Origin of the sequence: Pseudoalteromonas luteoviolacea S2607 (genome assembly GCF_001625575.1) — a bacterium.
GTDB classification, from domain to species: domain Bacteria; phylum Pseudomonadota; class Gammaproteobacteria; order Enterobacterales; family Alteromonadaceae; genus Pseudoalteromonas; species Pseudoalteromonas luteoviolacea_E.
On sequence record NZ_AUXV01000006.1, the window covers coordinates 1 to 57,671 of the forward strand.

At 43.7% G+C, this 57,671-nt stretch carries 53 protein-coding genes and 3 tRNA genes (1 of these 56 running past the window's edge); 38 read left to right on the forward strand and 18 right to left on the reverse strand.

The genetic code is table 11. From position 1 onward, the window contains the following. Positions 1-217: 217 nt before the first annotated feature. Positions 218-1,015, forward strand: a complete 798-nt coding sequence (locus tag N480_RS05175) for a VOC family protein (protein ID WP_063371481.1) — start codon at positions 218-220, stop codon at positions 1,013-1,015. Here the strand turns inward: N480_RS05175 and N480_RS05180 are convergent. Then, a complete protein-coding gene (locus tag N480_RS05180; protein ID WP_063371482.1) occupies positions 993-1,751 on the reverse strand; it encodes a hypothetical protein in 759 nt (252 codons plus the stop codon). The genes N480_RS05175 and N480_RS05180 overlap by 23 nt on opposite strands. Positions 1,752-1,893: 142 nt before the next feature. On the opposite strand from N480_RS05180, the gene N480_RS05185 reads away from it, so the two are divergent. The 3 genes from N480_RS05185 to N480_RS05195 all read left to right on the forward strand — a co-directional run bounded on the left by N480_RS05185 (position 1,894) and on the right by N480_RS05195 (position 5,414). After that, positions 1,894-2,559, forward strand: coding sequence for an SDR family oxidoreductase (locus tag N480_RS05185; RefSeq protein WP_063371483.1), 666 nt, complete (start codon positions 1,894-1,896; stop codon positions 2,557-2,559). Positions 2,560-2,672: 113 nt separating this feature from the next. After that, complete coding sequence (locus N480_RS05190; RefSeq protein ID WP_063371529.1) at positions 2,673-3,062, forward strand: hypothetical protein; 390 nt, start codon at positions 2,673-2,675, stop codon at positions 3,060-3,062. A gap of 15 nt (positions 3,063-3,077) precedes the next feature. Then, positions 3,078-5,414, forward strand: coding sequence for a fatty acid cis/trans isomerase (locus N480_RS05195; RefSeq protein WP_063371484.1), 2,337 nt, complete (start codon positions 3,078-3,080; stop codon positions 5,412-5,414). A gap of 37 nt (positions 5,415-5,451) precedes the next feature. On the opposite strand, the gene N480_RS05200 is transcribed toward N480_RS05195, so the two are convergent. Next, entirely contained in the window at positions 5,452-6,078 is a 627-nt protein-coding gene (locus N480_RS05200) for a peroxiredoxin-like family protein (RefSeq protein WP_063371485.1), read from the reverse strand. 119 nt (positions 6,079-6,197) lie between these two features. Between N480_RS05200 and N480_RS05205 the strand changes: the two genes are divergently transcribed. Beyond that, a complete protein-coding gene (locus N480_RS05205; protein ID WP_063371486.1) occupies positions 6,198-6,818 on the forward strand; it encodes a dUTP diphosphatase in 621 nt (206 codons plus the stop codon). On the opposite strand, the gene yrfG is transcribed toward N480_RS05205, so the two are convergent. Next, entirely contained in the window at positions 6,815-7,486 is a 672-nt protein-coding gene (gene yrfG, locus N480_RS05210) for a GMP/IMP nucleotidase (RefSeq protein WP_063371487.1), read from the reverse strand. The two genes, N480_RS05205 and yrfG, sit on opposite strands and share 4 nt — an antisense overlap. Positions 7,487-7,546: 60 nt before the next feature. Between yrfG and nudE the strand changes: the two genes are divergently transcribed. The 5 genes from nudE (at position 7,547) to N480_RS05235 (ending at position 9,470) form a co-directional block, all read left to right on the forward strand. Then, positions 7,547-8,110: an ADP compounds hydrolase NudE gene (nudE, locus tag N480_RS05215; protein WP_063371488.1), complete on the forward strand. Its 564-nt coding sequence runs from the start codon at positions 7,547-7,549 to the stop codon at positions 8,108-8,110. Between the two features lies 1 nt (position 8,111). Further along, positions 8,112-8,903, forward strand: a complete 792-nt coding sequence (cysQ, locus tag N480_RS05220) for a 3'(2'),5'-bisphosphate nucleotidase CysQ (protein ID WP_063371489.1) — start codon at positions 8,112-8,114, stop codon at positions 8,901-8,903. Between the two features lie 248 nt (positions 8,904-9,151). Continuing rightward, positions 9,152-9,228: transfer RNA gene (locus tag N480_RS05225), tRNA-Met, on the forward strand. 44 nt (positions 9,229-9,272) lie between these two features. Then, positions 9,273-9,349, forward strand: a tRNA-Met gene (locus tag N480_RS05230). Positions 9,350-9,393: 44 nt separating this feature from the next. After that, positions 9,394-9,470 (forward strand) — tRNA-Met (locus N480_RS05235). A 225-nt stretch (positions 9,471-9,695) separates the two neighbouring features. On the opposite strand, the gene N480_RS05240 is transcribed toward N480_RS05235, so the two are convergent. From N480_RS05240 to N480_RS05260, 6 genes are all read right to left on the reverse strand, one after another. Next, a complete protein-coding gene (locus tag N480_RS05240; RefSeq protein WP_063371490.1) occupies positions 9,696-10,880 on the reverse strand; it encodes a dipeptidase in 1,185 nt (394 codons plus the stop codon). Between the two features lie 86 nt (positions 10,881-10,966). Further along, positions 10,967-11,221 (reverse strand): YheU family protein, encoded by a 255-nt coding sequence (locus tag N480_RS05245; protein WP_063371491.1) that lies wholly within the window; start codon positions 11,219-11,221, stop codon positions 10,967-10,969. An 8-nt stretch (positions 11,222-11,229) separates the two neighbouring features. Beyond that, positions 11,230-12,210, reverse strand: a complete 981-nt coding sequence (locus tag N480_RS05250) for a hydrolase (RefSeq protein WP_063371492.1) — start codon at positions 12,208-12,210, stop codon at positions 11,230-11,232. Between the two features lie 202 nt (positions 12,211-12,412). Next, complete coding sequence (locus N480_RS25580) at positions 12,413-12,553, reverse strand: hypothetical protein (protein WP_169809458.1); 141 nt, start codon at positions 12,551-12,553, stop codon at positions 12,413-12,415. A 119-nt stretch (positions 12,554-12,672) separates the two neighbouring features. Next, on the reverse strand, positions 12,673-13,119 hold the full coding sequence (locus tag N480_RS05255) for a TIGR02444 family protein (RefSeq protein WP_063371493.1): 447 nt from the start codon (positions 13,117-13,119) through the stop codon (positions 12,673-12,675). Then, the gene (locus tag N480_RS05260) at positions 13,113-15,035 is read right to left on the reverse strand and encodes an ATP-binding cassette domain-containing protein (protein ID WP_063371494.1); all 1,923 of its coding nucleotides are present in this window, start codon (positions 15,033-15,035) and stop codon (positions 13,113-13,115) included. Before N480_RS05260 ends, N480_RS05255 begins: the two co-directional genes overlap by 7 nt. 123 nt (positions 15,036-15,158) lie before the next feature. Here N480_RS05260 and N480_RS05265 point away from each other — a divergent pair, with 123 nt between their 5' ends. Beyond that, on the forward strand, positions 15,159-15,359 hold the full coding sequence (locus N480_RS05265) for a YheV family putative zinc ribbon protein (protein WP_063371495.1): 201 nt from the start codon (positions 15,159-15,161) through the stop codon (positions 15,357-15,359). A gap of 44 nt (positions 15,360-15,403) precedes the next feature. On the opposite strand, the gene N480_RS05270 is transcribed toward N480_RS05265, so the two are convergent. Beyond that, positions 15,404-15,616 (reverse strand): SlyX family protein, encoded by a 213-nt coding sequence (locus N480_RS05270; RefSeq protein ID WP_063371496.1) that lies wholly within the window; start codon positions 15,614-15,616, stop codon positions 15,404-15,406. Continuing rightward, positions 15,616-16,614, reverse strand: a complete 999-nt coding sequence (locus tag N480_RS05275; RefSeq protein WP_081231759.1) for a WD40 repeat domain-containing protein — start codon at positions 16,612-16,614, stop codon at positions 15,616-15,618. The genes N480_RS05270 and N480_RS05275 overlap by 1 nt, the downstream gene beginning before the upstream one ends. Positions 16,615-16,889: 275 nt before the next feature. Here N480_RS05275 and fkpA point away from each other — a divergent pair, with 275 nt between their 5' ends. Further along, positions 16,890-17,645 (forward strand): FKBP-type peptidyl-prolyl cis-trans isomerase, encoded by a 756-nt coding sequence (gene fkpA, locus N480_RS05280; protein ID WP_063371497.1) that lies wholly within the window; start codon positions 16,890-16,892, stop codon positions 17,643-17,645. 47 nt (positions 17,646-17,692) lie between these two features. On the opposite strand, the gene N480_RS05285 is transcribed toward fkpA, so the two are convergent. Then, entirely contained in the window at positions 17,693-18,163 is a 471-nt protein-coding gene (locus N480_RS05285) for an Rsd/AlgQ family anti-sigma factor (protein WP_063371498.1), read from the reverse strand. A 680-nt stretch (positions 18,164-18,843) separates the two neighbouring features. Between N480_RS05285 and hemE the strand changes: the two genes are divergently transcribed. After that, a complete protein-coding gene (gene hemE / locus N480_RS05290; RefSeq protein ID WP_063371499.1) occupies positions 18,844-19,911 on the forward strand; it encodes a uroporphyrinogen decarboxylase in 1,068 nt (355 codons plus the stop codon). 60 nt (positions 19,912-19,971) lie between these two features. On the opposite strand, the gene speE is transcribed toward hemE, so the two are convergent. Continuing rightward, positions 19,972-20,835: a polyamine aminopropyltransferase gene (gene speE, locus N480_RS05295; RefSeq protein ID WP_063371500.1), complete on the reverse strand. Its 864-nt coding sequence runs from the start codon at positions 20,833-20,835 to the stop codon at positions 19,972-19,974. Positions 20,836-21,053: 218 nt separating this feature from the next. Here speE and speA point away from each other — a divergent pair, with 218 nt between their 5' ends. The 5 genes from speA to N480_RS05320 all read left to right on the forward strand — a co-directional run bounded on the left by speA (position 21,054) and on the right by N480_RS05320 (position 27,167). Continuing rightward, on the forward strand, positions 21,054-22,934 hold the full coding sequence (speA, locus tag N480_RS05300; RefSeq protein WP_081231760.1) for a biosynthetic arginine decarboxylase: 1,881 nt from the start codon (positions 21,054-21,056) through the stop codon (positions 22,932-22,934). A gap of 122 nt (positions 22,935-23,056) precedes the next feature. Then, on the forward strand, positions 23,057-23,935 hold the full coding sequence (locus tag N480_RS05305; RefSeq protein WP_063371502.1) for an acyltransferase: 879 nt from the start codon (positions 23,057-23,059) through the stop codon (positions 23,933-23,935). A gap of 50 nt (positions 23,936-23,985) precedes the next feature. Continuing rightward, on the forward strand, positions 23,986-24,903 hold the full coding sequence (locus N480_RS05310; RefSeq protein WP_063371503.1) for an acetyltransferase: 918 nt from the start codon (positions 23,986-23,988) through the stop codon (positions 24,901-24,903). After that, positions 24,900-26,075 (forward strand): mechanosensitive ion channel family protein, encoded by a 1,176-nt coding sequence (locus tag N480_RS05315; protein ID WP_063371504.1) that lies wholly within the window; start codon positions 24,900-24,902, stop codon positions 26,073-26,075. The genes N480_RS05310 and N480_RS05315 overlap by 4 nt, the downstream gene beginning before the upstream one ends. Before the next feature lie 267 nt (positions 26,076-26,342). Further along, positions 26,343-27,167 (forward strand): substrate-binding periplasmic protein, encoded by an 825-nt coding sequence (locus tag N480_RS05320; RefSeq protein ID WP_081231761.1) that lies wholly within the window; start codon positions 26,343-26,345, stop codon positions 27,165-27,167. Here the strand turns inward: N480_RS05320 and N480_RS05325 are convergent. Beyond that, positions 27,164-29,575 carry a S41 family peptidase gene (locus N480_RS05325; RefSeq protein ID WP_063371505.1) on the reverse strand — a complete coding sequence of 804 codons (2,412 nt, stop codon included), beginning with the start codon at positions 29,573-29,575 and terminating at the stop codon, positions 27,164-27,166. The two genes, N480_RS05320 and N480_RS05325, sit on opposite strands and share 4 nt — an antisense overlap. A 197-nt stretch (positions 29,576-29,772) precedes the next feature. Here N480_RS05325 and N480_RS05330 point away from each other — a divergent pair, with 197 nt between their 5' ends. Next, the gene (locus N480_RS05330; RefSeq protein WP_063371506.1) at positions 29,773-30,267 is read left to right on the forward strand and encodes a DUF6653 family protein; all 495 of its coding nucleotides are present in this window, start codon (positions 29,773-29,775) and stop codon (positions 30,265-30,267) included. Here the strand turns inward: N480_RS05330 and N480_RS05335 are convergent. Then, positions 30,264-30,614 (reverse strand): rhodanese-like domain-containing protein, encoded by a 351-nt coding sequence (locus N480_RS05335; protein WP_063371507.1) that lies wholly within the window; start codon positions 30,612-30,614, stop codon positions 30,264-30,266. The two genes, N480_RS05330 and N480_RS05335, sit on opposite strands and share 4 nt — an antisense overlap. A 99-nt stretch (positions 30,615-30,713) precedes the next feature. Here N480_RS05335 and N480_RS05340 point away from each other — a divergent pair, with 99 nt between their 5' ends. The 3 genes from N480_RS05340 to N480_RS05350 are packed head-to-tail and all read left to right on the forward strand — an operon-like array spanning position 30,714 to position 35,335. Next, the gene (locus tag N480_RS05340) at positions 30,714-31,010 is read left to right on the forward strand and encodes an ArsR/SmtB family transcription factor (RefSeq protein WP_063371508.1); all 297 of its coding nucleotides are present in this window, start codon (positions 30,714-30,716) and stop codon (positions 31,008-31,010) included. 16 nt (positions 31,011-31,026) lie between these two features. Continuing rightward, a complete protein-coding gene (locus N480_RS05345; protein ID WP_063371509.1) occupies positions 31,027-34,308 on the forward strand; it encodes an efflux RND transporter permease subunit in 3,282 nt (1,093 codons plus the stop codon). Next, the gene (locus N480_RS05350; RefSeq protein ID WP_081231762.1) at positions 34,292-35,335 is read left to right on the forward strand and encodes an efflux RND transporter periplasmic adaptor subunit; all 1,044 of its coding nucleotides are present in this window, start codon (positions 34,292-34,294) and stop codon (positions 35,333-35,335) included. The genes N480_RS05345 and N480_RS05350 overlap by 17 nt, the downstream gene beginning before the upstream one ends. Before the next feature lie 25 nt (positions 35,336-35,360). Here the strand turns inward: N480_RS05350 and N480_RS05355 are convergent, their stop codons facing one another. Further along, on the reverse strand, positions 35,361-36,038 hold the full coding sequence (locus tag N480_RS05355; RefSeq protein ID WP_063371510.1) for a nitroreductase family protein: 678 nt from the start codon (positions 36,036-36,038) through the stop codon (positions 35,361-35,363). 241 nt (positions 36,039-36,279) lie between these two features. Between N480_RS05355 and N480_RS05360 the strand changes: the two genes are divergently transcribed. After that, complete coding sequence (locus tag N480_RS05360; protein ID WP_081231763.1) at positions 36,280-36,945, forward strand: fumarylacetoacetate hydrolase family protein; 666 nt, start codon at positions 36,280-36,282, stop codon at positions 36,943-36,945. A 95-nt stretch (positions 36,946-37,040) separates the two neighbouring features. After that, positions 37,041-38,228, forward strand: a complete 1,188-nt coding sequence (purT, locus tag N480_RS05365; RefSeq protein WP_063371511.1) for a formate-dependent phosphoribosylglycinamide formyltransferase — start codon at positions 37,041-37,043, stop codon at positions 38,226-38,228. A gap of 45 nt (positions 38,229-38,273) precedes the next feature. Here the strand turns inward: purT and N480_RS05370 are convergent, their stop codons facing one another. After that, complete coding sequence (locus N480_RS05370; protein WP_081231764.1) at positions 38,274-38,960, reverse strand: TorF family putative porin; 687 nt, start codon at positions 38,958-38,960, stop codon at positions 38,274-38,276. Positions 38,961-39,230: 270 nt separating this feature from the next. Beyond that, positions 39,231-40,397, reverse strand: a complete 1,167-nt coding sequence (locus N480_RS05375) for a hypothetical protein (RefSeq protein ID WP_063371512.1) — start codon at positions 40,395-40,397, stop codon at positions 39,231-39,233. Positions 40,398-40,728: 331 nt separating this feature from the next. Here N480_RS05375 and N480_RS05380 point away from each other — a divergent pair, with 331 nt between their 5' ends. The 14 genes from N480_RS05380 to N480_RS05445 form a co-directional block, all read left to right on the forward strand. After that, entirely contained in the window at positions 40,729-42,681 is a 1,953-nt protein-coding gene (locus N480_RS05380) for an AsmA family protein (protein ID WP_063371513.1), read from the forward strand. A 202-nt stretch (positions 42,682-42,883) separates the two neighbouring features. Then, positions 42,884-43,648 carry an SDR family NAD(P)-dependent oxidoreductase gene (locus N480_RS05385; protein ID WP_063371514.1) on the forward strand — a complete coding sequence of 255 codons (765 nt, stop codon included), beginning with the start codon at positions 42,884-42,886 and terminating at the stop codon, positions 43,646-43,648. Between the two features lie 230 nt (positions 43,649-43,878). Then, positions 43,879-44,148, forward strand: a complete 270-nt coding sequence (locus tag N480_RS05390) for a phosphopantetheine-binding protein (RefSeq protein ID WP_063371515.1) — start codon at positions 43,879-43,881, stop codon at positions 44,146-44,148. 3 nt (positions 44,149-44,151) lie between these two features. Continuing rightward, complete coding sequence (locus N480_RS05395) at positions 44,152-45,453, forward strand: ATP-grasp domain-containing protein (protein ID WP_063371516.1); 1,302 nt, start codon at positions 44,152-44,154, stop codon at positions 45,451-45,453. Then, positions 45,450-46,541 carry a hypothetical protein gene (locus tag N480_RS05400; RefSeq protein WP_063371517.1) on the forward strand — a complete coding sequence of 364 codons (1,092 nt, stop codon included), beginning with the start codon at positions 45,450-45,452 and terminating at the stop codon, positions 46,539-46,541. The genes N480_RS05395 and N480_RS05400 overlap by 4 nt, the downstream gene beginning before the upstream one ends. Further along, on the forward strand, positions 46,525-47,697 hold the full coding sequence (locus tag N480_RS05405; RefSeq protein WP_063371518.1) for a radical SAM protein: 1,173 nt from the start codon (positions 46,525-46,527) through the stop codon (positions 47,695-47,697). The genes N480_RS05400 and N480_RS05405 overlap by 17 nt, the downstream gene beginning before the upstream one ends. Before the next feature lie 4 nt (positions 47,698-47,701). Further along, a complete protein-coding gene (locus tag N480_RS05410; RefSeq protein ID WP_081231766.1) occupies positions 47,702-48,784 on the forward strand; it encodes a radical SAM protein in 1,083 nt (360 codons plus the stop codon). 9 nt (positions 48,785-48,793) lie between these two features. Beyond that, positions 48,794-49,780, forward strand: a complete 987-nt coding sequence (locus tag N480_RS05415; protein ID WP_063371519.1) for an ABC transporter ATP-binding protein — start codon at positions 48,794-48,796, stop codon at positions 49,778-49,780. Further along, positions 49,777-50,577 carry an ABC transporter permease gene (locus tag N480_RS05420; protein ID WP_063371520.1) on the forward strand — a complete coding sequence of 267 codons (801 nt, stop codon included), beginning with the start codon at positions 49,777-49,779 and terminating at the stop codon, positions 50,575-50,577. Before N480_RS05415 ends, N480_RS05420 begins: the two co-directional genes overlap by 4 nt. A 2-nt stretch (positions 50,578-50,579) precedes the next feature. Beyond that, the gene (locus N480_RS05425) at positions 50,580-51,383 is read left to right on the forward strand and encodes an ABC transporter permease (protein ID WP_063371521.1); all 804 of its coding nucleotides are present in this window, start codon (positions 50,580-50,582) and stop codon (positions 51,381-51,383) included. 76 nt (positions 51,384-51,459) lie between these two features. Beyond that, a complete protein-coding gene (locus N480_RS05430; RefSeq protein WP_063371522.1) occupies positions 51,460-52,386 on the forward strand; it encodes a glycosyltransferase in 927 nt (308 codons plus the stop codon). 148 nt (positions 52,387-52,534) lie between these two features. Then, positions 52,535-55,198 (forward strand): family 20 glycosylhydrolase, encoded by a 2,664-nt coding sequence (locus N480_RS05435; RefSeq protein ID WP_063371523.1) that lies wholly within the window; start codon positions 52,535-52,537, stop codon positions 55,196-55,198. Positions 55,199-55,304: 106 nt separating this feature from the next. Then, the gene (locus N480_RS05440; RefSeq protein ID WP_063371524.1) at positions 55,305-56,387 is read left to right on the forward strand and encodes a hypothetical protein; all 1,083 of its coding nucleotides are present in this window, start codon (positions 55,305-55,307) and stop codon (positions 56,385-56,387) included. After that, positions 56,384-57,671: the start of a glycosyltransferase gene (locus N480_RS05445; RefSeq protein WP_063371525.1), read on the forward strand. Its footprint extends 2,162 nt past the window's final position; only the first 1,288 of its 3,450 coding nucleotides appear in the window; its start codon is at positions 56,384-56,386; its stop codon lies off the right edge, out of view. The genes N480_RS05440 and N480_RS05445 overlap by 4 nt, the downstream gene beginning before the upstream one ends.

Genomic DNA, 57,671 nt, shown 5'->3' on the forward strand with positions numbered 1-57,671 from the left:
GAAAGAGTCGGGCTTTTTTGCTTTTAAGTCCCTTGGCAGCAGCTAAACCGGCTCACTTCACCTTGCGCAAAAGAAGCGTACTCATGACGTTCGCCGTCGTAAGCTAACCTGTTACTCCTTTCTCATCAGGCTATGTGCTTACCTGAGTCATTCTAGATTGCGAATAAACTAATATCTGCTTAACTGTAAGTGGGTTCGTCTATTAGGAATAATAATCATGGCACGTATTGAAAGAAAACAAATAGGGGAGTTTTGTTGGTCAGAGCTTTGTAGTTCTGATTGGGGAGCAGGTAAATCGTTTTATACTCAGCTGTTTAGTTGGCAGAGTGTGGATCAACCAATTGGCGAAGATTGCTTCTACACGATGCTACAAAAAGAAGAAGACGATGTTGCAGCCATGTATCAAATGATGCCGGAACAAAAGGAAGCACAAGTACCAAGTCATTGGTTAGGTTATATTGCAGTAGATAATGTCGATGAATTGGCTGAGCGTGCTAAGGCTTTAGGCGCTGAAATCATAGCGGGGCCACATGATGTGCCGGAAGCTGGCCGAATGGTGCTGTTGCATGAACCAGGTGGTGCCAATTTTGCGCTTTGGCAAGCTGGAGGCCATGTTGGCACAAAAAGAGAATTAGAAGCAGGAACGCCATATTGGTACGAGTTAGCAAGCCAAGATAGTGCCAAGAGTGAAGAGTTTTATTGTAAGTTATTAGGTTGGCAAGCAACACATCAAGCAATGGAGAATATGGATTATGTGATATTTAGTATCAACGGCAAGCCTGTGGCTGGCATGTTGCAAATGACTGCAGAATGGCAAGGGGTGCCGCCTCATTGGATGTTGTATTTTGCAGTACAAGACTGTGATGAGAGTGCAGAAAAAGCAGCAACACTGGGTGGTCAGGTATGCGTTCCTCCTACTGATATTCCCGATGTTGGGCGTTTTTCGGTAATAACCGACCCACAAGGCGCAGTATTTTCTGTTATGGCTTCATCTATGGATTCAATTGATCCTTAGGGCTTAGTGGTGCGTCGATTTCGATAATTTGGCCATTGCAGTTAGCAAATTCATTACTCAGTCTATCAATAAATGCGTTGAGCTCGCCGCTAGCGAGCTTTTCTTTGATACTGAGATCAATTTTAGAAAGCAGGGGTAAGTGCTTTTTGTGGATATAGTGTCGTACGTTTACCCCTTGCCCAGGTAAGATATACATATAGATTTTTTGTAGCCCAGAATCACATAGTGAGCCAATGCTAAAATGATCAGTCGCAAGAAGTTGATGGCTGTGACTTTTGGCCAGTGCCTGAAAAGCCGAAATTGTATTTTGGACAGCATGGCAGTTGAGCGCAAAACGTTCGCAAAATTGTACTGATAGTAAACTGCCTTCAATAATAACCATGCCTTCTTTATGATTTACCTTGCAAAACTGAGGGTCCAAGCAAAAAACTGCTAGGCGTACAGTTGCTAGCGGGGTTGGGATAGGAATAAGTGAGTCGAATTGATGCATGGCACTTTCTACTCTGCCAGCTTCTGCATCAAACTGGCCTAGGTTTACCCATCGAAGTCCTCTTTGGGAAGGTAAGTAATGAAATTGTGGCGCAATATCGAGTGGCTTATATATTGCTGTAAATATTTGCTCCACCTGTTTTTTGCCTAAGTGAAATGACATGCTTTCACTTACATTGATATTGTATTCCTTGGCAATCGACTGAAGTGCGAAAAGCATAGCCGCCATTGCGATCAAGAGCTTCACATTGCTTGGTCCAGAGTGGGGTCGTGTTATAAGCCTAGCAGAACTGCGACACTCTGGTACATTGCCTGTGTGCCGTCCTTGAATCTACTAATTTGTGCCCCCAATTCTATATATCGGTATATCTAAATAATGGAAATAGAGAATGGACAAGCATATTGTCATTACAGGTGCTAATCGAGGTATTGGGTTGGCGTTTTGCCGTCAATATTCACAGCAAGGCTATCAAGTGACGGCGGTAGTGAGACAGAGTTCAAAAGAATTAAAAGCGCTCTCTGTTGATATTATCTCAGGCATTGATGTCAGCCAAGAAACTGACGTTATGGCACTTGCTGAGCAGTTGCAAGGTCGGAAAATTGATATATTAATAAACAATGCGGGTATTTTCAGTAATGAAAGCCTTCATGATATGGACTTTACGCGCATAGAAGCTCAACTCGCTGTCAATGCTGTCGCGCCTATTCGCGTCACTTATGCCTTACAGTCCCTATTGCAATCAGGTGCCAAAGTGGCGATGGTGACCAGCCGGATGGGCTCAATTGCTGATAATGGTTCAGGCGCTTATATTGGCTATCGTATGTCAAAAGCTGCCCTGAATGCGGCGGGTGTGAGCCTCGCTCATGAATTGAAGCCGAGGGGGATTGCAGTGGCATTATTACATCCGGGGTTTGTGCAAACTCAAATGGTGAACTATGCGGGAGATATTGGGCCAGAAGAAGCGGCAAGCCGTCTGATTCAAAGAATAGAAGAACTGAATCTAGCCAATTCTGGTAGCTTTTGGCATTCTAATGGTGATGTACTGCCTTGGTAGTTAATTAACCACTGAAAAGGGCTGTTCATGATGCCCTTTTGTCGAGGGATATTGTTCGGTTTTGGTTCATGGAACTATGCTACACTTGCACAAAATGATTCTAGAGTATGAGCATGGAACTACAAGAAAACACTCCGCTAACCTTGCCTTTATTTTTATTAGACGACGAATTAGAGCATCGTGATATCGACAGTCCCGATATGCAAATTTCAGTCAACTTAACAGCTGATCTACTTGCTAACCTATGTCAAAACCCAGTCCCTGAACAAAGTATTAGTATTCCGTTAGATAGCTACGAACTACAAGACATCGAGGCCAGTTACACTGCTTTAATGGCGAATGGTCATCACGCGCAATTGCTATTAAATCACGGCCCAGTATTAAGTGCGGTGCTGAGCCCTGCTGATGCTGAGGTGTTATTTGTATCGCCGCCAGTAGATATGATGCCAACATTCGACTTAGGCCTCGATGATGAAGAGGATAACGAGCAACCTGCAAACTAACTTCGGAGTCCTGCAATGCCGCAGAAGCGTTTAATCTGGTTGGTGAGCATACTCATTTTATTGAGTGGGTGTGCGGTATTAGGTGTCAGTCATTACGACGATTTATTTGGTCCTGAACAGCCGCGAGCGCGCGTGGTTTCATACTCTCAAGGTGGAGCAAAATACTTACAACAAGTAAAACCCGTTTTAGATAACCGCTGTGTTGTATGTCATGGTTGCTATGATGCCCCTTGTCAGCTCAAGCTGAGTTCCCCGCAGGGCATTGATAGGGGATTAAGTAAAACCTTAGTATACGATGGTACGCGACTTTTAGCTGAGTCTCCCACTAGGTTGCTATTTGATGCAACAACGACAGCACAGTGGCGTGAAAAAGGTTTTTCGGCGGTATTGAATGAGCGCGTGCAGACTGAATATGCCAATTTATACGGTGGTGTAATGTATCAAAGTCTATTGTTGAAACAGCGCAATAGCTTTCCTGAGCAAGCCATACTAGGGAATGAGTTTGATTTCTCCTTGGATAGAACACAAAGCTGCCCAACAAGAGACGAGTATGACGATTACGCTAGGGCCAATCCGCATGGCGGTATGCCTTATGGGCTTCCTGCATTGACTAGTCATGAGTTCGCACAATTACAAAATTGGTTGGAGCAAGGCGCGCAAATGGGAGAGATTGCCCCACCCTCAAAAGAGATACAAAAGCAGGTAGATAAATGGGAGCAATTTTTAAATCAGTCAGGTAATAAACCTCAACTAGCGGCACGTTATATATATGAACATTGGTATTTGGCCAATATATACTTTGCCAAATATAGCCATAATACTTTTTTCAAATTAGTTCGCTCTAAAACGCCGCCTGGAACACCTATTGAGTTAATTGCGACGGTTCGCCCATTTGATGATCCAAAAGTGCCACGGGTTTACTATCGTTTGATGCACGAGCGCAGCACTTTGCTGTCAAAAACGCACCTTCCATTAGCGTTAGATGACCATAAAATGAGCCGTTTATACTCTCAGTTTCTAGGCAGTGATTATGAAGTAAATGCATTGCCAGGATATGCCCCTAAGTTAGCTGCAAATCCTTTTAAAACATTTGCTGCGATTCCTGTTAAGTCACGCTATCAGTTTATGTTAGATGAAGCTGAGCTTATTGTAAAAGGCTTTATCAAAGGTCCTGTATGTCGTGGGCAAATTGCGCTTAATGTGATTAATGATCACTTTTGGGTCGCTTTTGTGGACCCAGATAAAAATGCCAACCCAGCGGTAGAAGCATTACTCGTGGAACATGATGATGATTTAATACTGCCAGCTGCTGAGCAGAGCAATGTGCTCCCTCTGTCGAGTTGGGCGAAGTATGCAAAACGACAAAGTGATTACCTCAAAGCAAAAACTGAGCTATCCAATCAAATTTTCAACCATGGCGGTAAATTAGACTTAGATCTTATATGGCAAGGGGATGGCCATAACCCAAATGCGGCACTGACTATCTTTCGTCATTTTAACAGTGCAACTGTCGTAAAAGGGTTTGTGGGGCAACAGCCGAAGACGGCATGGGTATTGGACTATGCTTTGTTTGAACGGATCCATTACTTACTCGTTGCGGGCTTTGATGTATATGGCAATATTGGCCATCAGCTGATCACACGCTTATATATGGATTTTCTTCGCTTAGAGGGTGAACAGAACTACCTGAACTTATTGCCAAAAAGTCATCGACAAGAAATTAAAAAGTATTGGTATAGACAGTCACATTTGAGTCTGAGTGAATTTATCAATCGCAAGAGTTTACTGGGTGCAGAGAGTCTAATTGAGTATCAGACAGATGACCCTCAGTCAGAGCTGTACTTAAAAATAAGCGAGCGTCTAAGCGGTGTATTACATCAAGAGTATGACTACCGCGCGGTACCCGAAGGTTTAAAACAATTAAACCGATTGCCAATCGCGGCGGTTAAAACTTTACCTCAAGTGACATTTATTCTTGTCCGTGATGAGCAAGGTTCGCACCAAGCTTATACGTTGCTGCGTCACAATGCACATTTCAATATATCAAGTCTGTTGAATGAATCTGGGCAGCGTGCATATGAAGAGGATTATGTCACTGTGCTTCCTGGGTTTGTTGGTGATTATCCAGAAGCTATTTGGTATTTGCCTAACCAAGCTCATGTTGAGGCATTTACGGCTGGTTTTTCGCAGGTTGTGGACGAAGCCAGTTACAGAGCGCTCAAAGCGCAGTTTGGTATCCGGAGAACACATCCACAATTTTGGCAATACAGCGATTTATTACATGACGTTGCAAGGCGTTATCGAGGTGTAGAGTTCGGTTTATTCGACTATAACCGCTTAGAAAACCGTTAAAGTGTCAGGTATACACTTTAACGGTGATGATATTTAATTAGAGTTTACTGGCGGCAGTAACGGCTGCCAGTAATACTTTCTCATCTAATCTGACTTTGTAATTAGGGTTTGCATATTGAAACTGAACTAGGCCTTTTTTATCGATGACAAACACCGCTGGAACTGGCAGTGCAACACGGTCATTACCATCAAGGTCGACAAAATTCACACCAAGCTTATTGCGATATGCTGTAGCTGTTTTGTTATCTAAGAAGTAGGCTAACCCTAAAGCCTGCGCATAGGCCATTTCGTTATCTGAAAGTAGTAAATAGTTCGGCGATTCAATGGTGCTTTTCGCGAGCACGTCAGGTGAATCGGGTGAAACCGCAATTATTTGAGCATCTAATGAAGCAATCTGAGACTCAATCGCTTGGATACCTTTTAGTTGGCGCGTGCAATATGGGCACCAACCACCACGATACACAACAACAATTGATGTTTTATTTTTATACAATGTTGCTAAATTGACCGCTTTGCCCTGGCTATTCTTTAAAGTAAGCGTTGGGGCTTGAAGGCCTGGTAATAACGGCGACACAGATTCAGGCGAGTTGCTGATGTTGGTGACAGTCGCCGCAGAAGCGAGTGGCGTAATCAAAATCAGACAAATAATCAGTAAAATCGGCATAGGTTCCTCTGTATTAAGCATTAGTGAATGTTATTAGACAGGCAAAGTGACGAAATGCTTTCGCTCGGGTATGATATTACGCGTATCCTTTTTTATTTATCACCTCAAAGAGAGTAAATATGTCTGCAAATATCACCAAGCTAGTAGTGATGCTGGAAATGCAAAATGCGATGAATACCAAAGTGCATGAGCAATGGTTTAGTCAAGGCTTTGAATGGTATCGAGCAATATGGGTTGAGTGTGCAGAAATGCTTGATCACTACGGCTGGAAATGGTGGAAAAAACAAACGCCGGATACTGAGCAAGTTATCTTAGAGCTGGTAGATATTTTTCATTTTGGACTGTCGTTGAGAATTGACGGCGAAACATCATTTGAAGAGCTTGCAAAGCAATTAGATGCTGAACTTGCTGCACCTGAACAAGCAGAAGATTTTAAGCAAACTCTGGAGCGCTTAGCGGCAAGTGCGGTTGCCGAGAAATCCTTCAACGCGGCTGCTTTTGCTGGGTGTATGCAGCAAATTGGCATGTCGGTTGATGATTTGTACCGTGGTTATGTTGGTAAAAATACGCTGAATTTCTTCCGCCAAGATCACGGTTATAAAGAAGGGACCTACGTTAAAGTGTGGGATGAAAAAGAAGACAATGAACACTTAGTGGAAATTGTAAAGAGCCTGGATACTGAGCACCCAGACTTTGCAAAACAAGTGTATACCGGCTTAGAAGCGCGCTACCCTGCTTAGTTTATTGGCAGTAGCGTTCGATAGTCGCTAATTGCTGGATAGTCGGTGATCTCTCTCGGAGCTTGCTGACTATCAGGATTCTCAATCGCCAATAAGTGGCCAATACCATATTGCTTCGCAGCTGCAAGGACACTCAAGCTGTCATCAACAAACAATGTTCGAGCTTTATCAAATTTTAAATCTGCTTGCACTTGCTGCCAAAGACTTTGGCTCTCTTTACTCACGCCGTATTGATGTGTTGAAATCACTTTATCTAAATAACCATCAAATTGCGTACCACTGAGCTGTGTGCGTTCTATTTTGAGGCTGAGGCTGTCTGGATGTGCATTGGTCAGTAAAATAAGTTCTTTCCCAGCGGATTTTAAGGCTTGTAGAAAGTCTGGTACGTCTTCACGAACGGAAATTAAATCTTGGACCTCTCTTTTTAGCTCCATAATGGGAAGTTGTAACTGCGTTTGCCAATAGTCTAAGCAGTACCATTCAATTTGTCCCATGACTGCGTCATATCTCGCGAGGATGTCAGCACGGGCTTGCTCAAGGCTAATTCCTTGCTTGATTGCGTGTGCTTTAGGGATGATTTCTAACCAAAAATGATTATCAAAGTGGAGATCTAGCAAAGTGCCGTCCATATCAAGTAGGACTGTGTCGATATTTGACCAATTTAGCATAGGCTTTTAACTGCAAAGGCTTTATGATTGTATTATCACCATCATAGCAAATAAAAGTTTATGTCACAGAAAAAGCATCCATGTCCGCCGGAAATTTTATCTTCAGAAGTTGTTGCGAAAAGTAAGCTGTTTACCGTAGAGGCCCTTTCATTACAGTTTTCAAATGGAGAACAAAGGCTTTATGAACGCGTTAAGGGAGGTAAACGTGGAGCTGTGATGATTGTGCCAATAACTGCTGAAAATGAACTACTATTAGTAAGAGAGTATTGTGCAGGCACACATGATTATCAATTAGGCTTCCCAAAGGGATTGATAGATCCGGGGGAGACGCCCATAGAGGCAGGTGATCGAGAGTTAAAAGAAGAAGTCGGCTTTGGTGCAAATTTTTTCGCTGATCTAAAAACAGTTTCTTTGGCACCAAGCTATTTTAATGCGCATATGCATATCTTAGTTGCTAAAGATCTGTACCCAGAGAGATTAGAAGGGGATGAGCCAGAACCTTTAGTGGTGGTTAAATGGCCATTATCAGATTGGCAGACGCTACTTGAACAACCCGACTTTACTGAGGCACGAAGTGTGGCTGCACTATTGTTGTTACAGCAGTTTTTACTAAAGGAGGTTTAAGTTGCAAACCTACTTAGAGCCATGTATTGAGTTGGCACAACTGGCTGGTAAAGCGATTATGGCGATTTACCAAAAAGAGGATATTGGTCAGCAAGAAAAATCTGATCACACACCAGTCACTGCTGCGGATCTCGCGGCAAATGAGGTATTGCTAAGTGGCCTTACAGCACTTGCCCCAGAGATACCGATTATGTCTGAAGAGACACCGATTCCGCCATTAGAGCAACGTCAGGGTTGGCAGCGTTACTGGTTACTAGATCCCATGGATGGCACGGGCGAATTTATTTTAGAAAGTGGTGATTTTGCAGTGAATATTGCATTAATTGAGAATCATCAACCTGTGTTGGGCGTGATCCATTGGCCAGCTAAGGGGATCACTTACTTTGCCACTAAAGAGGGCGGTGCCTTTAAGCGTGAACATGGCCATGATGAACAGATTTTTGTCTCACCGCCAGACACATTGACGCTAGCAGTCAGCCGCAGGCAGAAAATAGAAGCGGTAAGTCAGTATTTGAATAGCCAGTTTGATACCATTGCACTCGGTTCATGTTCGCTAAAAGCATGCATTATTGCTGAAGGTAAAGCAGACTGCTTTTTGCGAGTTGGTCCAACCGGAGAGTGGGATACTGGTGCGTCGCAAGTGATTGTTGAAGAAGCCGGAGGGTGTATCACGGACGCTGAGTTTAACCCTTTGACCTATAATCAACGAGAAACCACAGAAAACCCAGATTTCATCGTCATGGGTCATCCAGATTGGCAATTTCAAAAACTGATCAGCCCTCACCAAAGGTGATTTAGCAATTTGAAGGGGATGCTTTTTAGCTTTAATAACAGCATGAAAAGCATCACTGAGACCGATATAAACAACGCAAAATGACACTTTCATAGTTAAATTTGGTTTTTTGTGTGTTTTTTAAACGCTTAAAAAATTAATTTTCGTCAAATCCTTGCAATAAAAATAAATTTAGATATTATAGCGACCTCTTTACGGAAGAGCTTGAAAAGCACTTTTTTAAAGACGCATCATTAGATGCATACAGGCGCGGGATGGAGCAGCCTGGTAGCTCGTCGGGCTCATAACCCGAAGGTCGTCGGTTCAAATCCGGCTCCCGCAACCAACTTCTTAGTTAAGAAAGAAGCAAAACAAACTTAACGATACAGGCGCGGGATGGAGCAGCCTGGTAGCTCGTCGGGCTCATAACCCGAAGGTCGTCGGTTCAAATCCGGCTCCCGCAACCAACTTCTTAGTTAAGAAAGAAGTAAAACAAACTTAACGATACAGGCGCGGGATGGAGCAGCCTGGTAGCTCGTCGGGCTCATAACCCGAAGGTCGTCGGTTCAAATCCGGCTCCCGCAACCAATTCCTGTATCAGTCTAACTATTCTTTTCTTCAAGCATTAATTAGTGTTTATCCCTTGTCTTTTTTATTCGCATATTTAATTTTCAAATGCTGTGTTTTCGTCTTTATTTTAGTTTCTATTCAGTTGTCAACACTGACACTTTAAACTTAATTGCTCCGCTGTCGCAATAGACTGAAAGCGTAAGTATAAAAATAAGGGCAAGCCTTCACTTACCCAGTAAGACACTAGAACTTCGCGGCGTATGCTTCGGCTTGCTTCCACACTCTAAGTGTATTGCCACCAAGGATAAGCTTAATGTCCTTTTCACTATACCCTCTGTCTAGCAGGCCTTGAACAAGGTTGGGGTAAGTAGATACATCTTTTAGCCCAATGGGCAATGAATCACCCACGCCATCATAGTCTGAGCCAATACCAACATGCTCTATCCCAATTAACTTCACAACGTGATCTATGTGATCTAATACTTGCTCTAATGTGGCAAATGGAAATGGGTTCCGAGCGATATAGGCAGCGCGGAAATCAGTTTTATTAGCCCCGCGGCTGGTTGCTTCTTTTTCTTCTGTGCTGCGCTTGTCATACCAATTGCGAGATGAAGAAGTAACAAAGCTCGAGCCAAAATTGATTTGGATTACACCGCCATTTTTCTTTAACGCTAAGAGCATGTCATCATCCATATTACGCTCAAACCCTGGCGTATATTTTCTCAGGGATGAATGAGATGCTATGACAGGCACCTTAGATACTTCCATTACCTGATAAAATGCGGCATCAGAAATGTGAGAAACATCGATAAGCATGCCAATTTTATTCATTTCGACAACGAGTTTTTTACCAAACGGACTGAGGCCTTTCCACTTTCTGCGGACGTCGTATGAAGAGTCAGAGATGTGGTTACTTTGTGAATGAGCAAGGGTGATATAGCGGACACCCCGGTCAAAGAAGTGGGTAAGATTAGCGAGTTCACCTTCAATTGGCGATCCATTTTCCATGCCCATTGCAATAGACATCAAACCTTTATCAAACTGCGCTTCGATATCTTTGGTGCTATACGCCATAGCAAACTTTTGAGGCGCACGTTGCGCTAATGCTTCCATGCCATCAATGAGCTGGTTGGCGAGTTGGTAGCTTTTCCCCTTACCTTCAAATTCTAGGCTGGCAGGGATATAAATTGACATGAAAGGCGCATTGAGGCCTCCTTTCATCGCGCGAGGATAATCAAAGTCACCACCTTGGGTTGCTTTTGAAACATCATCCCACTTCTCATTTATGCGATAGGGGACATCAATATGCGTGTCGATAAGGAGGTTCTCTTGAGCCAAACGAATGGCACGTTCCGATGCAGAGTATTCTTTAGCATGAACCGATGAAACCGCTAATGCGAGAACACAAAGAGCTGAGCTTAACTTCATTTTTGCGCCTTTATTATGATTGTGAAGTTTGATTGTAACAACTAATTCACGCGGCTCAATCCCAAAAGCAGTATTCTCGCTTGGTATTAGTAAATGGATTCAGATTGATAGTCTTCGCTTTGCATCGCTTGGAACTGAGCTTTGCTCACAATATTGACTGATTCGTGTAATTCAGAGAATACGATTAGGGCTTCACCGCTTTGTAGTTGTGCTTTTACTTGTGCTACTTTTTGTTCTGTTGTGATTTCACTGTCACCATAGTCGGTTCCTTCTCGTAAAACGTAGTGCTCAATAAGGGTAACTAGGGTGGTTGGGTCAATCTGTTGATATGGGATCAGCATAAATGTCACTATTTAATAAGAGAATGAATATAGGCTGGAACGACTTGTTCTAGCCAATATATGGGTTTTAGCGGGTTTGCTCCAGTGATAAAGCCAACATGGCCGCCGCGCTGCGAAACAGCCAGTTGTATATGTTTGCTGATCTGCGCAGCAACAGGTACAGCTTGTTTAGATAGCATTGGGTCATCTTCTGCATGGATCAGTAAAGTTGGTGTTTCAATGAGGCTTAAATAAGGTTGAGAGCTAGCCTGCGCGTAATAATCTTCAGCGCCTTTAAACCCATGCAATGGTGCCGTTACTTGGTCATCGAATTGCCATAGGTCGTTAATTTCGGCAAGTTGCTCTGCATTTAATGGGATTTGTCCACTGATTTGACCAAGCTTTCGGGAGAAAGATTTTTTCATTCTATCTAACAAATATTTTTGATACAGCTTAAAGCAACTTTTGCGGATCACTTGGCAAGAAGAGGATAAGTGATAAGGGGCTGAAACAACCGCGGCACCTTGTAGTCCACTGCTTTGACCGCGTTCGCCTAAATACTTTGCTAATACATTACCACCTAAAGAAAACCCAACTGCAAACAGTGCGCGATCTGGAAAGCGTGTTTGTAAAGTCTTGATTAGATGACCGAGGTCTTGCGTTTCGCCACTATGGTAAGCCCTTGCTTGTTTATTAACTTCGCGAGAGCAGTTGCGAAAATGCATCAGTACGGCATCAAGCCCTGTTTTGGCGAGGGCATGCAACATTCCTTTGGCGTAAAAACTATTAATGTTGCCTTCTAAACCATGTAAAACAATGACTAACGGAGCTTGTTTGTTACCATTTTTAGCCCATGCCAATTCAAGGAAGTCATCATCCGGTGTCTGAAGATGTTCATAATGGACATTGGCTTTGAGTCTGGGTCTAAATGCTCTCGGGAGTATTGTTTGCGCATGACGGTTACGCATCCACCAAGCTGGTCTAAAAGTAAGATCAAGCTGCTGTGACATAAATTAGAATAGTTCTCTTGCTAACACTTTAACTTTGCCAGTGTATCAGAGCTGAACATAAAAGATAATTAACGGTACGAAATTGTGAAGCTGAAAATAAAAAGCACCCGACCAGCTGGGCTGATAAGGTGCTTTGTGCGTCGTGCTTAATTCTTGAAACGGGAACTAAATTTGCTTAACAATCTTTTCGACCTACATGTGTTTACTCAGGTATTTCTGCTTCATTGACCTTTTTAACAAAGTAGTAAACATAGTAGATGCACAGCGCGATCACGATCCCAAGTATGCCAAAAGATAAAAACAACACTGGGTCGGTAAAGAAATCTCTAAAGAATACGTTCATGGCTGTGTCTCCTCAATTTGTCGATGAATTAATAGTAGAGGAGCACCACTATGATCGTTATGATCGAGATCAAGTTTATAAATTAACCGATATTGACTCGTGTTGACGCTTGATCTTGATCATGATTTAGCGCTGAGAAACTGCTGCACAAGGGACTCTGGCAAGTATAGTGCAAGGTTGTTCGCATCTGTGTTATACAATGTGGAGCACGTATTTACTTGTTCGACTAGAGAGTGCTGTTGGAGCTTTTCTAATTCAAGCTCCGCATTTAGCAAACTTGTTCGCGCCGCCGAGTAGTTAGGGGATGTACTGTGTTCAACTTTTAATGTACGACGAATTAGGCGATAGGGTGAAAGGAGCTGTTCGTCTAATTTCTCAGCGCATTGGATCAGTGCATTGACATCCGCTTGCGAAAGCTGTTGATTAAGCTCAGCTGTATAGTCCAGTAATAAGCACAAGTTGACGTTTTTGCCATGCGTATCTTGGAAGTGCAAGAGCACTTCCTCCATCTGTTTATTACTGTATAACTGGCAAGCATAGTGCCAAAAAAGCTCTTGCTCTAGCATATAGTCCCGTTTTCGGCGAACTGGCTTTCTTTTTCTTCCAGCTCTTCAAGAGCTATAAGCAAAGACTCTTCCGTGTCGTTTAATTCGGGGGTTAACTGAGCTTGCTGTGCTAATAGCTCAGTAAGCTTGGCTTTGTTTTCAGCTTCGTACAGTGAATTATCGGCGAGTTGGCTCTCAACTTCAGCGAGTGCAGAGGTGAGCTTGTCGAGCGACTTCTCTAATTTGTCGATGGATTTTTTCAGAGGTTGTACAGACTTTCTAAATTCAGCTTCTAAGCGTTTTTGCTCTTTGCGATTGACACTTGAATGCGCTTTGTCATCGACACCTGGCTTTTGTTTTGCCTCTTTATTGGCGCTGAGTAGCCATTGGTAATACTCATCTAGGTCATAACCAAAAGCAGAAACAGTCCCGTTATCAACAAGGTAATATTCGTCAGCGGTATTTTTCAGCATATGGCGGTCGTGCGAAACAGTGACCATCGCACCTTCAAAACCTTGTAGTGCCATCACTAAGGCATGACGCATCTCTAGGTCCAAGTGGTTGGTTGGCTCATCCAGTAATAAGAGGTTAGGTTGCTGATACACTAACATAGCCAATACTAGGCGAGCTTTTTCTCCGCCAGAAAAAGGAGCGACTGGCTCAAGCGCCTTGTCACCATGAAAGGCAAACCCGCCAAGAAAGTCCCTGAGGCTCTGCTCAGTGGCGAGAGGGTCAAGTCGTTGTAAATGGGTGACCGCACTGGCTTGTAAATCTAGAGACTCTAGTTGGTGCTGAGCAAAGTAGCCTACTTTCAGCCCTTGGTGCTGAAATACCTCGCCAGCTTGAGGTTTTATATCACCTGCAAGTAGTTTGATAAGCGTTGATTTACCCGCACCATTTCTACCCAATAGTGCAATTCGGCTACCCGGTACCAAATTAAACTTGATCTGGTGCAGTATGGTGACGTCACCATACCCAGCTTGGGCTTGGTCAAGTGTCATCAACGGGTTAGGGATATTTTCCGGGTTTTCGAACTCAAAGCTAAAGGGGGAATCAGCGTGCGCAGGAGCGAGTTTTTCCATTCGTTCGAGTGCTTTCACTCGGCTTTGAGCTTGCTTGGCTTTACTTGCTTTTGCTTTAAAGCGTGTAATGAACTTTTCTAAGTGTGCAATCGTTTCCTGTTGTTTTTCAAACATCGCTTGTTGCTGCGCCATTCGCTCTGCCTTTTGGCGTTCAAACTGAGAGTAATGACCTTTATAGACATTAATACACTGTTGATCTATGTGCCAAATTTGGTCAATGACAGCATCTAAAAACTCTCTATCATGAGAGATCAGCACTAACGTTCCTTGATATGCTTTCAAAAAGCGCTCTAACCAGTATACAGCATCGAGATCTAAGTGGTTTGTAGGTTCGTCGAGCAACAATAGGTCAGCATCTCTGATCAGGGCTTGGGCCAAATTAAGGCGCATCCGCCAACCACCCGAAAACTCGCTAACGGCAAAGGCCAGTTGCTCGTTGCTAAATCCAAGTCCATGAAGTAGCTCTCCTGCTTTGGCCTCGATACCATACCCGCCTACAAGTTCTAACTGCTGGTGGATTTTTGCTTGCTGTTCACCGTCCGCCTTGGCTTCTGCTGCGTGAAGGGCTTCACGCAATGCGTAATACTGCTGATGGCCCTGTAACACATATTCAAGCGCAGAAATGGATAGTGCTGGCGTTTCCTGTTTCACGGAAGCAATGGACCAATCTTTTGGGATCTGAAAATCACCGGCATCAGCGTGCAATTGCGACTTTAATAAAGCGAATAGTGAGGACTTGCCGCAGCCGTTGGCACCGACTAGGCCGACTTTATGTTGGGCAAAAAGAGTTGCACTGGCATTTTTTAGCAGTGTTTTACCGCCACGTAACAGTTCAATATCAGAAAGTTGGATCATAATATGCTCGACTTAAATCTTCTGGCTGCATGATAACATGGATCTATTACTCAACGACAAGCGTATCAAAGCGCGGTGAACTAATATAAAATAACCCTTTCACAGAGAAGGCGGGGTAGTATTGTGAGAACTAAAAAGCGTTTTATTGCGGGCGCATCATGCCCAGCGTGTAACAAAATGGATGTCATGATGTTATACAAAGAACATGATGTTGAAAAAGTAGAGTGTGTAGAATGCGGCCATTCTATGACACAGCCTGAAGAGGCCGTGCAGGCATCAACCCGTCAATTTGAACAAGTGATCGGTGTGTTCAAGCCTCAATAAGAGAGGCAGAGATGCGCAACAGCGCGCATCATCACAGATGAAGGTTAATAATGCGGTGGTGGTGGCTCTTGCTCAACTGGCATCATGTTATTATCTTTACCTTCACTAATTTTTTGAGCTAGCAGCTTGATTTGGTGCTGCATCGTCGCCAGTCGGGACTGGTGCACTCTTAACTCATCGTTAAGTGTCTCGATGGTGTCTTCTTGAAAGGCAACTTTTGCTTCCAGCTCGAACACCCGATTTTCTAATTCAGTCATTACTCTTTTACTCTTTCGAATTGTTCCATTAAGCCACTTGAGCTTTCTGTGACAAGCAGTGCATCTCTTTTCGCAAACGCAACATCAAACACAACGGCTGATTTCGGCCGGCTTCCTTCTCGAGGTTTAACGAGCCAAGTATCCAATTTGGCACCATCGCTTACTCGCCACAATGTGAGTTGGCGGTTGGGTGAGCCCGTGGCGAGAAGATCTCCCTGCTGATTAAAGCGCACTGCGCTAAAGATTTTCTGGCGAGCAATATACTGTAATTGTGCAACAAGATCACCCGAAGTGAGCTGCCATATGCTGGCTTTTTTCATGCTATCAGCAGTAAATGCGTATCGCCCTTGTGGATCGAGTGCAACTTTGGTGACTCTACTGGGGTGATTAAAGCGGTGAAGTACTTGCCCTGTCCGCGTATCCCAAAAGTAAGCGCTATAGTCATTGGCGCCTGTAAGCGCAAAGTGACCGTTGGGGGATAAAGCAATGCTATTAATTTTTTCTTGATGTCCAAGGAACTCTAAGCGCCTTCCGCTATCTAAGTCGAGATGGACAACGACATTGTCGCTGCGACCATAGAGTACATAGCGACCATTGTTGCTCACAGCAATGTCTCGAATTGTGCCGTTATCTATCTGATAATAACCAATATTGTTGCCGTCAGATAAACGCCAAACAGCAAAGCGGTTGCTGGCTGCTGTGACTGCAGTCGAGTTATCATGTGCAATAGCGAGAGAGTGAACCAGGTCGTCGGGTTGATCTGAGTGCGTCCACTGATATTGCAGTCCGTGAGCTGTGTTGTCCCATAAAACTACACCGTGTTCGACAGATGACACTAAACTGTAACGACCGTCGTGTGAAATAGCAGCAGCAAATGCACCTCTCGCAGCATGTTCTACCGTTAGATTTGCTTTTGAGCTGTCCGGTGAACATCCAGATACTGCAACAATTGCGGCACTAAATAAGAGCAGTATGTGCATTTTAAAAAATTTGGCCATAAATTCGGTATTTCCCCTTAACTCTATGATTTTCACCGAGTAGACTAGTGGTAAAATTGATTGGCCCACAAACCTGATATTAGCGTATCAGGGAACTAATGTCGTCTATCACACTGATATTTCCCTTGGTTGAGTTGTAGCAGTGAGATTCTTGGCTTTGACGGCAATGAGTGATAATGTGACATCACCTTTTTTATATTAATAATTATTTAACAAGACAATGAGGTTAGAGAGCAACATTGGTTTCTAGCTGCTCGGATGTCGGAGAGAATAAAATGAAACAAACTATTAAGCTGTCTTTAATTGCAGCGTCAGTACTTGCATTAACTGCTTGTAACCAAAAGGCGCAGGAAACTGCAAAGGTTGAAGAAGTAAAACTTGAAACTGAAATTCAACAACAAGCGTACGGTATTGGCGCTTCAGTTGGTAACTTCTTGCAAAAAGACCTTGCTGACAAAAAAGAACTTGGTATCGAGCTTGATCAAGAGCTGCTAATGCGTGGCTTTAAAGATGCGCTTGCTGGTAACGCAAAGCTTGACGATGAAAAAATTCGTGAAGTGTTAACTGCACTAGATAGTTCTGTACGTGAGAAGCAAACTGCTAAAGCAGAAGCTGACGCGAAGAAGAATAAAGACGAAGGTCAAAAGTATCTTGCTGAAAATGCGAAGAAAGATGGCGTAACTGTTACTGAGTCTGGTCTTCAGTACGAAGTAATGTCAACGGGCGAAGGCAAAAAGCCTGTTGCGACAGACATCGTTAAAGTACATTACAAAGGTACTCTACTAGACGGTTCTGAGTTTGATAGCTCTTACTCTCGCAACCAGCCGGCTACTTTCCCACTTAACCAAGTTATTGCTGGTTGGACTGAAGGTCTACAATTAATGCCTGTTGGTTCTAAGTTCAAGTTCACGATTCCTTCAGAGCTTGGCTATGGTGAGCGTAACCTTGGCAAGATCCCTGCTAACTCAACACTTGTTTTCGAAGTTGAGCTACTTGAGATCCAAGAAGATAAAGAAAAGCCTGCAGAGTAATTTGCAGCATTAAAAAAGGGCCCTTGAGGCCCTTTTTTAATTCCGTACTATTCGCTGTGATTGGCGAAGAGGTTATCGATTAGCTCATCCTCAAGCGCAAAACGCTGCTCTAACGCCTCTCCGAGTGAAGAAAGATCTTTATCAAAGTCCTCTAGACCACTATCTGTTTTAGCTTCTGCATATTTGTCATTGAAGTCTAACGCTAAATCGGTCGAAGCGGTGATTCTCGGATAGATGGAGCGTGCTAGTTTCAGACTTTCCGGGCCTTTCTCTTTACATGCTGCGACGATGTTGTCATAAATTTCGAAGTGTCCCGCAGACAAGTAATCCATTAATATTTGGCAAAAAGACTGGATTTGAACTTGTTCAGGCAGTGCGTTATCGCTGTTTTCGAATGGAGATAGTCCCGCAACTTTATAGTACAGTAGCAACAGCTCCTGACGTTCCATAAGCCAATTGTCGATTACACTATGGCTCCCTCCCCATTTTTGTTGGGCTTGTTCTAACCGTGAAAGCATAGTTATCTCCTTAGCGGGTCGTTTTGTTATTAGGCCCTGCAATGACCAAGTTGCATTTTCTCAAAGAACACACTGTGTTTAAGAGCGTCCAAAACCGGATGTAAGTTTGGACCCAAAAATAGACAGCAATTTGGTACTACCGAATACGTTATCTTGCCTTCTATGAAAAGGAAAACTGATGAAAAGATCAACCACTTTTTGCAAAAAGTGGGGATTTTCTTGCATTTGTACCTTAGTTGGGTTTGTTGAGTGTGGTTGTTAATAATTCTAATTAAGTATTAACTAACAAAGACTTTTTTATTGGCATGATTCTGAATGCGTAAACAAAAAAACCACCCTAGGGTGGTCTAATACAGTTTAGCTATTCGCTTGTTCTTATTAGAAGGTGTTTATTGTTGTTGTTTTGCGCAGGCATTTTATAGCAAGGTTTCTAATAAGGTGCAAATGTGCTCGTCGCATTTTTTATTATACTACGTATATGGCATTGATTAATTTGGTATTTATCTTTCCATTTTGCAGGCCGAAATTAATCAGCTCTTTTGTGAGTCTTGCATATTCAAAGATAGTGAATGTTAATCTGGATCATATTGGCGCCATTTTAACGAGTGAACAGCTAGGGGGCTTGGCCATAAGATGATACAATTCGAGCAATTTTTACAGCACTGGAATTGAATAACGCTATGAGCGAGTTGAAAAATGATCGTTACTTACGCGCGTTGCAGAAGCAGCCGGTTGATGTTACCCCTGTATGGATGATGCGCCAAGCTGGTCGGTATCTCCCTGAGTACAGAGCTACCCGAGCTCAAGCAGGTGATTTTATGAGTCTCTGCAAAAATGCAGAGCTCGCCTGCGAAGTGACACTACAACCTTTGCGTCGCTATCCTTTAGACGCAGCGATTTTATTCAGTGATATTTTAACCATTCCAGATGCAATGGGCTTAGGACTTTATTTTGAAACAGGTGAAGGTCCAAAGTTTGAGCGACCAATTACATCTTTAGCCGATGTACAAAAGCTTCCAAAACTTGATCCAAATGATGACCTGGGTTACGTGATGAATGCGGTAAGCACGATTCGGAGAGAGCTGAAAGGTGAAGTGCCATTGATTGGCTTCTCTGGCTCTCCGTGGACATTGGCGACCTACATGATTGAAGGTGGTAGTAGTAAGACCTTCGGTAAGATTAAGAAGATGGCATTTGCTGAGCCGCAAACTTTACATTTGTTGTTAGACAAAGTAGCCGACTCGGTCATCGATTACTTAAACGCTCAAGTAAAAGCGGGCGCGCAATCGTTGATGATTTTTGATTCTTGGGGTGGAGTGCTAAGCCCAAGAGACTATAAAGAATTTTCTTTGCAATACATGCACAAAATTGTTGATGGCCTGATCCGTGACCATGATGGACGCAAAGTGCCGGTAACGTTATTCACTAAGAATGGCGGCCAGTGGATCGAGTCGATTGCTGCAACGGGCTGTGATGCGATTGGCTTAGATTGGACAATTGATATTGCGGATGCAAAACGTCGTGTGGGCGATAAGGTTGCATTGCAAGGTAATATGGATCCTGCCATGCTACATGGCACACCTGAACGCATTCGTGAAGAAGTGCAATCTATTCTTGCTGGCTTTGGTGAGGGCAGTGGTCACGTGTTTAACTTAGGTCACGGCATTACGCCAGATGTTGACCCTGAAAATGCAGGGGTATTCATTAACTCGGTTCACGAGTTCAGCCGCCAGTATCACCAAAAATAGTAGTGGTATGACATAGCGTAAAAAACCCAAGCTGTGCTTGGGTTTTTTATTGGTGCGCGATTATTCGCTGTCAAATGCGCGGCGCATAAAGTTAGGTGTTGCGAGTGCGCCTTTGTGAATACCACTGTTGTAGTATTCAGTTGCAAACTCAGCTTCGTCTGCGTCTTGCTCTCTGAACCCTGCAAAGGCACTTCCCTTACGCGCAAGCGTTGCAGACCAAATGCCACTCGGATAAATTGGTTGTGGGAAAGGCAAGGTTTGGAGATCAGCAAAACCAACGTCCTTCATTGCACGTCGCATATCTTGTAAAAGAGGCATGTGCATTAATGGTGATTCGCTTTGCTGAATGAGAATACCACCTTCACGTAGTGCATTTAAGCAGCTCGTGTAAAAAGCATGGTTAAATAACCCTTCGCCAGGTCCCACAGGATCCGTACCATCAACAATAATCACATCAATGGAGCTGGCGGCAGCATCACGCATGTACTTGATACCATCGTCAAACATCACGGTAGCACGCGGGTCATCGTTAGAGGCGCATAGTTCAGGAAAGTACTTCAATGACATTTGCGTGACGACTTCATCAATATCTATCTGCGTGACTGATTCTACATCAGGGTGCTTGAGGACCTCACGTAATGTACCGCAGTCTCCACCACCGATAATTACGACGTTTTTCGGTGCTGGGTGTGCAAATAAGGCTGGGTGGCTCATCATCTCGTGATAGAAAAAGTTTTCACGTGTGCTCACCATGGTACAACCGTCAATAATCATAAGGTTGCCAAAGTCAGTGGTTTCGTACATTTCAACTTTTTGAAATGGCGATTGCACTTCATCGAGCTTTTTGTTTATTCGCAGAGAAAAAGCGCTGCCATCGCGGTCACTTATCTCCGTAAACCAACGGTTTGCTTCTAAATTAGACATTTTTGCCTTCACATTGAGTTATTACTTGACGCAATTTTGCCAGCGCCGACTAATTTGCTCAATCTATTTTAGTCGAAAGCAGTCAGTTTGTCTGTGCACAAAAAAGTTATCGACTGAGGAGAGGAGGAGTAGGCAGAAAAGCTGTATTTGCCTATCGCTAAACAAAGATATGCGTATTAAAATGAGCACAATATTGGGTTTTTATAGTTGAGACAATGATGAAGTGGGGAGTTGAAACCGCACGGGAAACTTACAATGTGACACATTGGAGTGATGGTTATTTTGATATTGATGACACCGGAGCACTGGTGGCGTTTCCAGATGGCGATCGCACTAAAGCGCCAATCTCGCTATCAGAGCTGACTGAGCGTTTTAAAGCACAGGGTTTAACCCTACCAGTACTTGTACGTTTCACGGACATTCTACAGAATCGAGTCGATACTCTAACGGATGCGTTTAGCCATGCTCGCCAGCAAAAAAATTATCAAGGCAAGTACACATGCGTGTATCCGATCAAAGTGAATCAACAGCGCTCTGTCGTCAGCAAGTTATTGAGTCACCCAAGTGGTTTGGTGGGCTTAGAAGCCGGTTCTAAACCAGAGCTTATGGCGATACTTGGCCTTGCGAGCAACCCCATAACTATTGTTTGCAATGGTTACAAAGACCGTGAGTTTTTGCGCCTCGCATTAATTGGCCAGGCTATGGGGCATCACGTGCACATCGTAGTTGAGAAGCTTTCTGAACTAGATGCGTTGATTGATGAAATAGACGACCTACAAATCGAACCTTCAATAGGTATCCGTATCCGCCTCAACTCCATTGGTAAAGGTAAGTGGCAAAATACCGGTGGCGAAAAAGGGAAGTTTGGCTTAACCGCAGGCCAAGTACTCGATGCGGTAGAGACATTGCGCAAACACAATAAGTTACACCTTATGCAACTTGTGCATTTTCATATCGGTTCTCAAATTGCCAATATTAGAGATATTCAACGTGCTTTGAGGGAGTGTGCGCGACATTACGCAGAGCTGACTCAACTGGGTGTACCTCTTAAAACGGTCGACGTCGGCGGTGGATTAGGAGTGGATTACGAGGGGTCGGGCTCACGTAGTGCATGTTCAATGAATTATACGGTCGAAGAGTATGCAAGAAATGTGGTGAATGCCTTTGCAGAAGTTGCTGAGCAACATGATTTACCGCACCCTGACATTATCACCGAATCTGGCAGAGCATTGACCGCGCATCATGCTGTTTTGATTACGGATGTGATCGATATTGAATCAGCCCCAAGCAATGAAATTGAGCGCCAACCATGTGCAGATGAACATCATACGATACAGGAATTGAAGGAAGCTTTGTCTCGATTAACGCCAAGGTTAGCGTTAGAGACCTATCATGATGCGATGCATTTGTTTGGTGATGCTCATGATCAATATGTGCATGGCCTAATCAGCATGCAGCAATGGGCGCACATTGAACGGTTATATTTTACTATCTTACGCAGTGTACGTGATAGCTTGAGTGGTCAATCGAGAGCGCATCGAGAAGTACTGGATGACTTAAATGAGAAGTTAGCAGATAAACTGTTTGTGAACTTTTCTTTATTCCAATCATTGCCAGATGTATGGGGGATTGAGCAATTATTCCCAGTGATGCCTATAAATGATTTGGATAAACCTCTGACGCAAAGAGCGATAATTCAAGATATAACCTGCGACTCAGATGGCCAGATACGAGATTATGTAGAGGGTGCGGGTATCGAGTCTAGTTTGCCTATGCCACCATACCAACATGGGCAGCAATATCACTTGGCGATGTTTATGGTGGGTGCATACCAAGAAATTTTAGGTGATCTCCATAATTTATTTGGTGATACTGACTCGGTGCATGTTGAGCTTGATGCGCAAGGTTATAAGCTCACCAACGCGCTTAAGGGGGATTGTGTAGAAGATGTATTGCGTTTTGTTCATTACGATAAGCAACAGTTAGTTGATAACTTTAACAAAACTGTACAAGGGCTCAGTATCACACAACAAACCAAAGACGCTTATTTACAGGAGCTACAGTCTGGGTTAGCTGGATATACTTATTTCGAAGATTAAATAAGCACACTGCTCTGATTTTTTCTGAGCGTTAAAACGCGTATGATACACCCAGTCGCAAAGCTTCTGAGAGGTGCGGCTGAGTGTAGTAAGTGAGAATAACAGTAGTAAAGGAACTTCGCATGTCGCTAGTCCGTCAAATCCTAGGGTTAATTTTATATATCCTCAATACTTTATTTTGGTTTGTCCCAATATTTGTATGTGGATTGCTTAAGTTGATCCCCATTCCCGCATTGCAGAGGCTACTGAGCAAAATGGCCAAAGGGTGTGCCAGTATGTGGGTTGCGGGTAATAACGTAAATCAGCAATGTATTGCACCTTATCAGTTGAAAGTAACTGGCGCGGAGTCCCTCACCGAGAAAGATTGGTATTTGGTGATCGCTAATCACCAAAGCTGGGTAGATATTTTAGTACTACAACGTGTGCTGCATCGTAAAATTCCATTTTTAAATTTTTTCTTAAAGAAGGAATTATTGTATGTACCGTTCCTTGGGCTTGCTTGGTGGGCGTTAGACTTCCCGTTTATGACTCGTACGAGTAAAAGCCAAATTAGAAAGAACCCTAAACTCAAAGGTAAAGATATCGAAACGACACGCAAGGCCTGTGAAAAATTTAAAACCATGCCTGTGAGTATCGTGAACTTTGTTGAAGGCACTCGTTTTACCGAAGAAAAGCATCAAAGGCAGAAGAGCCCATTCAAACATTTGTTGAAACCAAAGGCTGGTGGTATCGCTTTTGTGATGCAGGCAATGGGTGAACAAATTAATAAAGTGGTTAACGTTACCATTCACTATCCGAATGGTGTACCAACCTTTATGGACTTTGTTGCTGGTAAAGTTGGAGAAATCAATGTCCAAGTAGAACTGATGTCAGTGAGTGAAAAGCTGGTTGGTGATTACAGCGGTGACAACGAATTTCGGGTTCAGTTTCAAGGGGAGCTCAATCGTTTATGGTCAGAAAAAGATGAGCGCATGGAACAGCTGGCAGAAGCCACGGAATAGCATGAGCTATCAGCAGTTATGGTAAGTCGATGTACAAAGGAAACGAGACAATGAAAAGTATGCTACCAAAGTGGTTTTGTGGGGCGGTGGGTTCGCTTTATTTACTATTAAATACTGTTGTCTGGGGTCTAATTGTACTCATACTCGGAGTCTTAAAGTGGTGCATACGTATAAAGCTGTTGTCATCGCTACTGCACTGGGCTTACCACAAGTGGTGTGTCGGCAATCGTGTCGGGCTTAAGCTGGGCGGAGTATCACTGCGTGTTACGATGCCAACAGAGGTATCAGTGAATGGCTGGTACCTATTGATATCAAATCATATAAGTTGGCTTGATATTGTGGTACTGAGTGCACAAGAGGTACTACCCGCTCCTAAATTCTTTTTAAAAGATGAACTAAAGTACGTACCACTCATTGGTACTGGCGCGTGGGCACTGGATATGCCGTTTATGAAGCGTGCAAGCAAAACCGCAATTGCGAAAAATCCGAAGTTAAAACGTATGGATGTAGAGCGTACCAAACAAAGCTGTCAGAACTTTCGGCACCATCCTACTACGGTGATTAATTTTGCTGAAGGCACTCGATTTACGCAAAGTAAGCAACAACGCCAGTCGAGCCCATACCGTAACTTATTGAAACCCAAAGCGGGTGGAACTGCCTTTGCCTTAGATGTGTTGAGCTCTCAAATCGACGGGTTACTCAATGCGACTTTGGTTTATCACGGTACAGAGTCACATATATGTCGCGCTTTTATGTTGGGCCGGCTAGACGCCATTACGGTAGAGGTGGAATATACGCCGACGGCGCAGTTACCGGAGGGTGACTACCAAACGGATAAGCAGTATCGAATTCAATTTCAGGCTTTTATTAATGCTCTTTGGTCAGAAAAGGCGCTACGCATTGCGGCTATTGAAGACAAGTACCACACTGTGAGTAGTGATTACGAGGAAGAGGCGGGACAGTTATGAATGTAGGGCATGTGCAAGACTTTATCGTGCCACTCTTTGGCAGTGCTGATGTACACCCTTATGTTTTAGCAATCATGACTAATTTTGTGTCTTTTGGCCTGTTGCTGGTTGTTTTTGCCGGAATTAAACTGGCATTGGTGCCTAAAGTAAAGCAATTTGTGTCTAGTTTTTCACGTGCCAAAATTGCATTCCTCGCACCACAGCTGAGCAAGTTGAGTGGCCGAGTTGCCTTACTCATTTGTAGCATATTATTCGTGGTGATCTATAAACACATGTTTATCGCACCGCCTTGGGCCATGGTGCAACTCAAAGTGGCAGCGCAAGTCATCTTGATCATTGCGTTTGGATTTTTGGTCAGTTCACTAATTAATATTGCACATGCAATTTATCAACAGCAAAAATTTGCCAAAGATGTACCAATCAAGGGTATTATTCAGCTGGTCAAACTGATGATTTTTATTGTTACCAGTGTTTTAGTCGTGAGTACCATGGTAGATAAATCACCGACTTATATTTTGTCTGGGTTTGGCGCCATCGCGGCCGTGACGCTATTGGTGTTTAAAGACACCATATTAGGCTTAGTTGCAAGTATTCAAATCGCGGCCAATCGGTTAGTGGCAACGGGAGATTGGATCCAAGTAGATACCTTTGGAGCTGATGGTGAAGTTATTGATTTGGGCTTGAATACAGTCCGTGTGAGAAATTGGGACAATACAGTCACCACCATTCCAACTTATGCGTTGATTTCAGACTCCTTTAAGAATTGGCGAGCGATGCAGGAGTCGCAGGGGCGCCGTATTAAGCGCGCAATCGCAGTCGATATGAACAGCGTTAAGTTAATTGACGCGCAGCAGTTAACTGATTACAAGCATAAATTCGCGGCTTTTGATTCGATATCTCTGCCTTCCCACTGTAGCAATTTAACGTTATATCGCCTGTATGCTGAATGGTTATTAAAGCAGCGACCTGAGATCAACACGCAGTGCACATGTATGGTACGAGAGCTGTCTCCGACTGAGCATGGGTTACCAGTGGAGTTCTACTGTTTTAGTAAAGACAAAAGCTGGGTGAATTATGAGCATATTCAAGCTGATATTCTAGATCAAATGCTTGTCTTAATGACTGAGTTTGAGCTGCGTCCGTACCAAGTGATCAGCGCTTCTTACTCGTAATTGTCGCCGTAATCCAAACCCTTACAGCGTTTCTTATAACGAGGCGGTAAGTGCTGCTATTAGTGAACAATCTCGTGATTACTAAAAAATGATGAGTCTCTGCTCTATGCTTATGGTATGGTTATGACAGAGAATGTATTTTGTTGTGGCGTTTCTGTGACGATAATATATGTTATAGTTCTTTATGTTTTGGAATAATCCAGTTGTTGTGCAGGTACGCTGAGTAATATAGCATTTTATGTGCGTGGTTTTTGAGTAGGTGATTGAATGAAGTTTTATGCCGTGCTCATACAGAGCTTGTTGGTATTAATATATAGCGCACACAGCCAAGCGGTCGATCAAGTAGTGCATGTCGCCATTGATCATGCTCCCCCCTATAGTCGCCTTAGCGATGACAGCCGCTCTCAGGGCCTGATACTGGATATCTTGCGTTATGCCCAGTTAACGAGTGAGAAAAAGTACAAAATTAATACGGTTCCTTGCCCATTTTCTCGCTGTGTTCGTCTTCTTAGCAAAGGAAAGGTGGATGTGATGGGGGGACTGATTAAAACGCCCGAACGTCAGAAAATTATGTCTTTTGTCGAACCACCTTACATGGTGTTGTCATCTTCTTTTGTTTTTTATGGCACTGAAGTCAGCGGAATAGAAGTGAATAGCTATGACGACTTACGTGGCAAGCGCATTGCGGTTATGCGTGGGGGCGCTTTCTTTCCAAAATTCGACAAAGATAACAGCCTTAACAAGGTCGCGGTTCCCTCGGAGCGTGTCGCGGTTGATTTAGTTTTAAAAGGGCGAGTGGATCTGGTTATTGCAGTTGAAGACACGGCTGATGTTGCTATGAGTGTTCTAGATCAGCCCATCCATAAATTGAAAAAAATGAAATATCGCCATACACAAGAGATTTACGGATATATGGCAATGAGCTCAGACTTTGCGAGTTCTCAATTAGGCTCGTTAATATCAAAACAAATGCATGAAATGGCGAGAGATAAAACTCTAGATAAGCTTGTGGCGCCATATCATTTGCCCAAGATCCCCACACATTTAATTGAACCTCCCAAAGCCTCTGCTGCTTCGTTCTCACCTCGTTAATGTGGGTTTTGAGAACGATGGCTCAGGTGCAAGGCCATTTTGAATACTAATTGTTCAAGATCTTGATATGCTTGTACGGCTTCTTGAGATTCTGTGTTGGTATCCGTGAGCAAGACATAACCGGTATTATTGTAGTAATCAGCAAACAAGAGAGATTTAGACGCACTTCCTTGGCCACGATGGTAAGACTTTTGATTGTCTACTCGCCAAAAATAATTGGCCATAGGTAATTGAGCCGCTTCGTTTTGTGCCAGTCGCATTTTCAGATAATGACTGAGGTCATTGGCTGTTGAGACAAGCTTACCTTTCACGGACTCTGCCTTTTGAGTTGGTTGCCAATAAGTGTTATGCATATTGAGTGGCTCGAACACGTAGCGTTGAGTCAATGTAGCAATGCTCTCTTGATGACTTTGTTCTAAAACAAAAGTGGCCAATTCAACACCGACATGTGAATATGTGGATAACTCCCCGGGTGTCACGCCATAGTGAGTTGAGAAGTTTTTTAGATGATATAACTTGCCTGCTGAAGTCAAATAAGCCTGTAAAAACTCTTCGCGTGTCACTGGCGTATTAGTACAAGGCAATAATAATTGCCGTGACTGCCCAGTGTCTGATGCTGAGCAGCTAAGCACTGTGGGATTATCGATAATGCCGCTGCGGTGCTTAAGCAATTGGCTAAGGGTTAGTTCAGAGTTATTTTCCTCAGGGTAATCTATTGAGAAGGGCAGCAGTGGGTAGATTGATTCATCTAAATCTAGGCGTTTTTCTAAACTGGCCGTGGCAATGGTGGCGCCAATAAATATTTCGTCCAAAGAAGCAAGATAAAATGGAGTATCAGCATCAATTGGCTGCTGATTATTGGTTGTGAACCCCTGACTGTAGATTGATTGGCCGTGTGCGATAATATTGACTGCAATGTTTGGAATATTACCTTGCGATTGCAGCGCAAAAACTTGGTTTTCAAAACCCTGAATGTCCATCACATTATTGGGTGACTTTTGAAGTTTGTTTAGGACGAAGTCATAGGTTTCGAATCGCTGTGCTTCGAGGTCATGTCGGCTAAATGCGGGTACTTGATGATCGGGTATTAAGCCAATATGTTCAAAAGCATCCCCTTGCGCATTGCGATAGACCTCGTTGGATAAGCTGATTCTCCAGCCGTTAGGGAGGGTGAATCGCAAAGCGTCCGACAGCGCTCCTGCGGTTTCTTCACCTACTTTAGTAACCTGCTTAAATTGATCCATAGCCATGGTAAATACTTCCGCGGCACTGACCGTAAGCTGGCTAGTCAGTAAATAAACGGGTTGAGTATAAGCAAACGGGTTAGTGGTTAATTTTTGACGCATAGGAATGCCTCTGCCAGCTTGGTTGATTGCCTGCTTATTGAATGCCAGTACGTCGCGATCTGCAAAGTAGCTTGCGATGGCCAAAGAAATGGCGTCATCACCTCCTGTGTTATGGCGTACATCAATGATCATCGCTTCAGTGTCTTTTAAATCTGCGATTACACGGGTCATCATTTCGTGTGCAGCTTTTAGGTGTTGTTGCTCATCTGCGCTTGAGAGTGTGGCGTAGTCGTCCATATTGTTGAGCACCAATATGCCAACATTTGAGGTGGTCTTTCCCCAAATTGCGGTCGCATTGTCGCTCTGTTGAGGCTGGGTATTTAAAGTGTCAGGCGCTATGTAGTGTTGGCTTATGGCTTGTAGTTTCTTTTGATATTGAGCAAACAAGCTGGGTAAATCATTCTCTCTCCCTTGGGTACGCAGCTGATCGGCGTCTGCTTGAATGGCATCAAGTATGGGGGTGGGTTTACTGGTAAAAAATTCCTGCTGTGGCGATGAAATCGTGACGTGTATGTCTTGCAAAGGGGCCACCATTTCTGCGAGTACATCAAATAGTTCGTCATCTGACATAGTGTCCGTGATTTGAGGGCGATGAAGGTCATACTGTGCTTGCCAATCAACATCTCTGAGAGAGAAAAAAGCATAGTAATCATTAAATGCATGCCAAAAGTAATCAAATATTACGCTGGGAGCAGATGAGTCAGAAATTGTCAGCGGATGATTGCACTGAGAGGGCAGCGCATCGAGTTGTTCATAGTAATTTGGGTAAACTTGCCCCTTATTTTCCATACGTAAACGTCTCGCTTGGGAGAGAGCAATAGAGTCTAATTGAGCGGTTTGTTCAAGGTGTGCTTGCTCTGATATTTGAAGGCATCCATAGCGATTGTATTCATAGCGTATAACTCTGTTCATCGTGATGTTGAGTGCTTCTCCATAAGCAGGCTTTTGCCATATACCAGCTGAACGTTGTAAATCTGAGCGATGATCCTGATTATCTTGGCAGCCGCTTATAAGTAATATTGTCGCGATCAAAATGGTTGGGTACCCTGATGTCAGTGTCATGAGAAACAGTCCCTTGTTATTGTGGATGTTGTGTTTGTAAAAGAGACAATGAGTCTACAAAGAGTTGTTTTTGAGTGCTGTTAGGGAGTTGGCAAAAAGCGTCAGTAATTGTTGTAAAGCTGCTACATTTTTAAACAGTCTGCAGTGAACTTTAACGCTACGCTGTAATACACTTAAGTTTAATAAGGACAGTTGTGATGAAGTTTGAAAACTTTGCTGCGAAATACTTCGCCATGAGCGATGACGTTTGGGCTCGTCACGCTAACCCTTGGAGTGTATGGACAAGATATAGTTGTTTACCATTACTGCTCGCATGCTTGTGGTGGCGAGACGCACTACAGGGCTGGTTTTGGCCCTTATTAGTGGTATTAGTATTATGGGTTTGGTTTAACCCTAGGTGCTTTAAAAAGCCGTTAACGACTGAAAATTGGGCATCGCAAAGTGTACTCGGGGAGCGAATACTGCTCTATCAGCGAGATAAAGTCGCAGCTCACCATACTCCCGTGCTTACTGTCATTACTAGCCTATTAACTATTTTCACTGCTTTGTGTGTTTCGGGACTCTTTTTTCATGAACCCATAAGTACATGCATGGGCGCGTTGGGGTTAACTCTGACAAAAACTTGGTTTCTTGACAGAATGGTATGGATATATCGTGAAACAACATCTCAACCCCTCTCAGCCCACACTTAATTGTCGAATACATCACACACTGAGGCAACAGGTGCATCGATGACAGTAATGTTTTTATAGCCAATACGGTGTAGCTGCTCTGCGGCTAACACCGCTCTGCCGCCCATTGCACAATGAAGATAAATAGCGCTGCCTAAGTCAGGTGCTTTTTGTGGCAGGATAAACTCTAACATGCCTCTGGGTATATTGATTGCCCCTTTGGGAGCTTGTTTTTGATGCTCAATGGGTTCACGTACGTCAACCAGCAGGGCCTGATTGCCCATCATTTCATGCTGCGCTTGATAAACATCCAAGCAACGTATGGTTTTTTTAACAGATTGAATTAAAGATTGTGTTGCAGTCAGCACTTTAAATGTTCCGATATTTATATTAGATACATCTAATATTAGACATTTCTAATGTAAATATCTATACTCGCGTCCATATTAGTCACTAAGAGTATTCAAATGACCCCGCAAGACATGGCAAGCAATGCGACCAAAGCTGAAGCGCTATTGAAAATTATGGCCAACAAAAATCGCTTGATGATCTTATGTTGTTTACAACAGTCAGAAATGAGTGTGACTGAGTTGAATACGCAAATCCCCCTAGCGCAATCAGCGTTATCACAACACTTAGCTGGGCTCAGAAAGGCTGAAGTAGTCGCAACGCGACGTGAAGGTCAGACAATTTACTATCGAGTGGTTGATGAAAATGTCGCAGCAATGCTTGAAAAATTGTACGAGTTGTTTTGCCAAGCTTAATCTGTGAGGGACAGTGATGTTTGTATCCGTTAGTCGGCGTGTCTTGTTAAGCACAGTGCCGCTTTATATTTTACTTGCCAGTTTTATGCTGGGGTTATTCGCACTGCAATACACAGCCCGAGAAGAAGAGCCGCAGATCGTCGTACCTATTTTAGATGTTCATGTAGAAGTGCCTAATGTTGATGCGCCTGAGGTAACCAGACTTGTGACTGAGCCATTGGAAAAGTTGCTGATGCAAATTCCAGGTGTAGAGCATGTGTACTCCACCACTGTTACAGGTAAAACAAGGGTAACATTACGTTTTGAAGTTGGAGAAGACAGAGAACGCGCTATTCTGAATACTTATACCAAGCTGTATGCCAATGAAGATAGCAAGGCAAATGTCGTGTCAAATTGGCAAATCAAGCCTATTGAAGTGGACGATGTCGCTATTCTCATGTTGGGTATCTTCAGTGAAAACCCAGCACGCTATAGTGATTATGAGTTGACGCGCATCGCACAGGAGGTATCAACTCAGCTTCAAACCATCACCAACACCAATGAAGTTAAAGTATTGGCAGGTCGCACACGGCAAGTACAAATTGAATTGGACGCTACAGCATTGGCCGCGCATCACACCACGCCATTAGATGTGTTCAATGCGATTCAGTACGCCAATCAATTGCAACAAGTGGGAGCATTTGTTGCGGGTAAAACTCAGTGGCAATTACAAACGGGTGATGTGCTACGCAGCGAAGATGAGCTTAAAAAGCTTGTGGTCAATGTAATCAATGGAAAACAGATTTATCTTACGGATGTAGCAACGGTTAAAGATGGTCCGAGTGAACCCGCTCGATATCAATGGTTGTCACAAAGTAGAAGTGGTGAAAATCAGCCTATGGTGACTATCAGTGTCGCAAAGCAACAAGGCAGCAATGCGGTCACCGTATCACAACAAGTCTTGGCAAGAATGGCACAGCTCGAATCGCACTTATTACCGGAAGGCGTGAGCTATAAAGTCTTGCGGAATTATGGCCAAACTGCCGATGAAAAAGTGGATAATCTCACAGCCAGTTTAGCATTTGCAGTGCTCAGTGTGATCATTTTTGTTGGTGTGTTTTTGGGTTGGCGCCCTGCGATCGTTGTGGGATTGGCAATTCCGATTTGCTATGGCATTACGCTGACTATCGGATACTTTTTTGGGTATACCATTAATAGAGTGACGTTGTTTGCACTGATTTTAGCACTGGGTCTGCTGGTTGATGACCCGATCACAGGGATGGATAATATTACCCGATTTGTTAGTCGCAGAGGAAACAAACCGAGGGTCGTGACTCTGGCTATGCTAGAGGTAAAAACACCGTTGTTGATCTCTACTTTAACGATTGTTGTAGCGTTTATTCCACTTGGGTTTATTACGGGCATGATGGGGCCGTATATGGCACCTATGGCATTTAATATCCCCTTGAGTGTCGTGGTATCCACATTAGTTGCGCTTTTTGTTACTCCTTGGTTGGCGATGAAGCTACTCAGTGGCGCGGGACCCGCAGAAGAGTTGGTTACAAAGGTTGATACGAGCACCTACCGCCGTATGTTGACTGTGTTATTAACCAACCCTCGACAAGCGAAGTGGCTTTTATGGCTGGTACTTGGTGCTTTTATAATCAGTGTCAGCCTACCGCTGATGCGCGCAGTACCTCTAAAGCTCTTACCTTTTGATAACAAAAATGAGGTGCAGGTACTGATTGACTTGCCAGAGGGGAGTAGCCTCGAACACACAGCAAGTATTGTACAAAAAGTGCAAAATAAACTCTGGCAGTTACCGGAGGTCAGCTCCGTTGCTACGTATGTGGGGTCACCATCGAGCATGGACTTTAATGGATTGGTACGGGGTTATTACCAACGCCATGGCAGCCATTTAGCGGATATTCGAGTCTTGCTGATTGATAAAAGCCTCCGAGAACATCAATCTCATGCCGTGGTGTTACGAATGAGAGCTGTACTTGCTGATGCGATACAAGAAGGGGTCCATATTAAAGTGGTGGAAGTACCACCTGGGCCCCCTGTGATGTCTACCTTAGTTGCTGAAGTGTATAAAGAAGATATTTTTGCCGACAAGTCTTTACAGCAACAAGCTGCAAGGGCGCTAGCTCAGCGCTTGCGCCAAGAAGCCCATGTGATAGATGTAGATACGAGTATTGCTGCACCATCTCACGTACATCGTTTTGTCTTGGATAAACGCAAAGCTGCATTGTCAGGTATTGGTACGCAGGATGTGAACCACACTCTCCAGATAGCCAGCGCGGGTGTTGAGGCCGGTTTGTTGCATGTGCCTTATGAAGCTGAGCCATTAATGATGAAACTACAGATGTCTTATGCCGATCGCAATCGCTGGTCTGAATTGAACGCACTCCAAGTACGTGGGCGCTATGAGCTGGCTAAGACATCGGCGAACAGTGCATTAGCAGAAGCGGCTCGCCCTCTGGTACCCATTTATGAGCTCGGGCAGTGGCAACAAAGCGCTGCACAACAACCCATATATAGGAAAGATTTAGCTGAAGTGATTTACGTCACTGCTGAATTGAATGGTCGAGTACCTGCTGCTGTCATTGCAGATGTTGTGAGCGATGAAGGAAAGGCCCAAACTCAGACCAAAGCTTGGTTTGAACGCACATTTTTAAGTAGTGGCGCAGGCATTGAATGGCATATGCCAAAAGGCACCTCTTACACCTTCTCGGGTGAAGGTGAGTGGCGTATAACTGTGGATGTGTTTCGAGACATGGGGATTGCATTTGCTTTTGCCCTTGGTGCAATCTTTTTGATTTTACGTTTGCAGACTGATTCGAGCGCGTTGGCAGGGATTATTATGTCTTCCATCCCACTGACTATGGTTGGCATCATGCCGGGTTTTTGGCTGTTGAATCAATTTGGCGAGCGCAGTATTGCAGATGCACCAGACCCTGTATTGTTTAGCGCAACGGCCATGATAGGTATGATAGCGCTAGCAGGCATTGTGGTGAGAAATAGCCTGATCTTAATTGAGTTTGTCAATCAATTAAGGGCGCAAGGGGTTGCGATTAAAGAGGCACTATTCCGTGCTGGAGAGGTGAGAATGAGGCCAGTGTTACTGGCTGCTGGAACCACAATGCTGGGTAATATTGTTATTATATTCGATCCCGTATTTAGTGGCTTAGCACTGGCGATTATTTTTGGCACCTTGGCATCGACACTATTATCTCTGGTGGTAGTGCCGGTTGTATATTACTTGGTGTTTAACGACGAAGCTAAAGAGGAGAGTAAGCATGCCGATGGTTCATAAAAAAGTGGTGGCCATTGTCGCAATGTGCACTTTGATTTTAACTCTCGCGATTTTTACAGGCGCCTTTGAGGAGAAACTTAGCCCCATAAATTTGCACCCTTCCCAATTGCACACGGGGGAGCGTTATTTGGTCACAGCGCAAGCAATTGAACTGCAAAATACGATTAGTGCCAACGTCTCTGCACAAGAAAACACGCGTGTTGCGAGTCGTATTTTGGCACAGATTAAAACCATAGAAGTGCGCGCAGGGCAAGCTGTTAAGCAAGGTGACGTTATTGCAACCTTAGCGGATGAGCAGCTACAAGCCACTGTTAAACAAGTTAGCGCACAAAGTGAAGCAAATGAGGTGCAATTAGCGCAAGCGCAAAAGCAATTAAACCGAGTAAGCGCTTTATTGGATCGGGGTTTGGTAGCCAGAGATCAGGTGGATAGTTGGCAAAGTAATGTGGATGAACTAAGCGCAAAGCGTACGGCATTAATGGAGCAGCTTAAGGGTGCACAGGTCGCGTTGGGTTATACGCAAATCGTGGCACCCATTTCCGGTGTAGTGGTAGAGCGTTTGGTTGAGCCGGGCGACATGGTTACACCTGGTACACCTGTATTAGACTTGTTTAACCCTGCAAGTTTGCAAATATCGGCATCTGTTGGGGCCAGCTTGGTTGGAAAACTACAAGTGGGGGCCAATTTGTTAGTAAGGATAGGTGCATCAGAACGTACCTTGAGTGGCAAAATTAGTGAGATAGTACCTGTGGCAGATAATTTAGCGAGGCAATTTTTAATCAAGCTAGATGTAGTGACGCCTAAGGGTATCAAGCCAGGCATGTATGCTGAAGTTTACTTACCAGCGCAACGAGTAAAAAGGGTGCTGATCCCTCGCAAGTTGGTGAAACGTGCAGGACAACTCACTATGGTTGATGTGGTTGAGAGTGGTGTGAAGTCTCGCAGGTTAATACGTTTAGGTTCAATCTATGATGAAAAAGTCATGGTGATATCGGGATTGAGTGACGGTGAGATACTGGCTATTTAAGCCAATATCTCATTTGGGTTTCATATCAAATGAAAGACGCAATTTCTTCAAGTGGTTTTTTAACTAATGCGTGCTCTGGTACTGTTGCATCTTCGGCAGGGTATCCCGCTATCAACAACATATAAGGACGTTCATTATCTTTGTCGCGCTGACAAATTTCGGTTAAAAAGCTCATTGGTTTGGGAGTATGCGTAAGAGTTGCTAATCCCGCGTTGTGTAAAGATTGAATTAAAAATCCTGTGGCGATACCAACTGATTCATGCACGTAATAGTTGGTATTTTTGTCCTCGGTATGGATCCCGCCTTTTTTCTGAGTAAAAATAGCGATCAACCAAGGTGCGTGCTCTAAATAAGGCTTTTCAGCATCAGTGCCAAGCGGTTTCAGCGCATCTAACCATTCATCACCAGCACGGCCTTCATAAAATGAACGCTCTAATTGCTCCGCGGCCTCTCTAATTTGCTTCTTCACTTCGCTGCTGTGGATCGCGACAAAATGCCAAGGCTGGTGGTTTGCGCCACTCGGTGCTAAGCCGGCAGTTTTAATACAGGCTTCAATAATCTCTTTAGGGACTGGTCTGTCGCTGAAACTACGGATCGTATGGCGTCGCTTCATCAGTGCTAAGTTGTCATCGGCGCGCTGTTGCATTTCCTCGGGGGTATATTCAACAAAATCTGTCAAAGGGATATTGTCATGGGCTTTCATGGTTGTGATTCCTAGTTACTTGCATAGCGCTTTTTATAACTTGTGATTATAAAGCTTTCAACTTTTACGGCGTTTTTATTAACATTTGTTGGTAGAAATAGTGGCAAAATAACTTTACTCATGTATTTGGAACACGCCACATGATAAATCGGATGTATAGTCAGTATGAATAGATAACATTCTGTTTTTACGTGTTTTCATCATACTATTAGGGCAATCAGAGCGTTTTAAGGAGTGTACTATGTACCGTCATAAGTGGGAGCCTGATGTCAACATGGCATTGCCCGTGGGTAAAGCTGTCTGTGTTGGCCGAAACTATGTCGCCCATGCAAAGGAACTCAATAATCCAGTACCCAATGCACCGTTATTATTTATCAAACCAAGCAGTGCACTATGTGGCTTCGGCCCTGAGACCGCAATCAATTTAAGTTTAGGTGAACATCACTATGAAGCTGAGTTGGTATTGTTAGTAGGGCGCAAAATTGACCGTAGTTGCACTGCACCACTGAGCCACATTGCGGGAGTGGGGCTCGGGCTTGACCTCACTTTACGAGAGCTACAAGCTGAACTGAAACAAAAAGGCCACCCTTGGGAAACAGCCAAAGCATTTGACGGCAGTGGCTGTATTACGCCCTTTATTCCAGTGAATAAGGACACGCTTGAATCGGGTTTGACATATCAGTTTTGGCAAAACGATACGTTAAAGCAACGTGGAGACAGTCAGCACATGATTTTTAGCATGGCGAGGTTACTGACTACTATTGCCCAGTTTTTTACGCTCTACCCCGGAGATATTGTGATGACCGGTACCCCTGAGGGGGTTGGCGCGTTGCGCATTGGTGACGAGCTCAAGCTGCAACTAGAGGGCAGCAAGATATATTGCAGCAAGGTGGTCAATCAATCTTGAAATTCATGCCCGGAGTTTTGTGAATAGTGCTGGACTGACGATATAAGCTGCAAGTAGGCTATGCTGGTGTGAGATTACATTTATCAGGAAAAGTTATGAAAACAAAATTGCTGGGGACACCTTTTAGCAAGACGGCTTGTAAAATATTATTTTGCGGTGGCGGTGAGCTGGGCAAAGAAACCGTAATTGAATTTAAACGCCTTGGTGCAGAGGTTGTAGTATTAGATAGATATGAACATGCCCCGGCTATGCAAGTAGCGGATCGCAGCTACACCTTATCTATGCTTGACGGCGAAAGGCTTGCGGAGATCATCGAACAAGAGCAACCCGATTATATCGTGCCTGAGATAGAAGCGATTGCAACCAGTAAGCTGGTGGAATTGGAAGCTCAGGGATTTACTGTGGTACCGACGGCCAAAGCTACGCAGTTAACTATGAACCGAGAAGGGATTAGACGTTTGGCTGCTGAAGAATTAGGCTTAGCGACTTCTCCTTATCAATTTGTTGATAATGTGTCTGATTTTAGAGCGGCCATCAATAAAATTGGCATGCCCTGTGTTGTGAAGCCGATTATGAGTTCATCAGGCAAAGGACAAAGTGTAGTCAAGCATGATGCGGATATTGAATCTGCTTGGGAGTATGCACAACAAGGTGGACGTGCGGGACAAGGTAGAGTGATTGTGGAAGGGTTTGTCGATTTTGACTATGAAATCACCCTGTTGACCATTCGTCATGTTAATGGCACGAGTTTCTGTGAACCGATTGGTCATGTACAGGCAAATGGTGACTACCAACAAAGCTGGCAACCACAAGCGATGAGTGAAACGGCTTTGGAGCGCAGCCAAGAAATAGCACGCAAGATAACTGATGCGTTAGGTGGGCGCGGGCTATTTGGGGTCGAACTTTTCATCAAGGGTGATCAAGTGTATTTTAGCGAAGTGTCGCCAAGGCCTCATGATACAGGGATGGTGACTTTGATCTCACAACATTTGAGTGAGTTTGCATTGCATGTGCGCGCCATTCTTGGTTTGCCGATCCCAAACATTCACTTTAATGGCCCATCGGCTTCGAGTGTTATTTTAGTGGAAGGAAGCTCAACAGAGGTACAATTTACGCATGTAGCAGAGGCGTTATCTATGCCCAATACGGATGTGCGCCTTTTTGGTAAACCAGAAGTGCAGGGTACTCGCCGAATGGGAGTAGCACTTGCCCGTAGTGAAAGCGTTGACTCTGCGGTTGCGTCAGCGAAACGGGTGAGTGGCGCAATAGGCGTTAAGCTATAACCATAAAAAGGGCCTATTGGCCCTTTGATTGCAGCAACTTGGGTTTTATAAATCAAAGTCTAGGGCATAGCTGACGTACACCTTTACATCATCATCTGCATCTAAGTCGGTTTTCACAAGACCGAAGGTATAACCGTCTTTACTTAAACTGATTCCGTAATCCATATAACTATCATCTTCACCAGTCCACTCCATAACGGTATCACCACTTGAGTTGCCAATATGGAATCCGAGTTCAGAATCTTTAAATACGGGAAAACTGGCATTGAGCTCAATATAGAGCATTTCTTCTTCTGTGCTGCTGTCATTTTGGGCATGGGTCAAATAACTTAATTTAAAATCAACATTGCGCCAACCGAGTGAAGCATATACTTCACCAAAATCTGTATCTCCAGCGGCATCTGGATAAGCGTAATGTATATAGCCAATGTCGTAGCGAACTTTTTGGATCTCTCCGCTAAAACCTAAATACAGATCTAATTCGTAGCTTGTGCTTGCCGCGTCGCCAAAATCGACATTTGATGCCCATGTGCCAATGTAAAAGCCTGAGTCGTTACTGTAATCGATCCCACCAGACACAGCAGCGCTATCGTCTGATTGTGTCAGGCCTCGCCAAAAATAGTTGGAACTGGCAGCTACATTGGCGGTCACACTGTGGCCGCTGGCAGCGAATACATCAAAATTTAAAATGGCTAAACAGGTGCATGCAATGATTGAAGCTTTATTTGTCATAATGGTTCCTATATGGCACAGAAAAATTTGTAATTTGAACTTAGAGCCATTGAACTTTTAGATGCAGCATAAAAGTCAACAGTCTCTTGCAAACGCAATCTTTACGCCAGTACAAAAAAGCTGCGTGAGAATTTTAATATCTGATTGAAATTGAAAACGATAATTATAGCAGGGTGTGGTGAGGTGCAAGTACGTTACGGTAAAAAGCTGCACTTAGGTGGTGCGTATTTAGATAACCTGCACTGTTTTTATGCAGGTTATCTGCGTTTATTAGCCAAAGATTGTGCGCATTAATTGAATAGTTTCATCAACGCTGCGGCCTTTCTCGACTTCGGCGATAATCGAATCACGTTTTGCTTTTATGTGTTCTGGAATACTCTCGTCACTGAGTGCTCTGTCAACAAGCGTTGCAGCAGATTCTTTACTACGTTTGACAGTTCTAGTGCCTGAGGCGGTGCGAGTACGCTTTGGCTTGTGCAATAATTTGTAATAATTCGATGAAGTGGGGGTGTCTTTATCAACATAATAGAAAAACGTTGGGATCAACGCTTTAATCTTTACCAGCTCTGATTCTAAATCATTGCTAGTTGTTGCCATTGCGCACCATGGCATTTTTGTAATGGTTTGAACGATATCTGTCCAGTACCTTTCAAAATCTCGATTATTCAAGCGTGTAATACCTAAAGCTTGGCACAAGGCATCTAAGCGATTATTTACAATCGGTGTAAATACGTCTGGGCGGCGCATTGCCAATAAACGTGTTGCTGGCGCTAAGGTAGGCTTTTCATCACTGCCGTTAAATGCACTAAGATATGCAACCATGAATGCTTGATAGTCTGATTCACTGACAGCCCCATCAAGAGGGATAAGTCCTAAAGCTTGATCAAATGCAGCTGGTAAGTCAGCGAATTGTTGGTGGAACCCTTTTGCACTTTTGGTAGAAGCAAACCATTCAACATCAAATTGGTAGACGCTGACATCGTGATTGGCAGTATGCTTGCCAGCGAATACCAAGCGATCTTCAACAATCATTTCCTGTAGCGGGGTTTCACGCAGTGTGCTCACGTATTCCATCAGCTTAAGCTGCTCTTCTAACGCTAGGTGCTCTTTACGCTCGGCAATGAACTCACTGACAACAGGCCAAGGGGCAATTCTTAGCGTTTTTACCTGCAAAAAGCTGATTGCAGAAATCAACATATCCTGCAGTTTTTTTACAGTTGGTAACTGATGGTCATCGAGTAAGTCAAAATTAATGCGGTTTTTTGCTACATCGAGTAACTCATAACACCAGCCCAGAAAATCTTCTGGGTGATTTTCTACCTTTACAGCCATCAGATTGAGACTGATCTCAGTAGATTGCTTTAGAATATTTTGATAAATCTGACTTTCTTGTTCGCCCAAAGCCATATTTGACGGTGATATGAGCAACTTTTTCATGCTGCGGGGACTCTCCAACGTTAAGTTAAAATCTAGACTATGCAGTTTAGCGAACGGATCATTAAACTGACAAGGGCGAGGATCATACCTAGATCTAGCGCAGTTGCAATGCGCTTTTACTGTTCTTTTGGCACGAAATTGCAGTGCAACAAGTTAGCTTGGGGGTTTTATCTCATTTCTTCATTTTTTATATGGGACCCCTAATTTTGGAAGACGTGCGTTAATCGTGGTGGAGAGGTGAAATCAAACAGGAATTTACGACTTTTTTGTGGTTTTTTATTCACCTCGCTATGATAATGCATAGAGGTTTATTTCAGTGGAAGGACTGTCGATGAAGGCAATATTGAAAGGTGTTGTGGGTGTTGTCGTGTTAATCGTAGCGTTGTTAATACTCGCTCCATTACTTATCCCAACAGAGACAATTGTCTCACAAATAACATCGCAAGTAGAAAAAACAACAGGGCGAACGCTCACTATCTCAGGAGACAGCGAGTTGTCTGTATTCCCTGAGCTTAATATTACGTTGAATCAAGTTGAATTCGAAAATATGCCAACAGGCAGTCAGTCTAACATGCTTACAATGGAACAATTGGCTGTGCATATTCCATGGCTATCGTTGTTGTCTGGTGAATTTAAGCTTGAACGTTTTGTGATTAACAACCCGCAAGTGTTACTAGAGGTAGATACCAAAGGGCAATCGAATTGGCAGCTTTTCCCAACTGCGCCGGCGCAAGACAAACAGCCAGATGAGCGTGGGCAGCAAAGTGGTGTCACACAGCTACCTGCTGGATTTGATATTTCTCTGGGTGAAGTGGCCATATATGGTGGCTCTATTATCTATAAAGACGCGCAGACCAACAGTGCGCAAAAAGTAACTGATTTGGATTTGAGCGTAATGCTGCCTTCATTGTACCAGTCTTTGGAAGTCCGCGGAGCGATCAGCTATCAAGCACAGCGTTTCGAATTGGAGTTGGCAGTAGATAATCCTGCAAAAGCCATTCAAAGTGAAGACTTCAAATTCTCCAAAAAACTGAGAAATGAGTTAGTTAATTTAGATTTTAATGGTGAGATAGTTGAGCAGGCTAAACGTTTTAAAGGTGAGTTAACAGTCTCGGGCGACTCGGTAAAAGCACTGACTGCATGGCAAAATATTTCATTAGATGCGAAAGACAATGCATTCAACCAGTTCAAAATAAACGGCGAGATGCAATTTGCTGACAGCGTATTTACTTTGAGTCGACTTAGCGCTGAGCTGGATGCGTTGAAGATAGCAGGCAATGCGAGTGTTAATTTAAAGGAGCGTTTATCGGTGAGTGCAGATGTTGATTTGGGCATGCTCGACCTGAACCCGTATTTGCCAGAGTCAGTGGAGGTGGCTGAAGAGACGCCTACCGAACAAGAAAAGGCACCGGCTCAACCTATTGTTTGGGATGATACAGAAATTGACCTTTCCGCATTGAATCAACTTGATGCGAAGTTGAAAGTCCGTTCTACAGGATTAAAAGCACGTAAAATTACCCTAGGTGAAAACCAGTTATCTGTTCAACTAGAGCAGGGTAAAGCGCGGGTTTCACTGGATAAGTTTAACGCTTATGAAGGCAGCGGACGCGGTGAAATAGCAGTCAATGCGGCTAAAAAACCCTATGTAATTGAAACAAACTTTGCACTTAAGGCGATCAATGCTGAACCGCTTCTCACAGATGCCGTCGACTTTGACAAAGTATTAGGTAAAGGCAGCATCAATTGGAACCTAAATACTCAAGGTGTAAGCCAGAAGCAGTTTGTTTCACGCCTTGGTGGAAAATTAGCTTTTGAATTTAAAGACGGTGGCGTAAAAGGGGCAAATTTAGCTGAGATGGTACGCAAAGGCCAAGAAATGCTTAAAGGTAACTTCTCAGGTTTGTCAGAGGGCATTAATGCTGATTTTGATCCTGAGCAAAAAACCGATTTTTCTGCACTGACAGGCAGTTTCAACTTTAATCAAGGGGTTGGTAAAAATACCGATCTGTTATTGGCGAGCCCGTTGATCCGAGTCACGGGATCAGGCACTGTGGACCTCCCTAAAACCTTTGTTGACTATCGCTTAGTAACAGGAATCGTGGATACGATAGAAGGTCAAAGCAGTCAAGATACCAGCACTGGATTTAAAGTGCCTGTGCGTATTAAAGGGCCATTTCACCAAGTTGAAACCAGCCTAGATCTCAGCAGTGCGGCAAAAGATAAAGCAAAAGACACTATCAAAGATAAGTTGAAAGACAAGTTTAAGGGCTTATTTGGCGGGTAGCCGGTATGGTGTTTCTGGCGGCGGTAAGCCATGGTTGTTTACCGCTGCACTCCTTGTTTTACAATTAATCATAACGACCTTATCCCTCACCTTTCCAGTATCTTTATGTAACAAGATAGCTAAAGTATATTTTCTCACTTTCTCCCAAGTCCGATCTGTGAATTAATAAAGCATACTAATGATTAAAAGGATCTCGAAGGAAATGAAGTTATTTGATCTAGATAACAAGGCCGTCATTGTGACGGGGGGAAACAGAGGTATTGGCTTTGCTTTAGCAAAAGGCCTTCATCAGTTTGGTGCTCAAGTCATCATAGCGGCAAGAGATCACACCCGTAGCCAACAAGCTTGTGATGCTATCTCTTTAGAGGGGGAGCGAGTTCTAGCGGTAAATTGCGATGTCACCTGTACAAAAAGTGTAGCTCGTGCATTTGAGCAGGCTCAGGATTGGGCTGGTGGTTTGTATGGTTGTATTGCAAATGCCGGTGTTCGCGGAGCTGGTTGTGCGCTAGATGAGGTAGAAGCAACGGCTTGGCGCGCAGCATTCAATACCAATTTAGAAGGGACAATGAATACCTTTCAAGCTGCTATTAAACCACTTAAAGCACATGGAGAGGGACGTCTTATAGCGATTTCTAGTCTCGCGGCACTGCATGGAAACGCTCTTTTCACTGATTACAGCAGTGCAAAAGCAGGTATTGAAGGGTTATGCCGGGCATTGGCTATTGAGTTGGCGCCACACAAGATCAACGTAAATTGCGTAATGCCTGGTTGGGTTGATACCGAGATGAACACAGACGTTAAACAAGACAAACGACAATTTGAGTCAATAAAGAGACTAAGAGTGCCGTTAAAGCGTTGGGCGTCAGCTGAAGAAATGGTCGGGGCTGTTGTTTATTTAATGTCAGGCGCAGGAAGTTATCACACAGGAGATACACTGCGTATTGATGGTGGTTATCACATTGGCTAAGCTTTGCCAGCCATCTTTACTCAGAACATAGTAAATTAACCTTAATTTTTTTATTGTTATTTTCGCAGCTTTAATTGGCTTATATTTCATAAGTACCCGTTTTAGCGAGTAATAAACTTACCTGAGTTTTATTATTGTAAATAATGTGTTTTACATGTGATATTTTTGATTGAAAATTGCGCAGTAGTCGTTTAAGTCTATTAAATAGTCTACCCAAAATAGAAAAAACAATGGAAGCGCAAAAAGTAAATTACTTGTCCGAAATTAATGAGTTACTGTGCAATGTAAAAAATGATCCCAGTCTTGCTGGGCAGGTGACAGAGCAAAGTAACTTCATTGAAGACTTTGGGATTGATTCTCTCGATATTGTCGACTTCATGCTCGAACTAGAGAGTCAATTTGATATCGAGGTCGATTTTGATGCGTTTGATTTTGATAATTTAACCTCGGCTAAACGTTTGGTTGAATATATTCGTTCTCACAGTGCCACAGAGGCTTAAGTAGTGTCAGCGCATGTGTATTGGGCGCACTTAGATCCAGAAGCGAGCTGGAACTGTGCAAACAATTTGTCTCTACCTTCGCCTATGGGCGCTAAAAGCGCATTGCACTTAGCCTTGCTAGACGAAATGTTTGTGCCTGCAAGGCGTCAAGATATTGCGTTGACAATGCTCCCGAAATGCCAAGTGTTGCATGAGTACCACGCCAGTTTGGGCGGAAGTTATCACCCCCAATCGGTGTTTAACAGTGCTGAAGCGTGGCTGGCAGAAAACAAACCATCTTGGCCAGATGTACTCTCGTCAATCGCTCAGTCTTCAGGAGCATTGGGCCCTTTCTCTGCGGTCAATGAGCTTTTTTCTTCGTATCATCAGGCGCCATATGCATATTTGCCCAATATGCCTGCTGAAAGTGAGCAGGTGTTTCCAGCTCTCAGTGCCATTCAATTTGCCAATAGTAAGGCGACAATAACGCAACTTTGCCAACAAATGGAGATCCCTTGTTCAGGAATCGTGATTGAACAACAGAGTGACCTGTATAAGCTGCAAGAACTTGATTATCCATATGTAATGAAAGAAGCGTTTGGTGTATCTGGTCGGGGCGCATATTTAGTTAAAGAATCACGTATCACTGAGCGATTGATACGCCACTTTAGCAAGCAAATTGACGGCGGAAAGCATGGAGGTTTGATTGCTCAGCCTTGGCTAGATATTGAAATAGACTTTTCCAGTCAGTGGCACATCGATAGTAACGGAGAAGTTCGATTTCTTGGTTTGTGCCAAGTGATTAATAGTGGTTTTAGATTTGCAGGAATTGATCTCTGTTGCAATGCGTTGACGCGCACGATTGAGCAGTCTCAGTACTATGAACAAGTGCAGTTATTGATGTCTGCGTTATTCAAGCATGGTTACTTTGGGCCTGTGTGCGTTGACTCAGCCTTGCTTAAAGATGGCACTGTTTACCCTGTCATTGAGGTGAATGCACGTGAGTCTATGGGCAGTATCGCGATGCGATGGCGACAGAAGTTGTCGTTGAGTGAAAATATCCGATTGCGCCAGTACGATGTGCAATATCAGTCAGCACTGCAGTTTAAAGATATATTGAGCAAGTTGTCCAAATGTGGGGTGTTGTTTAAAGATGGTTCTGACAATGGGGTTGTCCCTTTAACTGCTGCGAACTTGTTATTGCCAGTAAACTCAAGTTTTGCGAAAGGACGTTGGGTGCAACTTGAATGTGGCGCTCAAAGTAGTGAGTATTATCGCAAGGCTTTGAGTGCGTGTTTGTCTGAAGCTGGAGCATCTCTGCTATGAGTAGCTGGCGTGGAGAAAATGTACTCATCTTAACGGCATCCAGTGGGTTGGGCTCTTTCGCTCCAGCATTTAGATTGAGATCCTACTTGCGGGCTCAAGGAGCGACAACGCATTTTTACTGCATAGAACAGTTATTCGATGAGTACGCTATACAAAAGCATCAGCAAACGCGTGCCCATTGCCGAGCAAATTTTCGAAAAGCCTTGTTATTGCAAAAAGTAGTAGAGCAAGGCGGCATAGATCTAAAAAGCATTATCGACCCTGATAAGTTCGACACGATGTTGCATATTTGGCTGCAACAGAAGTTTACGCGTTGTATTGTATTTAGCGGGTTTTGGGTCTCTGCGCTGGCGGAGATGACAACAGGATACTCACCTACAACCAAAATAGATGCAGTTCATATGGATGCGGTGCTATCCAGCTCTTGGTTGCATGCCAAAGCACATAGTCAGGCAGTGCAAGCCTCGATCAGAGATATTTATTTATACAAAAAAAACAGCAAGCGTGTTTTCACGCTATACCCTGTTGAGCAGCCACTCGATTGGCGGTTTCGCTCGCCAAGGGTGCTTGGTCACGGTGGTGGCTGGCAAATGGGAGATTTGGCGGCTTTGAATGCACGGCTCAATCGTGAGGCTATTTACAGCGACATGATTTTACCTGCAGGTACAGCCGTCGTTTCATCACCATATCAGCGCATATTAACTACTGAGGCCAACTATCATCCATGGGAAAATCTCGACAAGTTACCCGATCTTACGATTTTGCCAGAGGCGAATTCAAATGAGCCTCCGTCTAATATCAACTTTGAACAGTTAGCTCGAAGTGCGCCCGCCATCATTACCAAACCTGGTGGCGCGAGTCTACTGGACAGTATTAATTTTGCGACACCTTTAGTGCTGTTACCGGCGTTTGGAGAGTATGAAAAGCAAAATGCCATTACTTGGTTGTCATTGGGATTCGCCGTGACTTTTGAACAGTGGCAAGAAAGTGGGTACTCGTTTGATATGTTGAAAAAATTACACAACAACTTACTAAACCATTCTGCAGTTTCACCGATTTTTGGAGCGTCTAATGAGACCGGCGACTGAGCAAAAAATTACCCGTGAAGAGTTTGCCAGACTCAAGCTGCGGGCAAAGAATATTTCACGTTTGAAGCGACAAAATGACAGCGGTGTCTTTGAGGCGAAAGATGTGCCTGATCAAGTCGGCATTAAAATGAACAACACCTGTAACTTACGCTGCGCACATTGTTTCGAATGGAATGATGACGGCTACCATCATCATATGGAAAAGCAGCAAGTTCGTGATGAAGTTGATATCGGCCTGATTGCGAAATTGCTGAAACAAACAGAGTCGAGTCAAAGTGCATTTTACCTTTGGGGCGGTGAGCCACTCATGTATACCAAAATGGCCGAACTTGCCGAGTTGTTCACGCAACATCCTAGGTGGCTGACTATCTGCACAAACGGCATGTTAATTAAAAAACACCTACCGCATTTATTAAAAGTGTCAAAGCACTTGGCCATGTTGGTGAGTCTAGATGGCTTAGAAGCTGAAAATGATGCGATCCGTGGGAAAGGTGTATTTGAGAAGGTCGTAAGAGGGATCTCCACCTTGTTACAACTGCGAAAAAGCGGTGAATATCATGGCAAGGTATCTATTTGTTTGACTTTACATGATGCCATCGTTGGCAAGTTAGCAGACTTTATTAAGTATTTCTCTGACTTGGGGATAGACAGTATCTACATTGTATTCCCTTGGTATATGCCCGAGCAAGTGGCTGAGCAAATGGATACTTGGGTACAAACGCACTTGCCATACAGAGCCAAATATATACATGACTTCAGTAAAGCCAGCTGGCATGGCTATACCCACAAAATTGCGCCAAAAAATATCGCTGCTTTGAAACGCGAGCTTGGTGAAATAACTGAGCGAACTTGGCCTTGCCGGGTGCGTTTTCACCCCGATCTCAGTATGGAAGAAGTTGAGCCATTTGTCTTGGGAGGAACGATACCAGCTGAAGGGAAACGCAACTGCGCTGCAATTACGCATCGTATTGATGTATTGCCAGGTGGCACAGTCTCCAGTTGTAAGTTTTTCCCTGAGTTGGAGGTGGGTAATCTTCAAGCGTTGCCACTTAAAGATATTTGGCAAGGGCGCGCGTTTAATGCATTTAGAGAAAAGGTACAGTGTGGCCTGATGCCTGTTTGTTCTAAATGTACTCTGTTGTATAGCACTGGGTGAAAACATGACGAACATACTACAAAATCAACTGCCCCTGTGGGTGACATTGCAGCTCACTGACGCATGCAACTTACGTTGCAAAATGTGCTATGAGTGGGGTGAGAACGGCGCTTATCATGGAAAAAAACTCGACAGGCTGGAAAAAGACGTCGTGTTTAGAGTGATCGATGAATGCTTACCGGTAAAGCCGTATTTCGCTCTATTTGGCGGTGAGCCTATGATGTATCCGTGGTTTGATGAGGTGGTTCATCGAATTCGCAAAGGCGGCGCGCGCGTGGATATTCCTACCAATGGCATGTTTTTAAAACGAAAGGCCGAAAAGCTTCTGGAGTCTGCGCCTAATCGGATTTGGGTATCTTTGGATGGCCCCCAGCACATTAACGATGAGCAGCGTGGGGAAGGGGTTTATGAAACGGTACAAGAAGGTGTTGAAACCCTTTTCGAGCTACGTGAAAGCCGAGGTTTAAAAGAGCCGAAGATTGGCTACACCTTCATCGTTACGCCGCTTACACATCTTTATATCCAAGGTTTTTTTGAGCAGTGCCTCGATTTAGATAAAGTGGATCATATCAGTATTGAATTTCAGACTTTCGCTACTGAGGATGAGCACGAACGGCATCGTCGTTTGTTTAAGCGCTTATTCGATGTCCCGGATACGGCGTGTGCTGAAGGGATGGTCGCGCCATTACATCAATTTTCGATGATGGACTTTAAGGCGATTGAATCGCAAATCGCTTGGGTAGAAAAGGAGTGTCAAAAGCGTGGTATTTACTTTGTCTGTTATCCCAAAACAATATCAGCGAACAATTACCGCGCCTACTTCAATAAAGATTACCAAAACCTTGAGGACCGCCGAGACAAGTGCCATTTTCCATGGATTTATATGGAAGTAGCAGCCAATGGCGATGTGACACCCTGCCATACGTTTTATGACTACGCTATCGGCAATGTGAATGAGCAATCCGTGCAGGAGATTTGGCGTGGTCATAGAATGCAGCAATTGCGCAGGGGGTTGAGAGGGGAAGGCGGGTTGTTTCCTATCTGCGGCTCGTGTGCGCGTTATTATGCCGACCCGAATAAACGCTAGGGGAAAGTTGTGAATGTAATCGAAGTCGAAGGACTGAGTAAAACCTTCAAGTTCTACCGTAAGCCTCAAGGGTTATCTGCGTCGTTCAAAAACTTATGGCAGCGGCAGGTTGAGTTCAAAGAAGCGGTAAAAAATGTTTCATTTAATATTGAAAGAGGTCAAGTTGTTGCTTTCCTAGGAACTAATGGGGCGGGCAAAACGACGACGATGAAAATGCTCTCAGGGATTTTGCACCCAACCACAGGAAAGGTAAGGGTGTTGGGCCATACTCCTAGCGATAGAGAGGATCAGTTTAAAAAGCGATTTTCTATTTTAATGGGACAAAAGCATCAATTGTGGCCGGACTTGCCAGCCATAGACAGTTTTGCCCTATGTCAGCGTATTTATGAAATTCCAACGCCACTTTTTCGCCAGCGTCTGACTCGTTTGTCAGAAGTGCTAGGTGTTTCTCATTTATTGGACATACAAGTTCGCCGGCTGTCTTTGGGGGAGCGAATGAAAATGGAGCTGATTGCTGCTTTGCTGCATGGGCCAGAGTTATTGTTTTTAGACGAACCGACCATTGGCTTGGACTTTTTGTCACAGCGCGCAGTGATGCGATTTTTACAGCAGCTTGTAAAAGAAGACAATCTCACAATATTGCTTACCAGCCATAATATGGCAGACATATCGGCGTTGTGTGAACGGGTATTAGTTATTCAAAATGGCCAACTCATTTTTGATGATTGCATTGCGAATCTACAAGATAGCTTGGGTGGATTGCGTCGGATCCATATCGAAAGTGAATCGGCACTACGCTCTGAGCTTCTCAGTCGGTATGGCAAAGTGATCAGTAATGACATTCATCGCGCCGAACTTGAAGTGAATGATGGCGTTGCGAATGAGGTTTTACAGCAATTACTCAAAGATATCATGGTGAAAGATGTACGAATAACCGCGCCTCCGCTTGAAGATAGTTTGGAGCGCTTGTACCAGCGTCAAGGGCAAGTCGCGTGAATAAGTACATGTGGTTATTAGGTATGGGGTTGCAAAAAGCACTGACTTATCGCGTTAATTATCTAGTAACTATTTTGGCGGCGGTGTTCCCTATCATTTTACAGTGGATGTTGTGGCAATCAATTTATACGTATACCCAAGCAGACAAGTTATATGGTTTGTCTTATTCCGATATGCTCAGTTATGTCGTTCTGGCTGCATTGATGGCGCAAGCCCTGCGTACAGGGTTTGAGTATGAAATGGCAGAAGACATTAAAAGCGGTGGTTTAAATCGTTTTATCGTACAGCCATTGTCGTATTTTGGTTACCGGTTGAGTGTGTTTGTTGGCACTAATTTAGGCTACTTTGTGACGACTCTAATCGTGATGGGGGTTGCTTTGTGGGTTGCTACGACATACTGGGCGCTATCAATTGAAGTGACTCATGTTGTGCTGTTTTTACTCTCAGCTGTCGGCGCTTTTTTTTTACAGTTCATGCTTTTTTATTTACTGAGTTTAACGGCATTTTGGCTTCATGAGGTATGGGCTTTGTTTGAGTCGGTTAGAGTAATTAGCCTGGTGCTGTCTGGGGGGGTAGTGCCACTGAGTGTCTTTGGCGCTTCACTAGAATATTATCTTAGCTTTCTCCCATTTCAATACCTTATATATTTCCCAATACAAACGCTGATGGGTGTGTTGAGTATTGAACAAGTGCTATCGGGTTTAGTTCTGCAATTGTTCTGGATCATCGCTTTATTGCTACTGTCCATCACAGTATGGCGACGAGGCAGCCGCTCCTATCTCGCACTAGGAGGTTAGCTATGTGGCAGCAGTGTTGGAAGCATTTTAAAATTTATGCGCTACTCATAAAACTCAACGCCATGCGTCAATTGGAATATCGAGTCAATATCATACTTGGACTACTCGTCGAAATTGGGTATTTAGGTATTAAGTTGCTATATGCCTATATCATTCATGATACTGGTGTTCATATTTCAGGGTTTGCACCTCAAAGCCTATATCTATTTATCGGCACATTTATTTTGATGACCGTCTTCTTTGTAGCCATGTTGCAGTTCAACATCATGGCATTTGATAGACAGATTATTGAAGGGGAGTTTGATCTCATATTGACCAAACCGGTATCGGCTCAATTTTTAGCGACGCTTAAATATGTTGAAACTTGGATGGTCATTCCGAATGTAATTGTTGGACTTGGATTAGTGGGGTATGGGTGGTATGCATCTGGCATCGCTTTTGACGTACTCCATGTCGGGTTATATTTGTTGTATGCAGTGCTTGGTGTTCTCACCATGTATTGTGTATTTACACTGCCACTTTTATTAGCATTCAAATTACACAATATATCCGCGTTTCATAGCTTGGTATGGGCCTTATGGGACTTCAATAATTTACCTCATCGCATTTTTCCATCACCCATACAAATAATCGGCACTGTGTTTTTCCCCATTTTCTTGATCACTAACTTTTCGCCTTTGGCAATTATGGGGCAGTTAAGCTTAGGTGAAATGGTTTGGGGTGCTTTGGCGCCGATATTGTTATTCCTTTTGACTTGCTGGGGGTGGCAACGTGCTATCTCAACATATGAAAGTGGTGGTGGATAAGGTGCCAAAAAGTAAGTTTGTTTACATCGTTTAAAGTCTGGTTTTGTTATTGGCTAAAGAAGTGATAGGTACAAAAATGAATAAAAATCATATTGGCACTATAAAAAGAGGCACAGGTATATCGGTGATTATCCCAACTTATAACCGCCGAGCATTACTAAAAAGAACCTTGGACTCGCTCAGCAACCAGGTGTTAGACACGAAAAATTATGAAGTAATAATTGTGGATGATGGTTCAAGTGACGGTACCGGTGAAATGGTTGCAGAGTATAAAAGTACGGCCAGCATCCACTACTTATTCCAGCCTGATGAAGGGTTTCAGGTATCTAAAGCTAGGAATAAAGGGCTGTCTAGAGCAAATTTTGATGTCGTACTGTTTTTAGATTGTGGCATGGTTGCCCATCCAATGTTATTGAGCAGCCACCTCGAGACTCATAATAAAGCAAACAACTTAGTATTAATTGGCATGTCTTATGGCATTGAAGCTGTGGAGTTGAGTGAGTGTGATCTCATCAAATCGACTATGGCAGAAAACGACATAAGTAAAGCGTTTGAATTGTTCTCAAAAAATCATCAATTAATGGATTGTAGAGGCCGATTCTTTGCGGAGTATGATTACGACTTAGCACTTTTTAATGCGCCATGGGTGATTTTTTGGACAAGTTGTATCAGCGTTTCACGAGGTGAAGTGGCACGTGCAGGTGGTTTCGATGAACGTTTTTGCGCTTGGGGTGGGGAGGATGTTGACCTCGGATATCGACTCTTTCATCAAGGTTGTAAATTTGTTTTAGATCAATCGCTTTTAACTATTCATTACCCACATGAGAAAGACATCGAAAATAAAGAGGAACAGGCCAAAGGTAATGTAGCCTATTTAATGAACAAGTACTCTGATCCATGGATAGATATGTTGGCGACCAAGAGTTGGTCTGAAATCTGTTACCGCTCATTAATCAGTAAATGTGAAAGCGATACATCCAACATCAGCGTAGACACAATTTAACACTTTGTTGTTATTAACTAAATTATTCAAAGGAACTTGAATGTTTTGAAATTGAAACAAGTGTATAAAACCACTAGATTGATTTGGTTTAGCTATTTTTTAGCCAATTTAATGTTTTAAATTAAAATGATAAAGCAGGATCTGACTTATGCGTGTACATAAAAGAGCATTAACAGGACGTGTTGTAGCTATGTTGTTGCCTTCAATTATGTTGGCGAGCCCAGTGTGGGCAAACAACAGCTTAACCAAGATAAATCAACAGCAACTCGATAGACTAGCCGATACATTAGATGTGAAGTATCGTTTGTTAAGTAACATGCCAGAGCAATGCCCTGGTTCAACAGCAGAGTTTTGTTATCATGCTCAAATCGAGCTCACTAGCCCCTTTACTGTGAACGTTGATGGCTGGAAAATCCTTTACAGTCAAGTATATCCTTCTTCAGAGACCAAAAGTCAGCAGCTTACTTTGCGCCACTTTAATGGCGACCTGAACCATATTGCGCCCAATCAAGCATTTAATGGCTTCAAAGCAGGTGAAAGCCAAGTTATTGAGATGTGGGTGGGGAGTTCGTTATTGAATGAAGGCGAACTGATGCCAAATTATATTTTGACCGCAGAGGGCCTAGCACCCAAAGTGATCAAAAGCACTCAATCGTATATTGAAGCGGATACAGGGCTCGAGATTAAACCTTATGCTGCTGTCAGTGATAGCGAAAGTGTGATGAAATCCCACCCTGAAGACCAATATGGGCAACATACTTCGGCAGCTTTATTTGAGAAATATACCATTGATAACTACCCTGTTGACTCGGTTAAACATGCCATTGTACCTACTCCCAATGCAATCGAAGTATTTGAGGGTTCAGCACCCCTCAACCTTAACAAAGGGCTCAATGTACATCTCGTCGGTGTAGAGTATGGCCAGGTGGCTGCGGCACTGTCACGCTTGGCAGAATTAGGAGCAAAGCAAAGTCACGAGGGCGTTAAGGTCATTGTCAAAGTTGCAGGCACTTCAGAGGGCATGGCTGGTGGCTATCAACTTGATACACGAAACGGTAAAGTTTTCATTGAAGCGCAAGACAGCGAAGGTGCTTTCTATGGGCTTCAATCGCTCGCGAGTTTGCTGTCGTTAGATACCATGCAAGTGCCAGCGGTTAAGGTGGTTGATGAACCTAGGTACGAGTACCGAGGCTTACACTTAGATGTTGCTCGAAATTTCCGCTCAAAAGAGTTCGTGTTGCGCCTTCTCGGTAAAATGGCAGCTTACAAATTAAATAAACTACATTTTCATTTAGCAGACGATGAGGGATGGCGAATTGAGATACCAGGCCTGCCCGAATTAACAGAGCTATCGTCTCATCGTTGTATTGATTTAGATGATAAGGATTGCCTACAGCCGCAATTAGGATCAGCTTTGAATGCTGGCCGTGATGGTTACTATTCTTTGAGTGACTATCAGGAAATACTGAACTTTGCTAAGCAGCATCACATAGAAGTTATCCCTTCATTGGATATGCCGGGTCACTCTCGTGCTGCTGTAAAAGCAATGGAAAAGCGTTACTACACGCTGAGTAAACAAGGCGAGCATGCCGCTGCAAAACAGTTTTTAGTGAGTGATCCTAAGGATGTAACTGAGTATCGCTCTATCCAACATTACAACGACAACACGTTGAACGTGTGCATGGAGTCAACTTACGCTTTTGTAGATAAAGTAATTTCGGAAGTGGCTAATCAGCACAAAAAAGCCGGCTCACCATTAAACATCTATCACATTGGTGCTGACGAGACTGCGGGCGCTTGGGTTGAATCCCCAGCTTGTAAACAGTTCATTGCAGATAAATCAAACGATGTGCATGAAGTTGAAGAGTTGACGGGTTACTTTATTGAGCGTGTGTCGAGAATGATCGCGGCAAAAGGGATAGAAGTTGCTGGCTGGAATGATGGACTGTCTGAAACGAGACAAGACAAAATGCCAAATAAAGTGGCGTCATATGTATGGGCTACTTTGCCACAAAATGCGCACAAAGTTGTAAGTGCACACGCTAGACGTGGCTGGGATATTATCCTCGCAACACCTGATGTCACTTATTTAGATTTTCCTTATGAGCTCGACCCTAAAGAGAGTGGCTATAAATGGGGCTCTAGACGCACTAATAGTCAAACTATCTTCGAGTTTATGCCAGATAATTTACCAGCCAATGCAGAATTTAAGAAAGACACCATTGGTCGCAATTACGTAGCTGATGACCGTACACAGGTTGATGAAAATGGTAAGTTCGTACACCAGCCTTTACCTGAAGGGTTCCGTGTAACAGGCATTCAAGGTCACTTATGGTCTGAAGTTATCCGTAAAGATCACCTTGCTGAATACATGCTATTTCCACGTTTACTCGCGCTTGCTGAGAAGGCATGGCACCGAGCGAGTTGGGAAGTCCCATACAACTATGCGGGTGAAAAGTATGACCATACGACGAATTTTTTAACTACCCAGAAACGTGCTTTACGCGACAGACAGTGGCAGGACTTTATTCATGCTGTCGGTCACAAAGAGCTTGAGAAATTCGATAAATTAGGCGTGTTTTATCGCATTCCAAATGTCGTCAGCAAAGTGATCGACAACAAACTTCATGCGTCGACAATTATCCCGGGGCTACCTATTCAATACCGTGTTGGTAACGGCAGCTGGCTTGAGTACACCGCACCTGTAGATTTAAAAGCTGGTAAAAATATTGAGTTGAGAGCCTTATCTCCGGACAGACGCCGCCCAGGGCGGGTTGAGTTGGCTGATTTAGAAAATCAAACAAAGCTATAAGTTTAAATATCAGTAAGGTGGCACATAACAATGTGCCACCATTTTGTGCGGTCGTGATTAAGAAACAGTGTGAGGATTAAAAAAGGCAACAAGGAAATGGTGAAGTATGAAATTAACAGAGGGGCAAGGAGTAACAGATAAAGATGCTATAGGAATGGGCGTCGCAAATACAACACAGGCTTGGCATTCGAGCTTGCCAGATTGTCTCTTTATGGCAATCGAACTTGAAGCGCGAGAAAAGTTTGCAATACCAGATATGGCGAGGTTATTTGGAGAGCATTCGTATTATTTCGATTGCAAGCAAAAAAAAGGTTTAGATGTCTTATTCGGACGATATGAAGACAGTCAGTATTATGCCCTTGAAAACGATACGCTCTCGGGTTATGTGGGTGATAAACTTTTGGCGTTGTATGGACTCAAAGTCGTCGCCTTATCGTTCTCAAATCAAGCAGCGCTAGATCATTATTTAGCTACGCAGCTTGCCAAAAATCAGCGAGTAATCTGCGAGTTTAGTGCTAAGCATGTGCCTTATCGTATTGAAGACTACCATAAGCATTATGGCTACCACATCGTCACTTTCAAAGCGTCGGATAAGGACTCTGGATCATTTATGGTTGATGATGCGCTAAAACAAGATGTTTATATTAGTGCTTCGGACTATCAGCTTTCATTCCAAAATGTACTTGCCCATGAAGGGTGTGTGCGTGTTTATCAATTAGAGCAAGTTGGGCCCTCTAGCCCGTTGACACTTGAATGGGCGCTAAAACAAGTCGAACAAAATATAGCAGGGCTGCGTTCAGATAAAATGCACATCGGAACGTCAGCGATATCAGAGTGTTTAGAGTATATTTCATGCTTACAAACGATAGAGCGACCTTTTGTTGTTCCTGGTCTGTGGGTATTTTCTTTGCAACGGGCCAGTACATTTGATTGGTTACGGGCTTTGCAAAAGGATTTTCCGGATCCAACGCTTCAGCATATTTGTTCGCCGATGCTAGATGCATTGCCTCACTTAGCTAAAAGCTGGAAAGAAGTCGAAGTGTTGATGCGTCTATCATGTCGTTCAAAGTCAGTGACAGGAGGTCAAATTTATCAACGCATCGTGCACTTGTGCGAAACCGAACTTGCTTTAATTCCGGTGTGGTCTGAATTGCGCGATTGGTTGCACAGCCAAAGGTGCGCATCATGACGCACACACAAGGCCAATATGAAGCGATACCGTTAGTAAGCTGTGTTATGCCAACTTGCAGGCGCGCGCATTATCTCTTGCAAAGTATCGAGTATTTTAATCGACAGAGCTATGCCAATAAAGAATTGGTCATCGTCTATGAGCAGCGCAGCGACTTGCCTGAAAAGCTGCCCGAACAAGGTGATATTCAATTAGTTCAAGCTCCAGAGAATGCCTCAATTGGATATAAAAGAAGTCTCGGGACAAAGCATGCAGCAGGTCTTTTTATCGCTCAGTGGGACGATGATGATTGGTATTCTAGTGAGCGCTTAGCCGTTCAACTAGCCCCGATCATTGATGGCAAAGCTGACATAACGGGTTTAAACAATCACTTATTTTTTGATGTGTGGCGCGAGCAGTTTTGGCGCGCTGACAACCCCTTATTTGAAGCAATGTTTCGACGTGGCATTGCTGGCGGCACTTTAGTCTTCAGTCGAGAGTATTGGCGTGAGGGGAAACTGGATTACTTAGATAGCTCACTGCGTGAAGACGCCGATTTTATGGAGTGTATGATCAGTGCAGGCGCTAACCTTATCGCGGTGGATGGGCACGCGCATTTTGTTTATTTACGGCATTTAAACAACACGTGGAGTTTCGTCAGTGGCAAGCTGATTCAAGCCAGCGCATGGCAAAAAATCTCTACTCCCCATTGGTTTGAGGACGACCTTCCTTTTTATCACCAAGTAAAGCAAACCCATTTTTCACAATACACCGAATCGCTGCCTCTAGCGGTTAAAGAGTCTCAAGTTGTTGAATTAAGCTGTGTGCTGCATGTTGCAGAGCGCGTTCAACTTAAGCGTGCACTTTTACTGCTTGAAAAGCAAACAGTGAAACCTCAGGAGATCATTGTGTATCACCCCGATGAACTCCCTCTTGAAAATGTGTCCAGCGGTGTAAACACGACTAAATTTTTACCCTATGAGGAAGGAACACGGTTATCTGCATGGTTTGAAGAGAAGCTTGCAGGACTAATAAACTGCGACTACGTCATGAACTGGCCGAATTCGCAGGCGTGGGTATCAAAGCACTGGCTTGAAATTCAATATACATACCTAATACGGCACAAATTAGACGCGACAGGCTTGTCACAACCGTTTTTCTTTTTCCCCAGTCAGCAAGAGTTCTGGCAATATATAGCGTCAGACAATCAAATCACAGCGTGGCTTCATAGTGAGTCGCTTTGTTGTACGAAAGAGTTTTATCTGGAAAAACACCGGGGTTTTAATCGGGCTTTGGGGTTCAATA

Coding starts and splice junctions, on each gene's coding strand:
- N480_RS05175 (WP_063371481.1), top strand. CDS start 218: ATGGCACGTATTGAAAGAAAACAAATAGGGGAGTTTTGTTGGTCAGAG.
- N480_RS05185 (WP_063371483.1), top strand. CDS start 1,894: ATGGACAAGCATATTGTCATTACAGGTGCTAATCGAGGTATTGGGTTG.
- N480_RS05190 (WP_063371529.1), top strand. CDS start 2,673: ATGGAACTACAAGAAAACACTCCGCTAACCTTGCCTTTATTTTTATTA.
- N480_RS05195 (WP_063371484.1), top strand. CDS start 3,078: ATGCCGCAGAAGCGTTTAATCTGGTTGGTGAGCATACTCATTTTATTG.
- N480_RS05200 (WP_063371485.1), bottom strand. CDS start 6,078: ATGCCGATTTTACTGATTATTTGTCTGATTTTGATTACGCCACTCGCT.
- N480_RS05205 (WP_063371486.1), top strand. CDS start 6,198: ATGTCTGCAAATATCACCAAGCTAGTAGTGATGCTGGAAATGCAAAAT.
- yrfG (WP_063371487.1), bottom strand. CDS start 7,486: ATGCTAAATTGGTCAAATATCGACACAGTCCTACTTGATATGGACGGC.
- nudE (WP_063371488.1), top strand. CDS start 7,547: ATGTCACAGAAAAAGCATCCATGTCCGCCGGAAATTTTATCTTCAGAA.
- N480_RS05240 (WP_063371490.1), bottom strand. CDS start 10,880: ATGAAGTTAAGCTCAGCTCTTTGTGTTCTCGCATTAGCGGTTTCATCG.
- N480_RS05245 (WP_063371491.1), bottom strand. CDS start 11,221: ATGCTGATCCCATATCAACAGATTGACCCAACCACCCTAGTTACCCTT.
- N480_RS05250 (WP_063371492.1), bottom strand. CDS start 12,210: ATGTCACAGCAGCTTGATCTTACTTTTAGACCAGCTTGGTGGATGCGT.
- N480_RS25580 (WP_169809458.1), bottom strand. CDS start 12,553: ATGAACGTATTCTTTAGAGATTTCTTTACCGACCCAGTGTTGTTTTTA.
- N480_RS05255 (WP_063371493.1), bottom strand. CDS start 13,119: ATGCTAGAGCAAGAGCTTTTTTGGCACTATGCTTGCCAGTTATACAGT.
- N480_RS05260 (WP_063371494.1), bottom strand. CDS start 15,035: ATGATCCAACTTTCTGATATTGAACTGTTACGTGGCGGTAAAACACTG.
- N480_RS05270 (WP_063371496.1), bottom strand. CDS start 15,616: ATGACTGAATTAGAAAATCGGGTGTTCGAGCTGGAAGCAAAAGTTGCC.
- N480_RS05275 (WP_081231759.1), bottom strand. CDS start 16,614: ATGGCCAAATTTTTTAAAATGCACATACTGCTCTTATTTAGTGCCGCA.
- fkpA (WP_063371497.1), top strand. CDS start 16,890: ATGAAACAAACTATTAAGCTGTCTTTAATTGCAGCGTCAGTACTTGCA.
- N480_RS05285 (WP_063371498.1), bottom strand. CDS start 18,163: ATGCTTTCACGGTTAGAACAAGCCCAACAAAAATGGGGAGGGAGCCAT.
- hemE (WP_063371499.1), top strand. CDS start 18,844: ATGAGCGAGTTGAAAAATGATCGTTACTTACGCGCGTTGCAGAAGCAG.
- speE (WP_063371500.1), bottom strand. CDS start 20,835: ATGTCTAATTTAGAAGCAAACCGTTGGTTTACGGAGATAAGTGACCGC.
- speA (WP_081231760.1), top strand. CDS start 21,054: ATGAAGTGGGGAGTTGAAACCGCACGGGAAACTTACAATGTGACACAT.
- N480_RS05305 (WP_063371502.1), top strand. CDS start 23,057: ATGTCGCTAGTCCGTCAAATCCTAGGGTTAATTTTATATATCCTCAAT.
- N480_RS05310 (WP_063371503.1), top strand. CDS start 23,986: ATGAAAAGTATGCTACCAAAGTGGTTTTGTGGGGCGGTGGGTTCGCTT.
- N480_RS05315 (WP_063371504.1), top strand. CDS start 24,900: ATGAATGTAGGGCATGTGCAAGACTTTATCGTGCCACTCTTTGGCAGT.
- N480_RS05320 (WP_081231761.1), top strand. CDS start 26,343: ATGAAGTTTTATGCCGTGCTCATACAGAGCTTGTTGGTATTAATATAT.
- N480_RS05325 (WP_063371505.1), bottom strand. CDS start 29,575: ATGACACTGACATCAGGGTACCCAACCATTTTGATCGCGACAATATTA.
- N480_RS05330 (WP_063371506.1), top strand. CDS start 29,773: ATGAAGTTTGAAAACTTTGCTGCGAAATACTTCGCCATGAGCGATGAC.
- N480_RS05340 (WP_063371508.1), top strand. CDS start 30,714: ATGACCCCGCAAGACATGGCAAGCAATGCGACCAAAGCTGAAGCGCTA.
- N480_RS05345 (WP_063371509.1), top strand. CDS start 31,027: ATGTTTGTATCCGTTAGTCGGCGTGTCTTGTTAAGCACAGTGCCGCTT.
- N480_RS05350 (WP_081231762.1), top strand. CDS start 34,292: ATGCCGATGGTTCATAAAAAAGTGGTGGCCATTGTCGCAATGTGCACT.
- N480_RS05355 (WP_063371510.1), bottom strand. CDS start 36,038: ATGAAAGCCCATGACAATATCCCTTTGACAGATTTTGTTGAATATACC.
- N480_RS05360 (WP_081231763.1), top strand. CDS start 36,280: ATGTACCGTCATAAGTGGGAGCCTGATGTCAACATGGCATTGCCCGTG.
- purT (WP_063371511.1), top strand. CDS start 37,041: ATGAAAACAAAATTGCTGGGGACACCTTTTAGCAAGACGGCTTGTAAA.
- N480_RS05370 (WP_081231764.1), bottom strand. CDS start 38,960: ATGACAAATAAAGCTTCAATCATTGCATGCACCTGTTTAGCCATTTTA.
- N480_RS05375 (WP_063371512.1), bottom strand. CDS start 40,397: ATGAAAAAGTTGCTCATATCACCGTCAAATATGGCTTTGGGCGAACAA.
- N480_RS05380 (WP_063371513.1), top strand. CDS start 40,729: ATGAAGGCAATATTGAAAGGTGTTGTGGGTGTTGTCGTGTTAATCGTA.
- N480_RS05385 (WP_063371514.1), top strand. CDS start 42,884: ATGAAGTTATTTGATCTAGATAACAAGGCCGTCATTGTGACGGGGGGA.
- N480_RS05390 (WP_063371515.1), top strand. CDS start 43,879: ATGGAAGCGCAAAAAGTAAATTACTTGTCCGAAATTAATGAGTTACTG.
- N480_RS05400 (WP_063371517.1), top strand. CDS start 45,450: ATGAGTAGCTGGCGTGGAGAAAATGTACTCATCTTAACGGCATCCAGT.
- N480_RS05405 (WP_063371518.1), top strand. CDS start 46,525: ATGAGACCGGCGACTGAGCAAAAAATTACCCGTGAAGAGTTTGCCAGA.
- N480_RS05410 (WP_081231766.1), top strand. CDS start 47,702: ATGACGAACATACTACAAAATCAACTGCCCCTGTGGGTGACATTGCAG.
- N480_RS05425 (WP_063371521.1), top strand. CDS start 50,580: ATGTGGCAGCAGTGTTGGAAGCATTTTAAAATTTATGCGCTACTCATA.
- N480_RS05430 (WP_063371522.1), top strand. CDS start 51,460: ATGAATAAAAATCATATTGGCACTATAAAAAGAGGCACAGGTATATCG.
- N480_RS05435 (WP_063371523.1), top strand. CDS start 52,535: ATGCGTGTACATAAAAGAGCATTAACAGGACGTGTTGTAGCTATGTTG.
- N480_RS05440 (WP_063371524.1), top strand. CDS start 55,305: ATGAAATTAACAGAGGGGCAAGGAGTAACAGATAAAGATGCTATAGGA.